The organism is Kosakonia sp. YIM B13571, assembly GCF_042788095.1.
GTDB lineage: Bacteria > Pseudomonadota > Gammaproteobacteria > Enterobacterales > Enterobacteriaceae > Kosakonia > Kosakonia quasisacchari.
This window is the reverse complement of sequence record NZ_JBHZPL010000002.1, coordinates 632,160-688,337: the sequence shown is the minus strand read 5'-3', so window position 1 is coordinate 688,337 and position 56,178 is coordinate 632,160. Positions and strand designations below refer to the sequence as shown.

Annotated in this window: 55 protein-coding genes, 2 tRNA genes and 3 other RNA genes (2 of these 60 running past the window's edge); 30 read left to right on the top strand and 30 right to left on the bottom strand. The window is 52.7% G+C overall.

The window, feature by feature from the left end:
• From prs to lolB, 3 genes are all read right to left on the bottom strand, one after another.
• On the bottom strand, positions 1–445 hold the 5' portion of the coding sequence (prs, locus tag ACFX4O_RS08355; RefSeq protein WP_017457137.1) for a ribose-phosphate diphosphokinase. Its footprint begins 503 nt before the window's first position; only the first 445 of its 948 coding nucleotides appear in the window; it begins with the start codon at positions 443–445; its stop codon lies beyond the left edge, outside the window.
• 125 nt (positions 446–570) lie between these two features.
• On the bottom strand, positions 571–1,437 hold the full coding sequence (gene ispE, locus ACFX4O_RS08350) for a 4-(cytidine 5'-diphospho)-2-C-methyl-D-erythritol kinase (RefSeq protein ID WP_131409300.1): 867 nt from the start codon (positions 1,435–1,437) through the stop codon (positions 571–573).
• Positions 1,434–2,054: a lipoprotein insertase outer membrane protein LolB gene (lolB, locus tag ACFX4O_RS08345; protein WP_380208013.1), complete on the bottom strand. Its 621-nt coding sequence runs from the start codon at positions 2,052–2,054 to the stop codon at positions 1,434–1,436. The genes ispE and lolB overlap by 4 nt, the downstream gene beginning before the upstream one ends.
• 198 nt (positions 2,055–2,252) lie before the next feature.
• Here lolB and hemA point away from each other — a divergent pair, with 198 nt between their 5' ends.
• From hemA to kdsA, 6 genes are read left to right on the top strand one after another with little or no spacing between them, the layout of a single operon-like run.
• A complete protein-coding gene (hemA, locus tag ACFX4O_RS08340; RefSeq protein ID WP_131409305.1) occupies positions 2,253–3,509 on the top strand; it encodes a glutamyl-tRNA reductase in 1,257 nt (418 codons plus the stop codon).
• A gap of 39 nt (positions 3,510–3,548) precedes the next feature.
• Positions 3,549–4,631 (top strand): peptide chain release factor 1, encoded by a 1,083-nt coding sequence (gene prfA / locus ACFX4O_RS08335; RefSeq protein ID WP_131409308.1) that lies wholly within the window; start codon positions 3,549–3,551, stop codon positions 4,629–4,631.
• The gene (gene prmC / locus ACFX4O_RS08330; RefSeq protein ID WP_380208012.1) at positions 4,631–5,470 is read left to right on the top strand and encodes a peptide chain release factor N(5)-glutamine methyltransferase; all 840 of its coding nucleotides are present in this window, start codon (positions 4,631–4,633) and stop codon (positions 5,468–5,470) included. The genes prfA and prmC overlap by 1 nt, the downstream gene beginning before the upstream one ends.
• Positions 5,471–5,476: 6 nt before the next feature.
• Positions 5,477–5,869, top strand: coding sequence for an invasion regulator SirB2 (gene sirB2, locus ACFX4O_RS08325; RefSeq protein ID WP_380208011.1), 393 nt, complete (start codon positions 5,477–5,479; stop codon positions 5,867–5,869).
• Positions 5,870–5,872: 3 nt separating this feature from the next.
• Entirely contained in the window at positions 5,873–6,682 is an 810-nt protein-coding gene (gene sirB1 / locus ACFX4O_RS08320) for an invasion regulator SirB1 (protein ID WP_131409316.1), read from the top strand.
• 36 nt (positions 6,683–6,718) lie between these two features.
• A complete protein-coding gene (kdsA, locus tag ACFX4O_RS08315) occupies positions 6,719–7,570 on the top strand; it encodes a 3-deoxy-8-phosphooctulonate synthase (protein WP_131409319.1) in 852 nt (283 codons plus the stop codon).
• A 44-nt stretch (positions 7,571–7,614) separates the two neighbouring features.
• Here kdsA and chaA read toward each other — a convergent pair whose 3' ends face one another.
• Positions 7,615–8,709 carry a sodium-potassium/proton antiporter ChaA gene (gene chaA / locus ACFX4O_RS08310; protein ID WP_131409321.1) on the bottom strand — a complete coding sequence of 365 codons (1,095 nt, stop codon included), beginning with the start codon at positions 8,707–8,709 and terminating at the stop codon, positions 7,615–7,617.
• A 275-nt stretch (positions 8,710–8,984) separates the two neighbouring features.
• On the opposite strand from chaA, the gene chaB reads away from it, so the two are divergent.
• Complete coding sequence (gene chaB / locus ACFX4O_RS08305; protein ID WP_131409323.1) at positions 8,985–9,215, top strand: putative cation transport regulator ChaB; 231 nt, start codon at positions 8,985–8,987, stop codon at positions 9,213–9,215.
• A 171-nt stretch (positions 9,216–9,386) separates the two neighbouring features.
• Complete coding sequence (locus tag ACFX4O_RS08300) at positions 9,387–10,085, top strand: gamma-glutamylcyclotransferase (protein ID WP_131409325.1); 699 nt, start codon at positions 9,387–9,389, stop codon at positions 10,083–10,085.
• A 9-nt stretch (positions 10,086–10,094) separates the two neighbouring features.
• On the opposite strand, the gene ACFX4O_RS08295 is transcribed toward ACFX4O_RS08300, so the two are convergent.
• The 4 genes from ACFX4O_RS08295 to ACFX4O_RS08280 all read right to left on the bottom strand — a co-directional run bounded on the left by ACFX4O_RS08295 (position 10,095) and on the right by ACFX4O_RS08280 (position 13,430).
• A complete protein-coding gene (locus ACFX4O_RS08295; protein WP_131409328.1) occupies positions 10,095–10,340 on the bottom strand; it encodes a DUF1883 domain-containing protein in 246 nt (81 codons plus the stop codon).
• A 215-nt stretch (positions 10,341–10,555) separates the two neighbouring features.
• A complete protein-coding gene (locus tag ACFX4O_RS08290) occupies positions 10,556–12,340 on the bottom strand; it encodes a methyl-accepting chemotaxis protein (protein WP_380208010.1) in 1,785 nt (594 codons plus the stop codon).
• Between the two features lie 107 nt (positions 12,341–12,447).
• On the bottom strand, positions 12,448–12,801 hold the full coding sequence (locus ACFX4O_RS08285) for a DsrE/DsrF/TusD sulfur relay family protein (RefSeq protein WP_131409332.1): 354 nt from the start codon (positions 12,799–12,801) through the stop codon (positions 12,448–12,450).
• An 80-nt stretch (positions 12,802–12,881) separates the two neighbouring features.
• Positions 12,882–13,430 carry a YbhB/YbcL family Raf kinase inhibitor-like protein gene (locus ACFX4O_RS08280; protein ID WP_380208009.1) on the bottom strand — a complete coding sequence of 183 codons (549 nt, stop codon included), beginning with the start codon at positions 13,428–13,430 and terminating at the stop codon, positions 12,882–12,884.
• A gap of 118 nt (positions 13,431–13,548) precedes the next feature.
• Here ACFX4O_RS08280 and ACFX4O_RS08275 point away from each other — a divergent pair, with 118 nt between their 5' ends.
• A complete protein-coding gene (locus ACFX4O_RS08275; protein WP_380208008.1) occupies positions 13,549–14,946 on the top strand; it encodes a YchO/YchP family invasin in 1,398 nt (465 codons plus the stop codon).
• A 4-nt stretch (positions 14,947–14,950) separates the two neighbouring features.
• Here the strand turns inward: ACFX4O_RS08275 and narL are convergent, their stop codons facing one another.
• Together narL and narX are read right to left on the bottom strand one after the other, a co-directional pair.
• Positions 14,951–15,601: a two-component system response regulator NarL gene (narL, locus tag ACFX4O_RS08270; protein ID WP_016495820.1), complete on the bottom strand. Its 651-nt coding sequence runs from the start codon at positions 15,599–15,601 to the stop codon at positions 14,951–14,953.
• Positions 15,594–17,396, bottom strand: coding sequence for a nitrate/nitrite two-component system sensor histidine kinase NarX (gene narX / locus ACFX4O_RS08265; protein WP_380208007.1), 1,803 nt, complete (start codon positions 17,394–17,396; stop codon positions 15,594–15,596). Before narX ends, narL begins: the two co-directional genes overlap by 8 nt.
• A 308-nt stretch (positions 17,397–17,704) precedes the next feature.
• On the opposite strand from narX, the gene ACFX4O_RS08260 reads away from it, so the two are divergent.
• The 5 genes from ACFX4O_RS08260 to narI all read left to right on the top strand — a co-directional run bounded on the left by ACFX4O_RS08260 (position 17,705) and on the right by narI (position 26,151).
• Positions 17,705–19,096 (top strand): NarK family nitrate/nitrite MFS transporter, encoded by a 1,392-nt coding sequence (locus ACFX4O_RS08260; RefSeq protein WP_380208006.1) that lies wholly within the window; start codon positions 17,705–17,707, stop codon positions 19,094–19,096.
• 395 nt (positions 19,097–19,491) lie between these two features.
• A complete protein-coding gene (locus ACFX4O_RS08255; RefSeq protein WP_380208005.1) occupies positions 19,492–23,235 on the top strand; it encodes a nitrate reductase subunit alpha in 3,744 nt (1,247 codons plus the stop codon).
• Positions 23,232–24,767 (top strand): nitrate reductase subunit beta, encoded by a 1,536-nt coding sequence (gene narH / locus ACFX4O_RS08250; protein WP_131409347.1) that lies wholly within the window; start codon positions 23,232–23,234, stop codon positions 24,765–24,767. The genes ACFX4O_RS08255 and narH overlap by 4 nt, the downstream gene beginning before the upstream one ends.
• Positions 24,764–25,474, top strand: coding sequence for a nitrate reductase molybdenum cofactor assembly chaperone (narJ, locus tag ACFX4O_RS08245; RefSeq protein WP_380208004.1), 711 nt, complete (start codon positions 24,764–24,766; stop codon positions 25,472–25,474). The genes narH and narJ overlap by 4 nt, the downstream gene beginning before the upstream one ends.
• Positions 25,474–26,151, top strand: coding sequence for a respiratory nitrate reductase subunit gamma (gene narI, locus ACFX4O_RS08240; protein WP_380208003.1), 678 nt, complete (start codon positions 25,474–25,476; stop codon positions 26,149–26,151). The genes narJ and narI overlap by 1 nt, the downstream gene beginning before the upstream one ends.
• Before the next feature lie 31 nt (positions 26,152–26,182).
• On the opposite strand, the gene ACFX4O_RS08235 is transcribed toward narI, so the two are convergent.
• On the bottom strand, positions 26,183–27,070 hold the full coding sequence (locus tag ACFX4O_RS08235; protein WP_380208002.1) for a DMT family transporter: 888 nt from the start codon (positions 27,068–27,070) through the stop codon (positions 26,183–26,185).
• Positions 27,071–27,179: 109 nt separating this feature from the next.
• On the opposite strand from ACFX4O_RS08235, the gene ACFX4O_RS08230 reads away from it, so the two are divergent.
• Positions 27,180–27,623 carry an Lrp/AsnC family transcriptional regulator gene (locus ACFX4O_RS08230; RefSeq protein ID WP_131409447.1) on the top strand — a complete coding sequence of 148 codons (444 nt, stop codon included), beginning with the start codon at positions 27,180–27,182 and terminating at the stop codon, positions 27,621–27,623.
• A gap of 159 nt (positions 27,624–27,782) precedes the next feature.
• Here the strand turns inward: ACFX4O_RS08230 and ACFX4O_RS08225 are convergent.
• The 7 genes from ACFX4O_RS08225 to ACFX4O_RS08195 all read right to left on the bottom strand — a co-directional run bounded on the left by ACFX4O_RS08225 (position 27,783) and on the right by ACFX4O_RS08195 (position 30,024).
• Positions 27,783–27,913, bottom strand: a non-coding RNA gene (locus ACFX4O_RS08225) — RtT sRNA.
• Between the two features lie 44 nt (positions 27,914–27,957).
• Positions 27,958–28,089: non-coding RNA, RtT sRNA (locus ACFX4O_RS08220), on the bottom strand.
• A gap of 44 nt (positions 28,090–28,133) precedes the next feature.
• Positions 28,134–28,218, bottom strand: a tRNA-Tyr gene (locus tag ACFX4O_RS08215).
• Between the two features lie 35 nt (positions 28,219–28,253).
• Positions 28,254–28,385, bottom strand: a non-coding RNA gene (locus ACFX4O_RS08210) — RtT sRNA.
• A gap of 43 nt (positions 28,386–28,428) precedes the next feature.
• Positions 28,429–28,513 (bottom strand) — tRNA-Tyr (locus ACFX4O_RS08205).
• Between the two features lie 161 nt (positions 28,514–28,674).
• The gene (gene purU / locus ACFX4O_RS08200) at positions 28,675–29,517 is read right to left on the bottom strand and encodes a formyltetrahydrofolate deformylase (protein WP_016495830.1); all 843 of its coding nucleotides are present in this window, start codon (positions 29,515–29,517) and stop codon (positions 28,675–28,677) included.
• Positions 29,518–29,565: 48 nt separating this feature from the next.
• Positions 29,566–30,024, bottom strand: a complete 459-nt coding sequence (locus ACFX4O_RS08195) for a YchJ family protein (protein ID WP_131409358.1) — start codon at positions 30,022–30,024, stop codon at positions 29,566–29,568.
• Positions 30,025–30,134: 110 nt separating this feature from the next.
• On the opposite strand from ACFX4O_RS08195, the gene rssA reads away from it, so the two are divergent.
• From rssA to galU, 3 genes are all read left to right on the top strand, one after another.
• The gene (gene rssA, locus ACFX4O_RS08190) at positions 30,135–31,043 is read left to right on the top strand and encodes a patatin-like phospholipase RssA (protein ID WP_380208001.1); all 909 of its coding nucleotides are present in this window, start codon (positions 30,135–30,137) and stop codon (positions 31,041–31,043) included.
• Positions 31,044–31,134: 91 nt separating this feature from the next.
• On the top strand, positions 31,135–32,148 hold the full coding sequence (rssB, locus tag ACFX4O_RS08185; RefSeq protein ID WP_131409364.1) for a two-component system response regulator RssB: 1,014 nt from the start codon (positions 31,135–31,137) through the stop codon (positions 32,146–32,148).
• 198 nt (positions 32,149–32,346) lie between these two features.
• Complete coding sequence (gene galU / locus ACFX4O_RS08180; protein ID WP_131409366.1) at positions 32,347–33,258, top strand: UTP--glucose-1-phosphate uridylyltransferase GalU; 912 nt, start codon at positions 32,347–32,349, stop codon at positions 33,256–33,258.
• Between the two features lie 275 nt (positions 33,259–33,533).
• Here galU and hns read toward each other — a convergent pair whose 3' ends face one another.
• Positions 33,534–33,947: a histone-like nucleoid-structuring protein H-NS gene (gene hns / locus ACFX4O_RS08175; protein WP_017457162.1), complete on the bottom strand. Its 414-nt coding sequence runs from the start codon at positions 33,945–33,947 to the stop codon at positions 33,534–33,536.
• 546 nt (positions 33,948–34,493) lie between these two features.
• Between hns and tdk the strand changes: the two genes are divergently transcribed.
• Positions 34,494–35,108 (top strand): thymidine kinase, encoded by a 615-nt coding sequence (gene tdk, locus ACFX4O_RS08170; RefSeq protein ID WP_380208000.1) that lies wholly within the window; start codon positions 34,494–34,496, stop codon positions 35,106–35,108.
• Between the two features lie 66 nt (positions 35,109–35,174).
• On the opposite strand, the gene adhE is transcribed toward tdk, so the two are convergent.
• Positions 35,175–37,853, bottom strand: a complete 2,679-nt coding sequence (gene adhE, locus ACFX4O_RS08165; RefSeq protein WP_131409372.1) for a bifunctional acetaldehyde-CoA/alcohol dehydrogenase — start codon at positions 37,851–37,853, stop codon at positions 35,175–35,177.
• Positions 37,854–38,339: 486 nt separating this feature from the next.
• Here adhE and ACFX4O_RS08160 point away from each other — a divergent pair, with 486 nt between their 5' ends.
• From ACFX4O_RS08160 to oppF, 6 genes are all read left to right on the top strand, one after another.
• Positions 38,340–38,978, top strand: coding sequence for a YchE family NAAT transporter (locus tag ACFX4O_RS08160; protein WP_370447798.1), 639 nt, complete (start codon positions 38,340–38,342; stop codon positions 38,976–38,978).
• Between the two features lie 845 nt (positions 38,979–39,823).
• A complete protein-coding gene (gene oppA / locus ACFX4O_RS08155) occupies positions 39,824–41,455 on the top strand; it encodes an oligopeptide ABC transporter substrate-binding protein OppA (protein WP_131409375.1) in 1,632 nt (543 codons plus the stop codon).
• A gap of 127 nt (positions 41,456–41,582) precedes the next feature.
• Positions 41,583–42,503: an oligopeptide ABC transporter permease OppB gene (oppB, locus tag ACFX4O_RS08150; protein WP_131409378.1), complete on the top strand. Its 921-nt coding sequence runs from the start codon at positions 41,583–41,585 to the stop codon at positions 42,501–42,503.
• Between the two features lie 14 nt (positions 42,504–42,517).
• Complete coding sequence (oppC, locus tag ACFX4O_RS08145; RefSeq protein WP_131409380.1) at positions 42,518–43,426, top strand: oligopeptide ABC transporter permease OppC; 909 nt, start codon at positions 42,518–42,520, stop codon at positions 43,424–43,426.
• 11 nt (positions 43,427–43,437) lie between these two features.
• Positions 43,438–44,451 carry an ABC transporter ATP-binding protein gene (locus ACFX4O_RS08140; protein WP_131409382.1) on the top strand — a complete coding sequence of 338 codons (1,014 nt, stop codon included), beginning with the start codon at positions 43,438–43,440 and terminating at the stop codon, positions 44,449–44,451.
• Positions 44,448–45,452: a murein tripeptide/oligopeptide ABC transporter ATP-binding protein OppF gene (gene oppF, locus ACFX4O_RS08135; RefSeq protein ID WP_131409384.1), complete on the top strand. Its 1,005-nt coding sequence runs from the start codon at positions 44,448–44,450 to the stop codon at positions 45,450–45,452. The genes ACFX4O_RS08140 and oppF overlap by 4 nt, the downstream gene beginning before the upstream one ends.
• A 57-nt stretch (positions 45,453–45,509) precedes the next feature.
• Here the strand turns inward: oppF and ACFX4O_RS08130 are convergent, their stop codons facing one another.
• Positions 45,510–45,839: an HI1450 family dsDNA-mimic protein gene (locus tag ACFX4O_RS08130; RefSeq protein ID WP_016495844.1), complete on the bottom strand. Its 330-nt coding sequence runs from the start codon at positions 45,837–45,839 to the stop codon at positions 45,510–45,512.
• A 30-nt stretch (positions 45,840–45,869) separates the two neighbouring features.
• Entirely contained in the window at positions 45,870–47,330 is a 1,461-nt protein-coding gene (gene cls, locus ACFX4O_RS08125) for a cardiolipin synthase (RefSeq protein ID WP_131409386.1), read from the bottom strand.
• Between the two features lie 139 nt (positions 47,331–47,469).
• Here cls and ACFX4O_RS08120 point away from each other — a divergent pair, with 139 nt between their 5' ends.
• The 3 genes from ACFX4O_RS08120 (at position 47,470) to ACFX4O_RS08110 (ending at position 48,686) form a co-directional block, all read left to right on the top strand.
• Positions 47,470–47,643, top strand: coding sequence for a YciY family protein (locus ACFX4O_RS08120; RefSeq protein WP_017457170.1), 174 nt, complete (start codon positions 47,470–47,472; stop codon positions 47,641–47,643).
• A gap of 65 nt (positions 47,644–47,708) precedes the next feature.
• Positions 47,709–48,329 carry a LysE family translocator gene (locus tag ACFX4O_RS08115; protein WP_380207999.1) on the top strand — a complete coding sequence of 207 codons (621 nt, stop codon included), beginning with the start codon at positions 47,709–47,711 and terminating at the stop codon, positions 48,327–48,329.
• An 18-nt stretch (positions 48,330–48,347) separates the two neighbouring features.
• Positions 48,348–48,686, top strand: a complete 339-nt coding sequence (locus tag ACFX4O_RS08110) for an SMR family transporter (protein WP_380207998.1) — start codon at positions 48,348–48,350, stop codon at positions 48,684–48,686.
• A gap of 366 nt (positions 48,687–49,052) precedes the next feature.
• On the opposite strand, the gene ACFX4O_RS08105 is transcribed toward ACFX4O_RS08110, so the two are convergent.
• Positions 49,053–49,349 carry a YciI family protein gene (locus ACFX4O_RS08105; RefSeq protein ID WP_131409392.1) on the bottom strand — a complete coding sequence of 99 codons (297 nt, stop codon included), beginning with the start codon at positions 49,347–49,349 and terminating at the stop codon, positions 49,053–49,055.
• A gap of 220 nt (positions 49,350–49,569) precedes the next feature.
• Here ACFX4O_RS08105 and tonB point away from each other — a divergent pair, with 220 nt between their 5' ends.
• Positions 49,570–50,283, top strand: a complete 714-nt coding sequence (gene tonB, locus ACFX4O_RS08100) for a TonB system transport protein TonB (protein ID WP_380208057.1) — start codon at positions 49,570–49,572, stop codon at positions 50,281–50,283.
• A 26-nt stretch (positions 50,284–50,309) separates the two neighbouring features.
• On the opposite strand, the gene yciA is transcribed toward tonB, so the two are convergent.
• The 4 genes from yciA to ACFX4O_RS08080 form a co-directional block, all read right to left on the bottom strand.
• Complete coding sequence (gene yciA / locus ACFX4O_RS08095; protein ID WP_131409396.1) at positions 50,310–50,708, bottom strand: acyl-CoA thioester hydrolase YciA; 399 nt, start codon at positions 50,706–50,708, stop codon at positions 50,310–50,312.
• Between the two features lie 100 nt (positions 50,709–50,808).
• A complete protein-coding gene (locus tag ACFX4O_RS08090; RefSeq protein ID WP_016495852.1) occupies positions 50,809–51,351 on the bottom strand; it encodes a septation protein A in 543 nt (180 codons plus the stop codon).
• Between the two features lie 51 nt (positions 51,352–51,402).
• Positions 51,403–52,146 carry a YciC family protein gene (locus ACFX4O_RS08085; protein WP_131409398.1) on the bottom strand — a complete coding sequence of 248 codons (744 nt, stop codon included), beginning with the start codon at positions 52,144–52,146 and terminating at the stop codon, positions 51,403–51,405.
• A 24-nt stretch (positions 52,147–52,170) separates the two neighbouring features.
• Positions 52,171–52,575 (bottom strand): YkgJ family cysteine cluster protein, encoded by a 405-nt coding sequence (locus tag ACFX4O_RS08080; protein WP_380207997.1) that lies wholly within the window; start codon positions 52,573–52,575, stop codon positions 52,171–52,173.
• A gap of 281 nt (positions 52,576–52,856) precedes the next feature.
• On the opposite strand from ACFX4O_RS08080, the gene ompW reads away from it, so the two are divergent.
• A complete protein-coding gene (ompW, locus tag ACFX4O_RS08075) occupies positions 52,857–53,492 on the top strand; it encodes an outer membrane protein OmpW (protein ID WP_131409402.1) in 636 nt (211 codons plus the stop codon).
• Between the two features lie 321 nt (positions 53,493–53,813).
• Here the strand turns inward: ompW and ACFX4O_RS08070 are convergent, their stop codons facing one another.
• The 3 genes from ACFX4O_RS08070 to trpB all read right to left on the bottom strand — a co-directional run.
• The gene (locus tag ACFX4O_RS08070) at positions 53,814–55,055 is read right to left on the bottom strand and encodes a chloride channel protein (RefSeq protein WP_380207996.1); all 1,242 of its coding nucleotides are present in this window, start codon (positions 55,053–55,055) and stop codon (positions 53,814–53,816) included.
• 133 nt (positions 55,056–55,188) lie between these two features.
• The gene (gene trpA / locus ACFX4O_RS08065) at positions 55,189–55,998 is read right to left on the bottom strand and encodes a tryptophan synthase subunit alpha (RefSeq protein ID WP_380207995.1); all 810 of its coding nucleotides are present in this window, start codon (positions 55,996–55,998) and stop codon (positions 55,189–55,191) included.
• Positions 55,998–56,178, bottom strand: the 3' end of a protein-coding gene (trpB, locus tag ACFX4O_RS08060) for a tryptophan synthase subunit beta (protein ID WP_380207994.1). Its footprint extends 1,013 nt past the window's final position; the window shows 181 of its 1,194 coding nt (coding positions 1,014–1,194); the start codon falls outside the window, past its right edge — the gene reads right to left on this strand; its stop codon occupies positions 55,998–56,000. Before trpB ends, trpA begins: the two co-directional genes overlap by 1 nt.

Sequence of the window (56,178 nt, the reverse complement as noted above, 5' to 3'; positions counted from 1 at the left end):
TGCCGAATACGTTATCTACCGGTACATCGAAGAAGCCCTGAATCTGTTCAGCATGCAGGTCAACGGTCAGTACGCGGTCAACGCCGACGCTTGAGAGGAAATCGGCAACCACTTTTGCGGTAATCGGTACACGGGCAGAGCGCACGCGGCGATCCTGACGGGCATAGCCAAAGTAAGGAATGACCGCGGTGATACGGCCTGCGGAAGCACGGCGCAGGGCATCAACCATCACAACCAATTCCATCAGGTTGTCGTTGGTAGGGGCACAAGTGGACTGGATGATGAAAATATCACCACCGCGTACATTTTCATTGATTTGTACGCTGACTTCGCCGTCGCTAAAGCGACCTACGGCGGCGTCGCCGAGAGAAGTGTACAGGCGGTTGGCAATACGTTGTGCTAGTTCCGGGGTAGCGTTACCAGCAAAAAGCTTCATATCAGGCACGAGAAGAACCTCAGGCATGCGTCCAGTGGTGGATAGAATCGGCCAAAATGTGCGCTCAGGGCTGAATTCTATCCATGCGGTGTATTAAAGAGCGCGATGCAACGTCTGGAACAGGTGTGACGTTGTCACCGGAGCTCAGCTTGCCCGGCCATGGTTTGCGCTAGCGGCGAGAGGTTGACGCCTCGCGCGACAAAACCGTGTAGCCATTCCGGGGCTTGCTCAAGCACCTGACGAGCGGCGGATTCGGTGTCAAATTCGGAAAAGACACAGGCTCCTGTGCCAGTCAGGCGCGACGGCGCGTATTCTAACAGCCAGGAAAGCGCGGCATCAACCTCGCGAAAACGTTTTCTTGCGATAACCTCGCAATCGTTGCCGAATTCACATTTTAATAACGTATCAATTGACCTTTGCGGCGTATTTCTCGGCAGTTCCGGATCCTTGAAAATCACGGGTGTAGGAATACTGACGCCAGGGTGCGCCACCAGATACCATTTTTCCGGCGGATTGACCGGCGTGAGGATTTCGCCAACCCCTTCGGCGAAAGCGGCGTGACCGCGCACAAACACCGGCACATCGGCACCCAGTTGCAGGCCGAGTTCGGCTAACTCATCGACGCTCAGATTACAGCCCCACAGATGGTTGAGGGCGACCAGCACGGTTGCTGCATTTGACGAACCGCCGCCGAGGCCGCCGCCCATTGGCAGGCGTTTGTCGATAGCGATCTCTGCGCCGCTACCCGCAGGCAGACGATCGCTTTCTGCCGCACGCTGCATGAGCAGACGTGCAGCGCGTACAATCAGGTTCTCTTCGTCTGGTACGCCTTCAACCGGTGTCAGTAGGCGGATTTCGCCATCGCTGCGTGGTTCGATGGTTAGCGTGTCGCCATAATCAAGAAACTGAAACAGGGTTTGCAACGTGTGGTAGCCATCGGCGCGCTGGCCGGTAATGTATAAAAACAGGTTGAGTTTCGCCGGAGCGGGCCACGTCGTCATTTGGCAATCCAGTTATCCATTTTCAGCTTGATGCGCTGTTTGCCGTCGCTCAACTCCATATTGGCCGGCAGGGAAGGCTGGCTGTTGTCATATCCGCCATATACCACTTTCCAGTTTTTGCCGCCCTGATTGTAATTAAGCTCGCTCAAACGGTATTGCGCATCGAGCTTATAATCGGTGGCATCGCCTGGCAGGCCTAAGATCCATTGGCGCAGGCTGTTAAGCGGAATCGGCATGCCGGTCAGTTTGCCAATCATCTCTTCGGCATCATCAGCGGTGTAGCGTTTGCCTTTGTTGTCCACCAGTTGCACGTTACCCGGCTGGGCGTTCAGCTCCAGTTCGGTGCTGCCCAACGGGTTGGTCAGCAACAGACGATAGCGATCCTGCCCGGTTTGCTGCCAGAAGAAGCGGGCATACACTTTTTGTTCGTCAGAGATATAAGCGAATGCGCCGCGGGTTTGATACTGGTTTAAGCTGCGCACCTGTTGCTGGTGTTCGCGCCACTGCGGCGAGTCCGGACTTTGTCCCGGCCCTTTTGGCACATTGAGCGTACAAGCGGTTAACACGAGGCTTGCCAGCGGCAGCAGGCGGATAAAGCGAAAGTCTGGCAGAGTCATAACGAGGGGAAATCCTTGCGAGGTTGCTGTATTACGCTTAATGCTAGCGCCGCTCTGAAACAGCGTCTACGTTCAAGTTGTCTTAAATCATTAAATTACCAATTACTCCGAAAGGGTAGTGTCTCTTTTATTGACCTCACTCATCCTGTATGATGCGTACAGTCTAACCTTATCAACGTTGGTACTATTCCCGCGCTCATGACCCTTTTAGCACTTGGCATCAATCACAAAACGGCTCCCGTTTCGTTGCGAGAACGCATTGCTTTTTCGCCGGAAACGCTTGACCAGGCGCTGGAAAGCCTGCTGTCGCAGCCGATGGTGCAAGGCGGTGTGGTGCTGTCAACCTGTAACCGTACCGAGCTCTATCTGAGCGTCGAAGAGCGGGATAACCTGCAAGAAGCGCTGGTGCGCTGGCTGTGTGATTATCACCATTTGCGTGAAGAAGAAGTGCGCCAGAGTCTCTACTGGCATCAGGATAACGACGCCGTCAGCCATTTAATGCGCGTGGCGAGCGGGCTGGATTCACTGGTACTGGGTGAACCGCAAATCTTAGGCCAGGTGAAAAAGGCCTTTGCTGATTCCCAGCGTGGGCATGACAACGCCAGCGATCTGGAGCGTATGTTCCAGAAATCATTCTCCGTCGCCAAGCGTGTGCGCACGGAAACCGATATTGGCGCCAGTGCGGTATCGGTCGCTTTCGCCGCCTGTACACTGGCGCGGCAAATATTCGAATCCCTTGCGTCGGTTACCGTGCTGCTAGTGGGCGCGGGTGAAACCATTGAGCTGGTTGCGCGCCACCTGCGTGAGCATAAAGTGCAGAAAATGATCATCGCCAACCGTACGCGTGAACGTGCGCAGGTGCTGGCGGATGAAGTCGGTGCGGAAGTCATTTCTTTAAGCGACATTGATGAACGTCTGAAAGATGCTGATATCGTGATCAGTTCCACCGCCAGCCCGCTACCAATTATTGGTAAAGGAATGATGGAACGCGCGATGAAAGCGCGGCGTAACCAGCCCGTTTTGCTGGTGGATATTGCCGTGCCGCGCGATGTCGAGCCGGAAGTGGGCAAAGTGGCGAACGCCTATCTCTATAGCGTCGACGATCTGCAAAGTATTATTCAGCACAACCTGGCGCAGCGTAAAGCCGCGGCGGTGCAGGCGGAAACCATCGTCGCCCAGGAAACCAGTGAATTTATGGCCTGGCTGCGTGCGCAAAGCGCCAGCGAGACCATTCGCGAATACCGCAGCCAGTCTGAAACTGCGCGCGACGAGCTGACTGCCAAAGCGCTTGCTGCGCTGGAGCAGGGTGGCAATCCGCAAGCTATCATGCAAGACCTGGCGTGGAAACTGACCAACCGCCTTATCCACGCCCCAACCAAATCTCTTCAGCAGGCCGCCCGTGACGGGGACGATGAGCGTCTGCATATTCTGCGCAACAGCCTCGGGCTGGATTAGCACAACACTCTCTTATTATTAAAAGGTGCATTAACGCCTATGAAGCCTTCTATCGTTGCCAAACTGGAAGCCCTGCATGAGCGCCATGAAGAAGTTCAGGCGCTGCTCGGTGACGCTCAAACCATCGCCGACCAGGACAAATTCCGTGCGCTGTCGCGCGAATACGCGCAACTGAGCGACGTGTCGCGCTGTTTCACTGACTGGCAACAGGTTCAGGAAGATATTGAAACCGCGCAGATGATGCTCGACGATCCGGAAATGCGCGACATGGCGCAGGATGAACTGCGCGACGCGAAAGAAAAATGTGAACACCTTGAACAGCAATTGCAACTGTTGCTGCTGCCAAAAGATCCCGATGATGAACGTAATGCGTTTGTCGAAGTTCGCGCCGGAACCGGCGGCGATGAAGCCGCCCTGTTTGCTGGCGATCTGTTCCGTATGTACAGCCGTTATGCCGAATCCCGCCGCTGGCGCGTTGAGATCATGAGCGCCAACGACGGTGAGCACGGCGGCTTTAAAGAAGTGATCGCCAAAATCAGCGGCGAAGGTGTTTACGGGCGTCTGAAATTTGAATCCGGCGGCCATCGCGTCCAGCGCGTTCCGGCAACGGAATCGCAGGGGCGTATTCACACGTCTGCCTGTACCGTGGCCGTGATGCCGGAGCTGCCGGAAGCCGAAATGCCGGATATCAACCCGGCCGATCTGCGTATTGATACCTTCCGCTCTTCCGGTGCGGGCGGTCAGCACGTTAACACCACCGATTCCGCCATCCGTATTACCCACCTTCCGACCGGGATTGTGGTCGAGTGCCAGGATGAACGTTCACAGCATAAAAACAAAGCAAAAGCCTTGTCAGTGCTCGGTGCGCGCATTCGCGCCGCTGAAACGGCAAAACGCCAGCAGGCAGAAGCGTCGACCCGTCGTAACCTGCTCGGCAGCGGCGATCGCAGCGATCGTAACCGCACCTATAACTTCCCGCAGGGTCGTGTGACCGATCACCGTATCAACGTCACGCTTTACCGCCTCGACGAAGTGATGGAAGGCAAGCTGGATATGCTGATCGAACCGATTGTGCAGGAATACCAGGCCGACCAGTTGGCGGCGCTCTCCGAGCAGGAATAATGGATTATCAACAGTGGTTGCGCCAGGCGATAAGCGAGCTTGCTGCGAGCGAAAGCCCGCGCCGCGATGCGGAGATCCTGTTGGGTTTCGTCACAGGCAAATCGCGCACGTTTATCCTCGCTTTTGGTGAAACGTTACTGGAAGCCGAGCAGCAGCAACAGCTGGCGACGTTACTGGCTCGTCGTGTAAATGGCGAACCGGTGGCGCACTTGATTGGCGTGCGTGAGTTTTGGTCATTGCCGCTGTTTGTCTCTCCGGCAACGCTTATCCCGCGCCCGGACACCGAATGTCTGGTGGAACAGGCGCTGGCGCGTCTTCCTTCCTTACCGTGTCGCATTCTTGATTTAGGCACCGGCACTGGCGCAATCGCGCTGGCGCTGGCGAGCGAACGTCCGGATTGCACCGTCACTGCTGTCGACCTGGTTCCGGATGCGGTTGCGCTGGCACAACGCAACGCCGCACATCTGAATATCACCAATATTGAGATCCTGCAAAGTCGCTGGTTCAGTGCGCTTGAAGGGCAGCAATTCGCGATGATTGTCAGCAACCCGCCTTACATCGATGAGCACGATCCTCATCTTGCGCAGGGCGATGTGCGTTTTGAACCGCTCAGTGCGCTGGTGGCGGCTGATAACGGGCTGGCAGATTTATGCACCATTATTGATGATGCCAGGCAATATGTGTTGCCTGGGGGCTGGCTGCTGCTTGAACACGGTTGGCAACAGGGTGCAGATGTTCGCGCTGCCTTCGAACATTACGGCTGGCAGCACGTCGCAACGTGTCGGGATTACGCGGATAACGAACGCCTGACGCTGGGGCTACGGCCCTTGCAGGAGTAACCGACAATGAATGCGTTTAAGTTGCTGATTACATTGCATTTGGCGTCTGTTGCGCTCACCATTAGCCTGTTTGTTTTACGTTACTGGTGGCGCTGGTCAGGCAATCCGCGTATTAACGCACGCTGGGTGCGGATTGTGCCGCACACGGTTGATACCGTGCTGCTGCTGAGCGGCGCAGGGTTGATGTGGGTAACGGGCTATTTGCCATTTACGGTTAAAGGCGCATGGCTGACTGAAAAGCTGTTTGGCGTTATCATCTACATCGTTTTGGGTTTTATTGCGCTGGGGCGACATCGCCCGCGCAGCCAGCAAACGGGTTTTATCGCTTTTTTGCTGGGGCTGGTGGTGCTGTACATCATCATTAAACTCGCCGCCACAAAAGTACCGATACTGGGGTAAGACATGAGATCGTTAGCTGATTTCGAATTTAACAAAGCGCCGTTATGCGACGGGATGATCCTTGTTTCCGAACTGATTCGCGATGACTTTCCTTCGCAATATGTGCAAGACGAACTGGAGCGGTTGCTCAGTCTGGCACGTGAAGAGATTGGTCAGGCAAAGCCTCAGGACTGGCAACTGGAAAAACTCGTCGAGCTGTTTTACGGCGAATGGGGTTTTAAAGATACCCGCGGCGTATACCGTTTATCTGACGCGCTGTGGCTGGATAAAGTGCTGCAAAACCGTCAGGGCAGCGCGGTATCGCTGGGCGCGATTTTACTGTGGGTTGCCGGTCAACTGGGGATTCCTCTGACGCCGGTGATTTTCCCGACCCAGCTTATCCTGCGCGCCGAATGGCTGGATGGCGAAATGTGGCTGATTAACCCCTTTAACGGCGACACGCTGGATGAACACACGCTGGAAGTGTGGCTGAAAGGTAATATCAGCCCGGTTGCCGAGCTGTTTAATGAAGATCTCGATGAAGCCGACAACGCCGAAGTGATCCGCAAATTACTGGATACGCTGAAGTCGGCGCTGATGGAAGAACAGCAGATGGAGCTGGCATTGCGCGCGAGCGAAGCGCTGTTGCAGTTTAATCCCGAAGATCCGTATGAGATCCGCGATCGCGGTCTGATTTACGCGCAGCTGGATTGTGACCATGTGGCGCTGAATGATTTGAACTACTTTGTAGAGCAGTGTCCTGAGGATCCGATAAGCGAAATGATCCGCGCGCAAATCAATTCAATTGCGCATAAACAGATTACCCTGCATTAAAAATTTGTTCCGATTCACACTCGATAAGGCGATTTTATGAAACAAAAAGTGGTCAGCATTGGCGACATTAACGTCGCGAACGACCTGCCGTTTGTCCTGTTTGGTGGTATGAACGTGCTGGAATCCCGCGATTTGGCAATGCGCATTTGCGAACACTACGTTACCGTGACCCAGAAACTTGGCATCCCGTACGTGTTCAAAGCCTCTTTTGATAAAGCCAACCGTTCTTCCATCAAGTCCTACCGTGGGCCGGGTCTGGAAGAGGGGATGAAAATCTTCCAGGAACTGAAACAGACCTTTGGCGTGAAAGTGATCACCGACGTGCACGAAGCGTCACAGGCGCAGCCGGTGGCTGATGTGGTGGATGTGATCCAGCTTCCTGCGTTCCTCGCGCGTCAGACCGATCTGGTTGAAGCGATGGCGAAAACGGGCGCGGTCATCAACGTGAAAAAACCGCAGTTTGTCAGCCCCGGACAGATGGGCAATATCGTGGATAAATTCCACGAAGGCGGTAACGACAAAGTGATTCTTTGCGATCGCGGCGCGAACTTCGGTTATGACAACCTGGTTGTCGACATGCTGGGCTTCGGCGTGATGAAGAAAGTCTCCAATAACTCGCCGGTGATTTTCGATGTCACCCACGCGTTGCAGTGCCGCGACCCGTTCGGCGCTGCGTCTGGTGGCCGTCGGGCTCAGGTTGCCGAACTGGCGCGTGCCGGGATGGCTACAGGCCTGGCAGGGCTGTTTATTGAAGCGCACCCGGATCCAGATAACGCCAAATGTGACGGCCCGTCCGCGCTGCCGCTGGATAAACTGGAGCCGTTCTTAAAACAGATCAAAGCGATTGACGATCTGGTAAAAAGCTTCGGCGAACTCGATACCGAGTAAGCATAAAAAAACCCCGCAATAGCGGGGTTTTTTGTCTCTGCCATTCAGGCAAATATCGTCATCAGATACGCAGCGAACAGCGCCAGGTGCGCCGTACCATTGAGCACATTGGTACGCCCGGTGGAGAACGAGAGTTGGCACAGCAGCAGCGAGGTCACCATGACAATCATTTCCGGCGCGCCAAGGCCGAACACCAGGCCGTTGCCGGTTAGCCAGGCAATCAGCGTCACGATAGGTACGGTGAGGGAAATCGTCGCCAGTACTGAACCAAAAAACAAGTTCATTGCACGCTGTACCTGATTATTCAGCACCGCTTTTAACGCACCTAATCCTTCGGGCGAGAGGATCAGCAACGCCACCAGGAAACCGGTAAATGCCACTGGTGCATTCATTTCTGTCAGCAACGCTTCCAGCGGTGTCGCATTCATTTTTGTCACGGCGATCACCGCAACCAGATGGATAATCAGCCACAGCGTGTGCCACAAATTACCGTGGGCAGACGGTTTGCCGTGGTGTGGATCGTCGCCTTCGTCTTCGTGCTCATAGACGAACAAGCTCTGGTGCGTTTTGGTCTGGATAAGCAGAAACACGCCGTACATCGCAGCCGAGATCAACGCCACCAGCAGCGACTGGCCAACAGTGAAATTGGCTTGCGGTAGCGCCATCGGGAAAACCAACACGATAATCGCCAGCGGAAACAGGGCAATCAGATACTGTTTAATACCAAACAGGTTCATATACTGCGTGGCAAACTTGCGCCCGCCCAGCAGTAGCGAAAAGCCTACCAGACCACCGGTGACAATCATGATGATGGAATAGAGCGTGTCACGCATTAGCGTCGGTGCGGCGTCGCCCGTCGCCATCAATGCGGAAATCAGACTGACTTCAAGAATAACCACCGACAGGCTGAGGATCAGTGAACCATAGGGTTCGCCTAGCCGATGGGCAAGCACATCTGCGTGGCGCACCACGCTAAACGCGCTGGATAAGATACCAACCAGTGCTAATAAATTAATGCCGATAACCGCTGGTAGTGACTGCGAACCTCCCCAGAAAAGCAGCACGGCCAGCGCCAGCACCGGGAAAATAAGGGATGTCTCCTTGTGGCGGGTTTTCACCGCCTCGTGCGTTGTTGTCATTATGATGCTCCATCACAGTGCAGGTGTTTGCGAATTATAGATAGAAAAAGAACGGGTCATAAAATAGCAAAAATCGCAGTTTTCATGGGGTTTTTTACGTAGTTTTACCCTCCGCGCTTCGTTTTGTTGCCAACAAAACAAAATGCGCATTCTTGATTAATTTGTATTTATCTTACAGTGAGATAGGTGTTGCTGTCTGGCATTTTACTCTCTCTACTGGCGTACCCGGTGTTTGTCGTCCAGGCTTACTTCTTTAAGCCAAAAGGAGCGTGAAAATGCCGTATAAAGCGAAATCTGATCTGCCGGATAGTGTGCAACATGTGCTGCCTGCACATGCGCAGGAAATTTATAAAGAGGCGTTTAACAGCGCCTGGGAGCAATATAAGGATAAAGAGGATCGCCGTGATGACGCCAGCCGAGAGGAGACGGCGCACCGTGTTGCCTGGGCGGCGGTTAAAAATGAATATCAGAAAGGCGATGATGATAAATGGCATAAAAAGAAATAACACGATGAAATAATTACCTTTCGCCATTTATAGCTCTATTCGATGGATTGACGCTATTGCCAGCGGCCTGTGAATTGCATAAGGTCGTAGTAAGCTGCGCTTAAAGCAGCATATGCCGGGAAGGCAGCAGTAAAGCAGTCGCACGGAAGCAGGCAGTGGCGGAGGTAGAAGATGTTAACGCGTGATTTTTTGCGAACAGCAGATTGCAAAACGGCATTCGGCGATATTGACGAGTCGTTACTTTGGTCGGCGGAACAGCGAGCGGCATCGCTTGCGGCGACGCTGGCGTGTCGCCCGGACGATGGCCCGGTGTGGATTTTTGGTTATGGCTCGCTGATGTGGAACCCGGCGCTGGAGTTTGACGAATCCTGCACGGGGACGCTGACGGGCTGGCATCGCGCATTTTGCCTGCGTTTAACCGCTGGTCGCGGTACGGCCTGCCAGCCTGGGCGCATGCTGGCGCTGAAAGAGGGTGGGCGCACTACGGGTGTGGCGTACCGTTTATCCGACGACACCTTGTATGATGAGCTGACGCTGCTGTGGAAACGCGAAATGATCACCGGCTGTTACATGCCAAGCTGGTGCAAACTGGCGCTTGATGATGGCCGCACGGTGAATGCGCTGGTGTTTATTATGGATCCGCGTCATCCACTGTATGAATCCGATACGCGTGCACAGACCATTGCCCCACTGATTGCCGCCGCCAGCGGCCCGCTTGGCACGAATGCGCAGTATCTTTTCTCACTGGAACAGGAGCTGATAAAGCTCGGAATGCAGGATGATTGCCTGAACGATCTGGTGGGGAAAGTGCGTACGCTGCTGGGGGGAGAAAAACCAGGCCCTGAGATGCAACCTGGTTTTGCCTGCTAAGCGCGGCCGTTAAGCGGCAACGTAGCTGATCGAGTGCTCCAGCGACTGGCTGTGGCTATCAATCAGCACACTCCAGACGCCGCTGTACGGCACAGCCAGATAGGCGCTTGCGCGGTTCTGGACACTCAGAATATCCGTTTGAGCGTCCGGCGTTCGGCTCTTTTCGCTCATCAAATGAATGTGACAACTTTCAGAACAGCGAACAACCACTGTATCCCCACCAAATAACTTCAGACTTGCTTTTACCACCGCCATTTTTAACCCCGTAGTTTTTTAACAACGCGATCCGTGCGGGAAGGATCCCCGTGCGTGACTTTGTTCACAATTCACTCAGTGCATAACACCAAACGGAAGGGGGGCGAATGCTGATTTTGATCAAATAATGACGTAACGATTAAACAAAAATTACATTATTCGGCAGGGAAAGAAGACGGCGCGCAAAACCGTGGTTAAAACGCGCCGGTATAAGATTAAATTCGGAAATGACCGGCGGTTTCAGCAAGCTCGGTCGCCTGCGAACGTAGCGCGCCAGCGGCGGCGGTCGATTCGACCACCAGTTCCGCGTTTTGCTGCACCATCCGGTCAAGATCGAGCACCGCATGGTTGATTTCCTGAATACCTTTCATCTGCTCGCTGGTGGCGACGGTAATTTCACGCATAATCACCGACACACTGTCGATGCTGGCGACAATATCCGTCATGCTGTCACCCGCCAGGCGGACAAAGCGTGAACCGGTTGCCACGCTTTCGGCGGTGGAGTCGATCAGCGTTTTGATCTCCTTCGCGGCTTGTGCGCTTCGGCTTGCCAGATTACGCACTTCACCGGCAACCACGGCAAAACCACGCCCCTGTTCACCTGCTCGGGCGGCTTCCACAGAGGCGTTGAGCGCCAGGATATTGGTCTGGAAAGCAATGCCGTCAATCACGCTGGTGATATCGCCAATTTTTGCCGAAGCTACCTCGATCGACTGCATAGTATTAATTGCCTGCGTCACCACCTGACCGCCGTGCGATGCTGCTTGCGAGGCAACATGCGCCTGAGTATTGGCCTGCGCTGCAGCGTCGGTGGATTGCGCTACCGACGCCGTGATTTGTTCAACCGCGCTGGCCGTCTCGCGCAGGCTGGACGCTGCTTGTTCTGTACGCCCGGAGAGATCCTGGTTTCCGGCGGCAATCTGTTGTGCGGCGACTTGTACCGAGTTACTGGAATCACGCAGTTTTACCATCACCACCGAAAGCTTGTCGCTGAAAGCGTTAAAGGCGTGGGCGATTTGCGAAACCTCGTCATGGCCATCAACCGGTAAACGCTGCGAGAGATCGTCTGTGCCGCTGCTGATGGCGTTCATGGCATCGCGCACCGTCAGCAGACGTTTAAGCAGGGTGGAAACAATCCAGTGCATCAATGCACCGGCAATGAGCACTAACACAATCAGCGACAGGGCAGAGGCTTTCAGTTGCGTGCGCAACCCGGCGCTAGAATCAGCGTTATCGAGCGCCACCGCCAGCAACCAGTTGGTGCCTTTGACCGGGCTTGCCAGCAGCGCTTTATCCTCGCCTGCATAGACACCCTCCACCCGTTTTCCTGCCCGCAGTTGTTCAAAGCTGACGCCGCTAATGGCCTCGGTGAAGGGTTTCATCGTGAGCTTGTCGTTGGCGGCGGCAATCACCGAACCGTCGCTGGCCAGCAACATACCGGTACTGTTCGGCGTTGGGCTGATGCCGCGCACGTTAGCCACCACACTATCCATCGAGACGTCGCCTGCAACTACGGCCTTTAACGTACCGTTCTCTTTGACCGGTACGGCAAACGTCACCACCAGCGCACCGGTGCTGGCGTCAACGTAGGGTGCGGTGACAACTGGCGCGTCGGCTTTTACCACTTGTTGATACCACGGGCGGATTGTCGGGTCGTAATCCGCCGGTACGCCACCCGGGTCGGAGAATTTTGCTGTTTTAGTCGCATAACCGACATAAACGTTGATAAATCCCCCGGCGCGAGCAATCTGTGCGAAAACCGGCACGGGATCGTCGGTTAACGCCACGCTCTGCAAGGAAGCAATCATGTTCATTTTGCTGGCGGCCCAGTCGGCAATCGCAATGCTGTGACTGGCGCTGGTGCTGGAGAGAATATCCTGCTGGGTTTGTTGGTTATGCTGGCGGGTTACCTGATAGTTAATAACGGTGTTAAGCAGCAAAGCGCTGGCGAGACATCCCGCTGTTGCTGCAATAATACGGGACTTAATCGATCTGAACATAGTTATAGTACCTGCTGTGTTGTCTTAAGTGGCTATCGGCAACGCAGCAGGCAAACTTGATGACATAACGCCATCCATAAGAAAATAATATTGAACTTGCCGCAATATTAAAACGTTAGTACTTTATCGGCCGCCAGCGTCCACTGTGCCAGTTCTACCAGTGTGCCAATTTCCACACCGTCCACCAGCGGCAATGCGGTGATGCCACGCCCGTCGGTGCAGGTTTTACACAGTTTCACCGGCACGTTTTGCGCCGTCAGAATTTCCAGCATCTGCTGGATGTTGTAGCCCTCGGCAGGTTTTTGCCCGCGCAACCCGGCGGTTACCGCGTCGGACATCAAAAACAGCCGCAGTTCGATGTCGCTATTCTGCTCACGCAGCGCGATAGCCAGCCGTAAGCTATTAAACAGTGACTCGCTACCGTATGCCGCGCCATTGGCGATAATCACGATCTTTTGCATCTTCACTCCTTCGATAAATAGTACATGTGGCGCCTATGCTACTGCGCTCTCGCGGTGGGCGAAAGGCAATGGCGCAACAATTACTGACCAAAGCGACCGATAAGACCGGTGGCGGCAAGCGTGTGACCTTTCAGTTTTGCGAATAATTCTTCGCGCGTAAGTCCTTCCGGGAGCGTTGGTTTTAGCGAGGTCGCGATAAGAGTGAAGGTGTAATGATGCGCGCCGCTACCTGGCGGAGGGCAAGGGCCATGCCAGCGCAGATTGCCCGGCGTATTCTTTCCGCCCGTATATCCTTTGCCGTCACGCAGATCATTTTGTGCAAAGCCGGTACTGGAAGGGGAAATGTTATAAGCCACAAGGTGCGTCACACCGAGCCCGGTCGCGCCTTCGGGATCGTGAACGACAAGGGCAAAGCTCTGCGTTTGCGTTGGCGGATTGTTCCACACTAGCGACGGCGAAAAATTTTCGCCGGTACAGTTCGGGTTATTGCTGGCGTTACCGGCGAATTTTTTCTCCATCAAGGCGTTATCAGCAAATGCGGGGGATTGCAGGGTAAATAACTCGCTGGCGCTGGTCTGCGAGGCATAAAACAGGATCGTACTACACAAAAGTTTATGCTTAGTGTTCATGTTAACTCTCCGGTACGGGGTGCATTAACTGTAGTTGTAGCGAAGCGCAAGGATAAGGTTTTTCCTGGTATTTTGTCTGCGGCTGTAAAGCCCTGGCAAAACCGTTAAACTTAACGCTATGAATTATCCCCTCCTTACACTTCTGATGCTGTCACTGATAAGCGGCGTCGCCAGTGCCCGGCAGAATAGCTTCGTACAGCAAGCGGAAAACCCCTTCGATAATGACGGCGACGGTCTGCCGGATCTGGGCATGGCTGCGGAAAATGGCGCGCAGGAAAAACATTTCGCCGAAATGGCAAAAGCGTTCGGCGAAGCCAGTATGAACGATAACGGTTTGACCACTGGCGAGCAGGCACGGCAGTTTGCATTCGGGCAATTGCGCGATGTCGTCAGCGGCGAAGTGAATCAGCAAGTGGAATCCTGGCTTTCGCCGTGGGGCAGCGCCAGCATAGATTTCAAAGTGGATAATGAGGGCGGATTCATCGGCAGCCACGGCGACTGGTTTGTCCCGCTGCAGGATAATCATCGCTATCTCAGCTGGAGCCAGCTTGGTCTGACGCAGCAGGATGCAGGTCTTGTGGGGAATGTTGGCGTTGGTCAGCGCTGGATCGCCGGAGACTGGCTGCTGGGCTATAACACCTTTTACGATAAGCTGCTTGATGACAATAGTGGACGCGCTGGGCTGGGAGCCGAGGCCTGGGGCGAGTATTTACGCTTTTCGGCAAACTACTACCAGCCGGTAAACAGCTGGGAGTACCAAACCGCCACGCTGCAACAGCGCATGGCGCGGGGCTACGATGTCACGGCGCAGGCACGATTACCGTTTTATCAGCAGCTCAACACTAGCGTCAGCGTTGAGCAATATTTCGGTAACAGTGTCGATCTGTTTGATACGGGGACGGGTTATCACAACCCGGTGGCGGTAAAACTGGGGGTGAATTACACGCCGGTTCCGCTGGTGACGCTGACCGCTGAACATCGGCAGGGAGAAAGCGGGGTTAGCCAGAACGATTTAGGCCTGAAAGTGAATTATCGCTTTGGTGTACCTCTGTGGAAGCAACTCTCTGCCAGCGAAGTGGCAGACAGCCGTTCGCTACGGGGTAGCCGCTACGACAGCCCGACGCGCAATAATGCGCCGATTTTCGAACATCGCCAGCGTAAAACACTGTCGGTATTTCTCGCCACGCCGCCGTGGGATTTGCAGCCGGGTGAGACGGTGGCGCTGAAACTGCAAATTAACAGCACGCACGGTGTGCGTTCGATAACCTGGCAGGGCGACACCCAGGCGTTAAGCCTCACGCCGCCGGCCAATGGGCGCAGCAGCGATGGCTGGACACTGATTATGCCACGCTGGGATAGCGCAGAAGGTGCCACCAACCGCTGGACGCTGTCGGCACTGGTGGAAGACGATAAAGGGCAGCGCGTTGAGTCGAACACTATCGAACTGAAGCTGACGGAGCCGGTGATCCCGCCAGCTGAAAACAGTAACACGGGCTGGACACTGCCAGACCCGTAACGTGTTAGAAAATACGTTCCTGATGCACCCAAACAGCAGCTTCGACGCGGGATTTCAGTTTCATTTTCTTCAGCATGTGTTTGACGTGAACTTTAACCGTGCTTTCAGTGATGTCCAGGCGGCGGGCAATCATCTTATTTGGCAATCCCTGGGCAATGAGCTTGAGAATGTCGCGTTCGCGCGGCGTAAGTTGCGTGATATCGCGATCGGTGGTGGCACGGTTGGCGCGCAGGCTGGCAGCCAGCACCGGGGTGAGCGCTTCGCTGAGCACCATTTCGCCCGCAGCAGCTTGTTGCAGCGCTTTCAGCAGATCTTCTGGTTCCATATCTTTCAGTAGATAGCCATCTGCGCCGCGTTTTAATGCGGTGACCACGTCTTCTTCATGGTTGGAAACGCTAAAGACGACAACGCGACCAGACAGGGTTTTTTCCCGCAGTTTATCCAGCGTTTCCAGCCCGTTCATGCCTGGCATGTTGAGATCCAGCAAAATCAAATCCGGGTCCAGCGATTCCGCCAGTTCAATGCCTTGTTCGCCGTTGCTGGCTTCGCCGACCACGGTGATGTCGGGAGCCATGCTGATTAACTGCTTCACGCCGGTTCGCAGCATTGGATGGTCGTCGATCAGGAGGATGGTGGCCGGATCCTGATTACTCATGGGTATCTCCTTGCATGGATGAGAGAAACGTCTCTGGTATAAACGTCACGACGACCTCGGTGCCGCCGAATACTCCGGGGCGAACCTGGCAATCGCCGCGCAGGCTTTGCGCGCGGTCACGCATAATTATCAATCCATAATGGTTAGTCCTTTCAGCATTGACCGGGATGCCGCAACCATTGTCGGTGATGCGCAATATTACCCGGTTTTCCTGCTGTTGCACTGCGACGCTGACCGCGGTTGCGCCGGAGTGTTTTAATGCATTGCTCAGTGCCTCGCGGGCTATCTGTAATAGATGAATGGCCTGATGCGCCGGAACCAGCCGGGGCGGTAGCTGATAATCAAGACGCACCTGGAAACCGAAACGCGCACTGTACTCCAGGCAACTGGACTCCAGCGCCGGGCGCAGCCCCGGTTCGGTTAATTGCAAACGAAACGTGGTCAGCAACTCGCGTAACTGCGCCCATGAGGTATTCAGCTCGTTGCGGATCTGCCCAAGCAATTGCTGGCTGTTTTCCGGCAGCGCATCACCCTGCATTTGCAGGCAACTCACCTGCATCTTCATGCAGGAGAGGGATTGGGCGATAGAGTCGTGTAATTCGCGGGCAATGGTGGCGCGCTCTTCCATTACCATCAACTGCTGCTGTCTGTCCTGATGGCGATCCAGCGCCAGCGTCGCGGTGAGTTGTTCCACCAACGTGTCGACCAGTTGCTGCTGGTCATGATTTAAATGGCGACCCGGGGGCAGTGTTGCTAACAGCAAACCATATTGCATATGGGCATCGGCGAGCCGCCATTTCAGCGTGGTGCCAAACCCGCTGGATTCAGTGAGAATTCCGTTGCGCGGGCATAAATGGCAGCCTTTGTCATCGCAACTGGCATCCGACTGGCAGGTAAAATCCTGATGATTTTCCTCATCTTCCAGGTCGTAAACCCGCAGCTCAATATCGTGTAGCAGGGTTAAATTCTGCAAGCCGTTCAACACTGGCGAGAGACGCTCGCACATCGGGATGCGCGAATGCAGTCGGTGGTTAGCCTGCCATAAAAACGACAGAATCTGGTTTTTTTGCTCAAGCCCGGCGGTTTTTTCTTGTACGCGGCGTTCCAGTATCGCGTAACTCTCGCCCAACTCGGCAGACATGTTATTTAACGCCTCGCCAAGCGTTGCCATCTCGTTACGCCCGCTGATGCGCGCGCGCTGGGTAAAGTCGCGCTGGCTGACCGCACGCGCCATGCTTAACAATTGTTGCCACGGACGGAGTAGACGCGCCCGTAACCAAACCACGGCAAACAGCAATAACAGGCCCATCACTATCGCCATTATCCGGTGCATCACCACCACTTGTTCAATGCGGTGTTCGGTGCTGCGGTCAAACGAGGTCACCAGACGGTCGATTCGTCCAACGAAAATCGCAATGATTTCCGCCGCTTGCGGCGGTTGTTGCGCATTCTTTATCGCCGGAACGACCTCGCTGTGCCAGTAATTTTGCAACGCGGCGAGCTGCGCTTGCTGGCCGTCGCGCTGTGCCGCCTGCGCCAGTTCAGGGCTGAATGCGGTGTACTCCATTTCATCGAGTAAATATTGCTCATCTTCATGCAGCGGAATGGCGGACAACAGGCGGTAGCTCTGCATTCGCAGTGAACCGGCTTTGTTGATCGCATGTGCGCTGCCCTGAACGCCCTGTACCAGCCAGCCAGAGATAGCCATGCCCGTCACGCCAATGGCGGTCGACAGCAACATCAACAACGCCAGTTGGTTAACCAACGAGATCGGTGAAAAAAGGCGTTTTAGCATACGTGATTAAGGCTCCTCGGCCGCGTCTGGTGCGGATGGCGCTATTGTCAGCCATCGTCTGGGGTATACCCATACCTCTAAAGGGTTACTCCTTTATTGCCAGCGAGCCGACATGAGTGGGAACAATCTGAGTAGAGAAGGTCAGAACCGTGAAAAACCACACCTTTTTTGCCAGTAAACGCTACTCATAAATGAGCATGGTGATTTTTCGCTCGCTAAATGGGCTGCTTTTCCTTTGATTTATATCAACTTAACTACCGCTATAAAAACTAAGGTGGCAGGCATCAAACCGTTCAGCAGAGGTGTATATGCAGCACTCATCCATCCCGGAAAAAAGTTCGTCAGCGCGGGTTATTACCGACTGGCGTCCTGAAGATCCGGCATTCTGGCAACAGCAGGGCGCGAAGATTGCGAGCCGTAACTTGTGGATCTCCGTGCCTTGTCTTCTTCTGGCTTTCTGCGTCTGGATGCTTTTTAGCGCAGTCGCCGTCAATCTCCCGAAAGTGGGTTTTCAGTTTACCACCGACCAGCTCTTTATGCTGACAGCGCTACCATCCGTTTCCGGCGCACTGTTACGCGTACCGTACTCTTTTATGGTGCCGGTGTTTGGCGGTCGTCGCTGGACAGCTTTCAGCACCGGGATCTTAATTATTCCGTGTGTGTGGCTGGGTTTTGCTGTGCAGGATCTGAGTACGCCGTTTAGCACGTTTATCATTATCTCGCTGCTGTGCGGTTTCGCCGGTGCGAACTTTGCCTCAAGTATGGCGAACATCAGTTTCTTCTTTCCAAAACAGAAGCAGGGTGGCGCGCTCGGCATCAACGGTGGATTTGGCAACCTCGGCGTGAGTGTGATGCAATTGATCGCGCCGCTGGCGGTCTCTTTTTCCATTTTTGCCGCCTTTGGCGGTACCGGTGCCGCGCAGCCGGACGGTTCGTTGTTATACCTCGAAAATGCCGCGTGGATATGGGTGCCGTTACTGGCGGTGTTTACCCTGGCTGCCTGGTTCGGTATGAATGAACTGGCGACCTCTAAAGCCTCGCTCAGCGCACAACTCCCGGTGCTCAAACGTTCGCACTTGTGGATCATGAGCTTCCTTTATCTGGCAACGTTCGGTTCGTTTATCGGCTTTTCTGCCGGTTTTGCGATGCTGTCGAAAACCCAGTTCCCGGATGTGCAGATTCTGCATTTTGCCTTCTTCGGCCCGTTGGTGGGCGCGCTGGCGCGTTCCGCTGGCGGTGCGATTTCTGACCGTCTGGGAGGGACTCGCGTAACGCTGGTGAACTTCGTGGTGATGGCCATTTTCAGCGCTTTACTGTTCCTGACCCTGCCATCGGGCGGCACCGGTGGCAATTTCACCGCGTTCTTCTGCGTCTTCCTGGTGCTGTTCCTGACGGCTGGGCTGGGCAGTGGTTCGACATTCCAGATGATTTCGGTGATTTTCCGCAAAAAGACCATGGAACGCGTTCAACAAAGAGGCGGTTCTGAAGGTGAAGCCATGCGCGAAGCTGCCACCGAAACAGCCGCGGCGCTGGGTTTTATCTCGGCCATTGGCGCGATTGGCGGTTTCTTTATTCCGAAAGCATTCGGCACTTCACTGGCGTTAACCGGCTCGCCGGCAGGCGCAATGAAAGTGTTCCTCGTGTTCTATATCGCCTGCGTGGTCATCACCTGGGCGATATACGGGCGTAAAAAACAATAACACTCAGTAAATGTTGATTATCCTTGCGCGGTGAAAGCCGCGCTTTTTTTATGCTGTAATTAGTTACAACATGCTAATGAATCTTTCAGCGCCGTGCTGCGGAAACCTCTGTGATAGACATCACTTTGCAGGTTCATCTACCCCTTAATACCCCGGAACGCGGAATTATCTGCTTGTACCGCTGCGAGTTTATATAAAACCATTATTTATCAATGGATTAAAAAATAGAAATCCCTAACTCTTTATGGGTACTCCGTCGAATGAGCCCCGAAACGAAGCTGTAGCAGCTTGATCATCATCAATTCTCTTTGTCTTTGTGAGGGTTAACGTCGCCGCAATTGCAGCAATGTCGATTTACCAAGAGAGCCTGACAGGCTCCAACAGGAGAACCCCCGATGAGTAAATTCCTGGACCGGTTTCGCTACTTCAAACAGAAAGGCGAAACCTTTGCCGATGGGCACGGCCAGCTCTTAAACACCAACCGGGACTGGGAGGATGGATACCGTAACCGCTGGCAGCACGACAAAATCGTGCGTTCTACCCATGGCGTAAACTGCACGGGCTCGTGCAGCTGGCAGATCTTCGTGAAGAACGGTCTGGTTACCTGGGAAACCCAGCAGACTGACTATCCACGCACCCGTCCGGATATGCCGAATCATGAACCGCGCGGCTGCCCGCGTGGTGCCAGCTACTCCTGGTACCTCTATAGTGCTAACCGCCTGAAATACCCCCTGATGCGTAAACGCCTGATCAAACTGTGGCGTGAAGCGAAAGCTCAGCACAACGATCCGGTTAATGCCTGGGCTTCCATCATTGAAGATGCGGATAAAGCGAAAAGCTTTAAACAGGCGCGTGGCCGCGGTGGTTTCGTACGTTCCTCCTGGCAGGAAGTGAACGAGCTGATTGCGGCATCTAACGTTTATACCGTGAAAACTTACGGTCCGGACCGTGTCGCGGGCTTCTCGCCGATCCCGGCAATGTCGATGGTTTCTTATGCTTCTGGCGCGCGTTATCTCTCGTTGCTGGGCGGCACCTGCCTGAGTTTTTACGACTGGTACTGCGACTTACCGCCAGCCTCTCCGCAAACCTGGGGCGAGCAGACCGACGTGCCGGAATCTGCCGACTGGTACAACTCGAGCTACATTATCGCCTGGGGCTCTAACGTTCCGCAGACCCGTACGCCGGACGCCCACTTCTTTACCGAAGTGCGCTACAAAGGCACCAAAACTGTTGCGGTAACGCCGGACTACGCCGAAATCGCTAAGCTGTGTGATTTGTGGCTGGCACCGAAGCAGGGTACCGATGCGGCAATGGCGATGGCGATGGGCCACGTTATGCTGCGCGAATTCCACCTCGACAAACCGAGCCAGTACTTCACCGATTATGTTCGTCGTTATACCGACATGCCGATGCTGGTGATGCTCGAAGAACGTGACGGTTACTATGCGGCAGGCCGCATGCTACGCGCCGCCGATCTGGTGGATGCGCTGGGTCAGGAAAATAATCCGGAGTGGAAAACTGTTGCCCTGGATAACGAAGGCAACCTGACCGCACCGAACGGCTCCATCGGTTTCCGCTGGGGTGAAAAAGGCAAGTGGAACCTTGAGCAGCGTAATGGCAGCAACGGCGCTGACGTTGAGCTGGATCTGAGCCTGTTGGGCAAACACGATGATATCGCGCAGGTCGGCTTCCCGTACTTTGGTGGTGACAATACTGAACATTTCGCGGGTGTAAAACTCGATAACATCTTGATGCACAAACTGCCGGTTAAACGCCTGCAACTGGCTGATGGCAGCACTGCGCTGGTCACCACGGTTTACGACCTCACGATGGCAAACTACGGCCTGGATCGCGGTCTGGGTGATGAAAACTGCGCAACCCGTTACGACGAAATCAAAGCCTACACACCAGCTTGGGCGGAGAAAGTCACCGGGGTTTCGCAGTCGCAAATTATCCGCATCGCCCGCGAATTCGCCGATAACGCCGATAAAACGCATGGCCGTTCGATGGTTATCATCGGCGCCGGGATGAATCACTGGTATCACCTCGATATGAACTACCGTGGGATCATCAATATGCTGGTCTTCTGCGGTTGCGTGGGACAGAGCGGCGGCGGTTGGGCACACTACGTTGGCCAGGAAAAACTGCGTCCGCAAACCGGCTGGCAGCCGCTGGCATTTGCCCTCGACTGGCAGCGTCCTGCGCGTCACATGAACAGCACTTCCTACTTCTATAACCACTCCAGCCAGTGGCGTTACGAGACGGTAACCGCACAGGAATTCCTGTCGCCGTTAGCGGATAAATCCCGTTATACCGGCCATCTGATTGACTTTAACGTGCGCGCTGAGCGTATGGGCTGGCTGCCGTCCGCGCCGCAACTGGGCACCAACCCGCTGCGTATCGCCGCTGAAGCGGAAAAAGCGGGCATGAGCGCGGTCGATTACACTGTTAAATCGCTGAAAGACGGTTCACTGCGTTTCGCGGCGGAGCAGCCGGAAAACGGCAAAAACCACCCGCGTAACCTGTTTATCTGGCGATCCAACCTGCTGGGTTCTTCCGGTAAGGGCCACGAGTTTATGCTCAAGTACCTGCTGGGCACCGAACACGGTATTCAGGGTAAAGATCTGGGCAAACAGGGCGGTGTGAAACCGGAAGAAGTGGAGTGGCATGACAACGGCCTCGACGGCAAACTGGATCTGGTGGTTACTCTTGATTTCCGTCTGTCCAGCACCTGTCTCTACTCGGATATCGTGCTGCCAACCGCGACCTGGTACGAAAAAGACGACATGAATACCTCGGATATGCATCCGTTTATTCATCCGCTTTCTGCTGCCGTCGACCCGGCGTGGGAATCCAAAAGCGACTGGGAAATTTATAAAGGCATCGCCAAATCCTTCTCCGCGCTGTGCGTTGGGCATTTAGGCAAAGAGACCGATGTTGTGACGCTGCCGATTCAGCATGACTCCGCCGCTGAACTTGCGCAGCCGCTGGGTGTGAAAGACTGGAAGAAAGGCGAGTGTGACCTGATCCCAGGCAAAACCGCGCCGCACATTATTCCGGTGGAACGCGACTACCCGGCAACCTACGAACGCTTTACCTCTATCGGCCCGCTGATGGAAAAAATCGGCAACGGTGGTAAAGGCATCGCCTGGAATACCCAGAGCGAAATGGATCTGCTGCGTAAGCTGAACTACACCAAAGCGGATGGCCCGGCGAAAGGGCAACCGATGCTCAATACCGCCATTGACGCGGCGGAAATGATCCTCACGCTGGCACCGGAAACCAACGGCCATGTGGCGGTTAAAGCCTGGGCAGCGCTAAGTGAATTCACCGGCCGCGACCATACGCATCTGGCAACGAATAAAGAGGAAGAGAAAATCCGCTTCCGCGATATTCAGGCTCAGCCGCGCAAAATTATCTCCAGCCCGACCTGGTCAGGCCTGGAAGATGAGCACGTTTCCTACAACGCAGGTTACACCAACGTGCATGAGCTGATTCCGTGGCGCACGCTCTCCGGTCGCCAGCAGTTGTATCAGGATCATCAGTGGATGCGTGACTTCGGTGAAAGCCTGCTGGTTTACCGTCCGCCGATTGACACCCATTCGGTAAAAGCAGTGATGGGCGCGAAATCCAACGGCAACCCGGAAAAAGCGTTGAACTTCCTGACGCCGCACCAGAAATGGGGCATCCACTCAACGTACAGCGACAACTTATTGATGCTGACGCTGGGGCGCGGTGGTCCGGTGGTGTGGATGAGCGATAAAGACGCCAAAGAGATCGGCATTGAAGATAACGACTGGATTGAAGTCTTTAACGCCAACGGTGCGTTGACGGCTCGTGCGGTCGTCAGCCAGCGTGTACCGGCCGGTATGACCATGATGTACCACGCGCAGGAACGTATTGTGAACCTGCCGGGCTCAGAAATTACCGGGCAGCGTGGCGGGATCCACAACTCCGTTACCCGTATTACCCCGAAACCGACCCATATGATCGGCGGCTACGCCCAGCTGGCTTATGGCTTTAACTACTACGGCACGGTGGGTTCAAACCGCGATGAGTTCGTGGTGGTGCGTAAGATGAAGAACATTAACTGGTTGGATGGCGAAGGCAATGACCAGGTACAGGAGAGCGCAAAATGAAAATTCGTTCACAAGTCGGCATGGTGCTGAATCTCGATAAGTGCATCGGCTGTCATACCTGTTCAGTAACCTGCAAAAACGTCTGGACCAGCCGTGAAGGTATGGAGTACGCGTGGTTCAACAACGTGGAAACCAAACCGGGCACCGGCTTCCCGACCGACTGGGAAAACCAGGAAAAATGGAAGGGCGGTTGGATCCGCAAAATCAACGGCAAACTGCAACCGCGGATGGGTAACCGTCCGATGCTGCTGGGTAAAATTTTCTCTAACCCGCACATGCCGGAAATTGATGATTACTACGAGCCGTTTGATTTTGACTACCAAAACCTGCATAACGCGCCGGAAAGCAAACATCAGCCGATTGCCCGTCCACGCTCGCTGATCACTGGCCAGCGGATGGACAAAATCACGGCTGGCCCGAACTGGGAAGATGATTTAGGCGGTGAGTTCGACAAGCTGAGCCGCGATCAGAACTTCGAGAACATGCAGAAGGCGATGTACGGCCAGTTTGAAAACACCTTCATGATGTATCTGCCGCGCCTGTGCGAGCACTGCCTGAACCCGGCTTGTGTCGCGACCTGCCCGAGCGGTGCTATCTACAAACGTGAAGAAGACGGCATTGTGCTGATTGATCAGGATAAATGCCGCGGCTGGCGTATGTGCGTGACCGGCTGCCCGTACAAAAAAATCTACTTCAACTGGAAGAGCGGTAAGTCTGAGAAGTGCATTTTCTGTTACCCGCGTATCGAAGCAGGAATGCCGACGGTGTGCTCGGAAACGTGTGTAGGCCGTATTCGTTATCTCGGTGTTCTGCTGTATGACGCAGATGCGATTGAAAATGCTGCCAGCACGGAGAACGAAAAAGATCTCTACCAGCGTCAACTGGATGTGTTCCTTGATCCAAATGACCCGGCGGTGATCGCCCAGGCGCTGGAAGATGGCGTGCCGCAAAGCGTGATTGATGCGGCGCAGAAATCGCCGGTCTACAAAATGGCGATGGACTGGAAGCTGGCGCTGCCGCTGCATCCGGAATACCGCACATTACCAATGGTTTGGTACGTACCGCCTCTGTCACCGATTCAGTCTGCCGCTGATGCAGGTGAGCTGGGCAGCAACGGTATTCTGCCGGATGTGGAAAGCCTGCGTATTCCGGTGCAATACCTGGCGAACCTGCTGACCGCAGGCGATACCGGTCCGGTTCTGCTGGCGCTGAAACGTATGTTAGCAATGCGCCACTTCAAACGTGCGGAAACCGTTGATGGTGTTGAAGATACCCGCGCGCTGGAAGAAGTCGGCCTGTCAACTGCCCAGGCGCAGGAGATGTACCGTTACCTTGCGATTGCTAACTACGAAGATCGTTTCGTGGTGCCGTCGAGTCACCGCGAGCTGGCGCGTGAAGCCTTCCCGGAGAAAAACGGTTGTGGCTTTAGCTTCGGCGATGGTTGCCACGGTTCGGACACCAAATTCAACTTGTTCAACAGCCGTCGCATTGACGCGGTGGATGTGACTGTGAAAACGGAGCCGCACCCATGATTGAACTGGTGGTTATTTCTCGTTTGCTCGAGTACCCGGATGCTGCCTTATGGCAGCACCAGCAGGAAGTTTTCGATGCGCTGGCGTCGGGAGAAAACCTGGCAAAAGCTGACGCCCAGCACGTTGGCGTCTTCCTGCGTGATCTCACTTCTCAGGATCTGCTGGACGCGCAAGCGAACTACAGCGAATTGTTTGATCGTGGTCGCGCAACCTCGCTGCTGCTGTTCGAACACGTCCACGGTGAATCCCGCGATCGCGGGCAGGCGATGGTCGATCTGCTGGCGCAATATGAGCGCCACGGCTTGCAACTGGATAGCCGTGAATTACCGGATCATTTGCCGCTCTATCTGGAGTATCTGGCGCAACTGCCCTTTGCTGAGGCTATCGGCGGTTTGCAGGATATCGCCCCGATCCTCGCACTGTTAAACGCGCGTTTAGCGCAGCGCGAAAGCCACTATGCAACGCTGTTCGATGCGCTGTTATCGCTGGCGAACACCCAAGTGGATAACGCGCAGGTCGCTGAAAAAATTGCCGGTGAAGCCCGCGATGATACGCCGCAGGCGCTGGATGCCGTGTGGGAAGAAGAGCAGGTCAAATTCTTCGCCGAACAGGGCTGCGGTGATTCCGACATCACTGCGCACCAGCGTCGTTTTGCGGGGGCCGTTGCGCCGCAATATCTGAATATCACAACAGGAGGAGAGCGCTAATGCACTTCCTTAATATGTTCTTCTTTGACATCTATCCGTATATTGCCGGGGCAGTTTTCCTGCTCGGCAGTTGGCTGCGCTACGACTATGGTCAGTACAGCTGGCGGGCGGGCTCCAGCCAGATGCTGGATCGTAAAGGGATGACGCTGGCTTCGAACCTGTTCCATATCGGTATCTTAGGGATCTTTGCCGGTCACTTCCTCGGTATGTTAACGCCGCACTGGATGTATGAATCCTTCCTGCCGATTGAAGTGAAACAGAAGATGGCAATGATTGGCGGCGGTGCCAGCGGGGTTTTGTGCCTGGTCGGTGGTTTGCTGCTGTTGAAACGCCGCTTGTTCAACCCGCGTATTCGCGCGACTTCAACCGTGGCGGATATCCTGATTATGTCGCTGCTGATGGTGCAGTGTGCGCTGGGGCTGCTGACTATTCCGTTCTCTGCGCAGCATATGGATGGCAGCGAGATGATGAAGCTGGTTGGCTGGGCACAGTCGGTTGTGACGTTCCATGTTGGCGCTTCCGCGCATCTTGAGGGCGTAGCCTTTATTTACCGCGTACATCTGGTGTTGGGCATGACGCTGTTTGTGTTGTTCCCGTTCTCCCGCCTGGTGCATATCTGGAGCGCGCCGGTGGAGTACCTGACACGCAAATACCAGATTGTTCGCGCCCGTCGCTAATCAGCAAAAACCCCGCAGTGCGGGGTTTTTTTTACTGTCGCGTTGGCACTATCGCTGACGTGTATTTGCGCTCGCCCCAGCCAAGATTGTTGCCTGCGGCAGCCAGCAGAATTAATACGCCACCTGCCATTTGCAGCGCGCTTAATGTATGCCCAAACAGCGCGTTATCCACCACAATCGCCACCAGCGGATAAATAAATGACAGCGAGCCAATCAGCGGTGTGGGGAGTTTTTGTATCGCGCTATACAACAGCTGATACATCACACCGGTATGCACAATACCCAGCGTTAGCAAAATACCCCATGGTAATGTCTCGCCGGACATTGGCAGATGAACCAGCGGCAATAACATCACCGTACCGGTTAATACCTGAATTAGGGCAATGTGCTGCGGCGGAAGTTGTTTAAGGTGACGGGTAATTAACGCAGTGACGGCATAGAAAAAAGCGGCACCCAGTGCCATGGCAATGCCGATAAGCCATTGCGTGTTCGGGTGATGCAATTCACTGAGTAGCAGAAGTACAACCCCGGAAAACGCCGCCAGCAGCCATCCCCACTTTGTAAGCGTAACGCGCTCGCCGAGCAACATGCTCATCAGCACCAACATAAAAGGCTGGGTGTTGTAGACCACCGTGGCCAGTCCCATTGAAATGCGGCTGTAAGCTGCGAACAGTAACAACCAGTTAATCACCAGCGCGATGCCGCCCGCGACCGCCAGCAGTAACACCGGGAACGCAAGTCGCGTGAATGGTTGTCTGCCAAAGCGGATAAAAAGAAATAATGCGCCGGCGCCTATCAGGCAGCGCCAGAAAACGACATCTATCACCGGCAGACCGCTAAGCAGCACAAATGCGCCGATCGACCCGGAAATCAGCATCGCCAGGCTCATCGGCCAGGTACCATTAGGGATATTTTTCATTTCTCATCTCCTGAACGTTGTTGGCATATTGTGAAAAAACGGCGGTCAGCTTTATATAGATGTTATAAGGTGCATGATGATTAATTCCTTTATAAATTAGGTGAAGATGATGGATTACCTTATTGACGATATCGATCGCGCGATTTTGACCTGCCTCGCAGAGGATGCGCGCCAGTCATTGAAGGTGTTAAGCGCGAGAGTGGGGCTGACGTCGCCCAGTACGGCCGAACGTGTCAAACGGCTGGAAGAACGCGGCGTGATTGAAGGCTATGGCGCGCGCGTAAACCTGACCGCGCTGGATTACCGCTTGCAGGCGCTGGTGCGCGTTCGCCCGATGCCGGGTATGTTGCAGAAGGTGGATAAAATGCTCCAGGCACTGCCGGAGTGTATCGAGTGTGACAAAGTAACGGGGGAAGACTGTTTTGTTATGCGGCTGGTAGTGCGATCGATTGAGCAACTGGATACGTTGCTGGATGGAATTGCCGAATATGCGCAGTGCAATACGTCGATAGTGAAGAGCTCGCCGGTTAAACGGCGTTTACCGCCTTTATAAGGCTCGGCTGCCAACCGCATGGAGTGCAGGGTTTTCCCATGGCGGCAACGTTTGCTCGCCTTGCTTGAGTCGAACCCTGGTCGAAGCTTCTCGTCTTTCCCGGATCAGGAATACATGCAGAAACTGAGAAGTGTGGGGATTGGGTTTTACTTGAAGAGATAGTGGTGGGGAAGGATTATTCGTCACTTCGTTCCTCACCCTTCGGGCCGTTGCCTCTGGCAACGTTCTCTCGCTTTCGCTCGAGTCGAACCTTAATCGAAGGTTCTCGTCCTTCCCGAATCGGTAATACATGCAGGAACTGAGAAGTGTGGGGATTGGGTTTTACTTGAAGAGATGGTGGTGGGGGAAGGATTATTCGTCACTTCGTTCCTCACCCTTCGGGCCGTTGCCTGCGGCAACGTTCTCTCGCATGCGCTCGACTCGAACCTTAATCGAAGGTTCTCGTCCTTCCCGGGTCGGTAATACATGCAGGAATTGAGGAGCTTGGGGATTGGGTTTTACTTGAAGAGATGGTGGTGGGGGAAGGATTCGAACCTTCGAAGTCGATGACGGCAGATTTACAGTCTGCTCCCTTTGGCCGCTCGGGAACCCCACCACGGGGAAAATTAAATTGTCGATGCAGTATGTAGATGGTGGTGGGGGAAGGATTATTCGTCACTTCGTTCCTCACCCTTCGGGCCGTTGCCTCTGGCAACGTTCTCTCGCCTTCGCTCGAGTCGAACCTTAATCGAAGGTTCTCACCCTTCCCGATAAGTGCATGCATCAAAAGTACTTAACGGTGTTATCACATCGCTGTGATGAATAATGGTGGTGGGGGAAGGATTCGAACCTTCGAAGTCGATGACGGCAGATTTACAGTCTGCTCCCTTTGGCCGCTCGGGAACCCCACCACGGGTAAAGCTGTTTCTTACTGGCCTGCTTCCATCTCGGGAAGCGCGGCGCATCATATCAAATGACGCGCCGCTGTAAAGCGTTGAAGCGAGAAAAATGAATCAGTTGTCTGCTTTTTGCCCGTAACGATGCAAAGCCGAACAACGCATTAAATTAATGGTTAAAGAATAATCGTGCGATTGCCGTAAACGAACACGCGTTGTGCTAACACCTGATACAGCGCGCGGCTCAACACGTTCTTCTCGACATCCCGACCCGCGCGCATCATATCCTCGGCGGTATAGGTGTGATCCACGTGAATCACGTCCTGCATAATGATGGGGCCTTCATCCAGATTGTCATTTACGTAGTGCGCAGTGGCACCGATGATCTTCACGCCGCGCTCGTAAGCCTGATGATAGGGGCGGGCGCCAATGAATGCGGGCAGGAATGAGTGGTGAATATTAATGATTTTATTCGGGAAGCGAGACACAAACTCTGGCGTTAATACGCGCATATATTTCGCCAGTACTACGTAATCTGGCTGGTGCGCTTCAATGGCCTGCGCCATCTGCTGGTCATGAGCTTCACGCGTCAGGCCTTCATGGCTAACCAGTTCAAACGGAATATCAAAACGCTCAACCAGCGAACGCAGCGTTTCATGGTTGCCAATTACGGCGGCAATATCGACATCCAGTCCGCCGTAATTTGCTTTCATCAGCAGATCGCCAAGGCAGTGCGCCTCTTTGGTGACCAGAATGACGACACGGCGGCGACCGGCTGGATTCAGCTCGCGTACAGAACCTTCCGGAAGCGCACTATCGAGATCTGCAAGCAATGTGGCGTCGTTAAAAATGCCTTCGAGCTCGGTACGCATAAAGAAACGACCGGTGCGATGATCGACAAATTCATTATTCTGCACAATGTTCAGTTCGTGCTTGTAACAAATATTGGTGATTCGCGCGATGAGGCCTTTCTGGTCAGGGCAAATGGTGCGCAAAATTTTACGTTGTGTTGAATGCATTGCCGGGTAAATCCTGTTGATGGTGTTTGCTATAAGGTGCTGGCAGGCTTATTGTCCGCAGCACTTTTTGAATTTTTTACCTGACCCGCAAGGGCAGGGATCGTTACGGCTAAATTGCGGCCGTGTGCCGTCGATATAGTACCACTGGCCGTTCTCCTTTAAGAATCGGGAACGTTCGATAATTGCGCCGTCTTTGCCGTGCTCATTAAAACGCGCCACAAAGCTGACGAAGCCTTCATTATCATTTTCGCCATAAGCATGCTCAAATACCGTCAGACCGCGCCATGTGGTATCCGCGAAGCCTGCTTCAATTTGCTGGCGGAACGCCTCAGCGCCACAAGACGGGTGCCAGGTTTTTACCAGGTACTCTGACTGATGTAACACAAAAGCCGTATAGCGCGATCGCATCAGGCGTGACGGATCTGGCGCAACCTGCGTACCAGACAGATAAGGCTGGCAACATAGGCTATACTCCAGAGCGCTACCGCAAGGGCAAGACTGTGACAAAATAGCATTCCAGGAATAAGAATAACGGCGCGTTCGCGCCAGGGTAGCGATATGTTAACTGAGCCGTAGCGCTGTGGCTACAGTAAGCCGGGGGAAGTAAAATAAGCGTTATGAGAAAGGTAAAAATTGGTCTGGCGCTCGGTTCCGGCGCGGCCAGAGGCTGGTCGCATATCGGCGTGATTAACGCATTACAGCGCGCAGGTATCGAAATTGATATTGTGGCGGGTTGTTCCATTGGCTCACTGGTCGGTGCCGCTTACGCGTGTGGACGTTTGCCGGCGCTGGAAAAATGGGTACGCTCTTTTCGTTACTGGGATGTGTTGCGGCTGATGGATCTCTCCTGGCAGCGTGGGGGTTTATTGCGCGGTGAGCGCGTGTTCAATCAGTATCGCCAGTTGCTACCATTTGCAGATTTTAGCCATTGCCAGAAACGTTTCGGCGCAGTGGCAACTAACCTTAGCACCGGGCGCGAGCTCTGGTTCACTGAAGGTGATTTGCATCATGCTGTTCGTGCTTCCTGCAGTATGCCCGGCTTAATGTCACCGGTTCCGCATAACGGTTACTGGCTGGTGGATGGCGCAGTGGTTAATCCCGTTCCAGTTTCCCTTACCCGCGCGTTAGGCGCGGATGTGGTGATTGCTGTAGATTTGCAGCATGATGCACACCTGATGCAGCAAGATCTGCTGTCGGTGAGTCTTTCTAATAATGATAAGGACAGCGACACCGCTGCCGCGCAGCGCTGGCATCAACGCCTGCGTGAACGGTTGGGGCGGATAACGCCAAAACGGCCGATCGCGCCCACGGCGATGGAAATCATGAGCACCTCGATTCAGGTTCTTGAAAATCGGCTGAAACGTAATCGTATGGCTGGCGATCCGCCAGATATTCTGTTGCAACCTCTCTGCCCGCAAATTTCGACGCTCGATTTTCATCGGGCAGACGCGGCTATTGCAGCGGGGCAACTGGCGACCGAAAAGAAAATGGATGAGTTGCTTCCTTTAGTACGGACCCTTTCGTAAGTAGAATTTTTAATAGACTTCAGCAAATTCTGACAGGCGATTATCGGCGAAGCATGCCACTATTGATCTATCGTCAGGCAGGGGAGATAAGATGACGCAGCCGTTGACCGGAAAACAGATACTGATCGTTGAAGACGAGCCCGTTTTCCGCTCTCTGCTGGATTCGTGGTTACAATCTTTAGGTGCGATAACGCTGCTGGCGGAAGATGGGGTTGTCGCGCTTGAGTTGTTGGCAGTGAATAAACCCGATCTTATGATTTGCGATCTCGCTATGCCGCGCATGAATGGCCTTGTTCTCATTGAGACTTTACGCAACCGTGGAATGCAAACGCCAGTGCTTGTGATATCGGCGACAGAAAATATGGCGGATATCGCTAAAGCATTGCGGCTTGGCGTTCAGGATGTCGTTCTTAAACCCGTTAAAGATCTTAATCGTTTAAAAGAAACACTCTTTGCTTGTCTTTATCCCAATATGTTTAATTCTCGCGTTGAGGAAGAGGAGCGCTTGTTCCAGGACTGGGACGCGCTGGTCGATAATCCTCAGGCTGCGGCGAATTTGTTGCAGGAACTTCAGCCGCCGGTGCAACAAGTTATTTCCGGCTGTCGGGTTAATTATCGCCAACTGGTTTCTGTTGAAAGCCCCGGACTGGTGCTTGATATCGCGCCTATATCTGGTCAGGATCTGGCGTTTTATTGCCTGGATGTGACGCGTGCAGAAAATAACGGTGTACTGGCAGCGTTGCTGCTGCGTGCATTATTTAATGGGTTGCTGCAAGAACAACTCTCTCATCAGCGCCAGCGTTTACCCGAGATGGGCGCGCTGCTCAAGCAAGTAAACCAATTATTGCACCAGGCTAATTTACCCGGCCAGTTTCCACTGCTTGTGGGTTATTACCACAGTGAATTGAAAAACCTGATCCTCGTATCCGCTGGTCTTAACGCAACGTTAAATACCGGTGATCATCAAATTCAAATCAGCAATGGGGTACCTCTCGGTACGCTTGGCAATACCTATTTAAATCAGCTGAGCCAGCGTTGCGACTCCTGGCAATGTCAGGTTTGGGGCGCTGGCGGGCGTCTGCGTTTAATGTTGAGCGCGGAATGAGCGATCAAATCATTCTTTGCAGATAGATTTACCCACCGCATAAAAACGGGTGGTACTATCGCCGCAGTTTATGCGTATTAGTCCTAATTAGAGGTAAGCGCGTCCTTTTCAGACCTGGTCGATGGGTTGGTACTGATATACTCAGACGCGAGTTAATTCATGAACATGTTCAAGCATGGACAGTCCAGGAGATTTTCAATGGCTGCAATAAATTCGAAAGTGACTAAAGCAGTAATCCCGGTTGCGGGATTGGGAACCAGGATGTTACCAGCGACTAAGGCAATTCCTAAAGAAATGTTACCGCTGGTTGATAAGCCATTAATTCAGTATGTCGTAAATGAGTGTATCGCTGCCGGCATTACTGAGATCGTTCTGGTAACACATTCATCTAAAAACTCTATCGAAAACCACTTCGATACTAGCTTCGAACTCGAAGCAATGTTGGAAAAACGCGTAAAACGCCAATTGCTGGAAGAAGTTCAGTCTATTTGCCCGCCGCACGTGACCATTATGCAGGTTCGTCAGGGGCTGGCGAAAGGCCTGGGGCACGCTGTACTGTGCGCGCATCCGGTGGTAGGTAATGAACCCGTAGCGGTTATTCTGCCCGACGTTATTTTGGATGAATTCGAATCCGATCTCTCCCAGGATAACCTGGCTGAGATGATTAAACGTTTTGATGAAACCGGTGCCAGCCAGATCATGGTTGAGCCTGTGGATGATGTTACCGCTTACGGCGTGGTGGATTGCAAAGGCGCAACGCTGAATCCGGGTGATAGCGTTCCAATGGTCGGCGTGGTTGAAAAACCAAAAGCTAACGTCGCGCCATCAAATCTTGCCGTTGTGGGTCGCTATGTTCTGAGCGCAGAAATTTGGCCGCTGCTGGCGAAAACACCTCCGGGAGCGGGTGATGAGATCCAGCTTACCGATGCTATTGATATGCTAATCGAAAAAGAAACCGTAGAAGCCTATCATATGAAAGGCAAAAGTCATGACTGCGGTAATAAACTGGGCTATATGCGCGCATTCGTAGAGTACGGTATTCGCCACAATTCGCTGGGCGAGGAATTTAAAGCTTGGCTCGAAGAAACCGTTGGAGTAGGGAAAGCATAATAGGCTTTCTTTAGTCTGAATAAGGCCGGAGATAATAGTGCATCGCACAGCTTATCTCCGGCCTTTTTTATTTGTGAATGTTCCGAATGAAAAGGTTACGTCAAAGCAGCGCAGAAGATATCACACAAAACAATAAATCACCTGACCAGGATTTGAGCAATAAGCATTTGAGAAACGTATATTCCAAATGCCATACGCTATATTTGTGAAGAGAATGTGTGCTTTGTCAAAAAAAATCCCGCCAGTTGGCGGGATCTTTTTGAAATCTGGCTTGATTACTCTTCGATCAGAAAATCGTCGAGTTGTTTACCTTGTTCGTCCATTGCTTTTTTGATCACTGCTGGAGTTCGACCCTGACCCGTCCAGGTTTTGGTCTCACCATTTTCATCAACATAGCTATATTTAGCCGGGCGTGCTGCACGTTTTGCTTTAGTCCCCGTCTTAGCGGTGACCATGCTGTTCAGCAATTCGTTCGGATCAATACCGTCAGCGATCAGCATTTCACGATATTGCTGTAATTTACGCGTACGTTCTTCAACTTCGGCTGCGGCAGCGCTTTCTTCCTCGCGGCGCTCATTAACCACAACTTCTAATTTCTCCAGCATCTCTTCGAGCGTTTCCAGAGTGCATTCTCTTGCTTGCGCACGAAGAGTACGGATGTTGTTCAGAATTTTAAGTGCTTCGCTCATTGTAGTAATCTCAAACTTATATTGGGGTGGTTTGTCGGGCTAATAATAGAGCGTTAATTTCGTCAGTGCAATAGCTGTGAATGTAAGGAATTCAAAATGGCGCTTTATTAAGTCGATTTATAAATATCGCTAACTTAAATTTTTCTTGAAGAAACGCGCAAAAAACCACTTATACCGATGTACTGGCAGCGCTGCTGACGGCGTGTTTATGCATGAACTTCTGATTAATCCGATCCGCGTTTATAGCCATTATGGATAAATATCGACCTTGAGTATTCCAGCGTTGAATGTGCTCTTGCTTAAATTATTAATAATTTCCGTATGCTAAGGTGAGAATGTTCCGATTAAAAAACATTTGTAAGATCATGAATTTCTTATTGCTGTTTCTTTGGCAGTAACAACCCAGATGATTAACTCTTGGAATATCTATGAGTCTGCAATTGAGGGTTGATTTACTTCAATCGCGGAGCGACGACAGGGTGACCCGATAAAATATGGTACACTCCACGCCGGGAATATCACACTTTGATTGGGGTTTTGCACGCAATGGCACAGCTTTATTTCTACTATTCAGCAATGAATGCGGGGAAATCAACGGCGTTACTACAGTCCTCTTACAATTATCAGGAAAGAGGAATGCGTACGGTGGTTTACACCGCCGAAATTGACGATCGCTTCGGATCAGGCAAGGTTAGCTCTCGTATCGGCTTATCTTCACCGGCACGTTTGTTTAATCACAACTCGTCGCTGTTTGACGAAATCAACGCTGAGCATCAGCAACAGGCTGTGCATTGTGTGCTGGTTGATGAGTGCCAGTTTTTAACCCGTGAACAGGTTTATGCGCTATCCGAAGTTGTCGATCAGTTGGATATTCCGGTGCTTTGTTACGGTTTGCGCACGGATTTTCGCGGTGAGTTATTTGTGGGTAGCCAATATTTGCTGGCCTGGTCAGATAAACTGGTTGAACTTAAAACTGTCTGTTTCTGTGGGCGTAAAGCCAGTATGGTGCTGCGTCTTGATCAAGAGGGACGCCCTTATAACGAAGGCGAGCAGGTGGTAATTGGCGGTAATGAACGCTATGTATCCGTGTGCCGCAAACACTACAAAGAAGCCCAACAAGAAGGGTCTTTAACAGCAATTCAGCAACGTGTCAGAGGTTAGCTTTTCGTTTCCTCATCTTTAGCAATAAAAAACCCGCCGAAGCGGGTTTTTTATTAGCGTTAACAATTAAGCGGGTTTCTTCGCTTTTTTGTCTGCTTTAACGGGTGCGGCTTCAGCTTTAACCACCGCCACTTCACCTTCTTTGTACTCACGACCGTAGAAAGTATCCAGCAGGATCTGTTTCAGTTCGGAAATCAGCGGGTAGCGCGGGTTCGCACCGGTACACTGGTCATCAAACGCATCTTCAGACAGCTTATCCACGTTTGCCAGGAAGTCAGCTTCCTGTACGCCAGCTTCACGGATAGATTTCGGAATACCCAGTTCAGCTTTGATGCTTTCCAGCCATGCCAGCAGTTTTTCGATTTTCGCTGCAGTACGGTCACCGGCAGAAGTCAGACCTAAATGATCGGCGATTTCTGCATAACGACGGCGTGCTTGCGGGCGATCATACTGGCTGAACGCGGTCTGTTTAGTCGGGTTATCGTTCGCGTTATAGCGGATAACGTTACAGATAAGCAGGGCGTTAGCCAAACCGTGCGGAATGTGGAACTGCGAACCCAGTTTATGCGCCATGGAGTGGCACACACCGAGGAAGGCGTTGGCAAAGGCGATACCGGCGATGGTAGCAGCACTGTGAACGCGTTCACGAGCAACCGGGTTTTTTGAACCTTCGTTGTAAGAAGCTGGCAGGTTTTCTTTCAGCAATTTCAGCGCTTGCAGCGCCTGGCCGTCAGAGAATTCGGATGCCAGTACGGAAACGTAAGCTTCAAGTGCGTGAGTTACCGCATCCAGACCACCGAAGGCGCACAGGGATTTCGGCATATCCATCACCAGGTTGGCATCGACAATCGCCATATCCGGTGTCAGAGCATAGTCTGCCAGTGGATATTTCTGACCGGTGGCATCGTCGGTTACTACCGCAAACGGCGTAACTTCAGAACCGGTACCAGAAGTGGTGGTGATCGCGATCATTTTCGCTTTCACGCCCATTTTCGGGAACTTATAGATACGTTTACGGATATCCATAAAGCGCAGCGCCAGCTCTTCGAAATGGGTTTCCGGATGTTCGTACATCACCCACATAATTTTCGCGGCATCCATCGGGGAACCACCACCCAGGGCGATAATCACGTCTGGTTTAAAGGAGTTCGCCAGCTCAGCGCCTTTACGCACGATAGTCAGTGTTGGGTCTGCTTCAACTTCAAAAAACACTTCGGTTTCAACACCGGCCGCTTTCAGCACAGAAGTAATCTGGTCTGCATAACCGTTATTGAACAGGAAACGGTCAGTCACGATAAGCGCGCGTTTGTGACCATCAGTAATCACTTCATCCAGCGCGATTGGCAGAGAGCCACGGCGGAAGTAGATAGATTTCGGAAGTTTGTGCCACAACATGTTTTCAGCTCGCTTAGCAACGGTTTTCTTGTTGATCAGGTGCTTCGGACCAACGTTTTCAGAGATGGAGTTACCACCCCAGGAACCACAACCCAGAGTCAGGGAAGGCGCGAGTTTAAAGTTATACAGGTCACCGATACCACCCTGAGAAGCCGGGGTGTTAATCAGGATACGCGCGGTTTTCATCATCTGACCGAAGTGAGCAACGCGTTCAGGTTGGTTATCCTGGTCGGTGTACAGGCAAGAGGTGTGACCGATACCGCCCATGGCGACAAGTTTCTCTGCTTTTTCGACCGCGTCTTCGAAATCTTTCGCGCGGTACATTGCGAGCGTCGGTGACAGTTTTTCATGTGCGAACGGCTCGCTCTCATCGACAACTTTCACTTCACCAATCAGGATCTTAGTGGTTGTTGGAACAGTGAAGCCAGCCAGTTCAGCGATTTTGTACGCCGGTTGACCAACAATAGCCGCGTTGAGCGCGCCATTTTTCAGGATAATGTCCTGAACCGCTTTCAACTCTTTACCCTGAAGCAGGTAACCACCGTGGCTGGCGAAACGCTCACGAACCGCTTCATAGACGGAATCAACAACGACAACGGACTGTTCAGAAGCACAAATAACGCCGTTATCGAAAGTCTTAGACATTAATACGGACGCCACTGCACGTTTGATATCGGCAGTTTCATCAATCACAACCGGGGTGTTACCCGCACCTACACCGATAGCCGGTTTACCGGAGCTGTATGCTGCTTTTACCATGCCCGGCCCGCCAGTGGCGAGGATCAGGTTAATATCCGGGTGATGCATCAGTGCGTTGGACAGCTCTACAGACGGTTGGTCAATCCAGCCGATCAGATCTTTCGGAGCACCAGCGGCAATGGCTGCTTGCAGCACGATATCTGCTGCTTTGTTGGTGGCATCTTTAGCGCGCGGGTGCGGGGAGAAAATGATTGCGTTACGGGTCTTCAGGCTAATCAGCGATTTAAAGATAGCGGTAGAGGTTGGGTTAGTGGTCGGGACAATACCGCAGATAATGCCGATTGGTTCTGCGATGGTAATCGTGCCGAAGGTGTCATCTTCTGACAGCACGCCGCAGGTTTTTTCATCTTTATACGCGTTATAAATATATTCGGAAGCGAAGTGGTTTTTAATCACTTTGTCTTCAACGATACCCATGCCAGATTCGGCAACCGCCAGTTTTGCCAGCGGGATGCGAGCATCTGCGGCAGCCAGAGCGGCAGCACGGAAGATTTTATCTACTTGCTCTTGAGTAAAGTTGGCATATTCACGCTGGGCTTTCTTCACGCGTTCAACGAGTGCGTTAAGTTCAGCGACATTAGTAACAGCCATAATGCTCTCCTGATAATGTTTAAACTCTTTTAGTAAACCAGTTGCCTAATTGGAAAGTATAGACAGACCGGCTGCAGGTTGCGTAAGTTTCATAAAAACAAAGAGTTAACGCTAAACCATCCACCACTGATTTACTGAAAGAGTCTCGAGGATACAACGCACTTACTGACACTTTTGAGCTCTTTTTGTGCCATCAAGATTACCCACTTCTGAGTAACCATTGCGTGATCTACATCAAATTTCAGCGAAGCTGACACCTTTCAGCAGCCCATTTTTGGGCATTTGTAGCAAATGTTAATGGCATATGGCCAGGCGCGCTGTAAGATTATCACAATTCCCACAGGTTAATAACATGCTGTATTGCAGCGAATTTCCACGGAAATCATGATGAACTGCGCGGCGAAAACGCGTATCTTCTGCATGAATTTTCCTGTCGTGCTGATAGGTTATTTCTCTGACAACGTTACGAAACCTACTGTGGAGCACATCGTGTTCGATCTTCCCCTCTATTTTAAATTCTTCATTGGCCTGTTTGCGTTGGTCAACCCGGTCGGCATTATTCCGGTCTTTATCAGCATGACCAGCTACCAGATGACCGCCGCGCGGAATAAAACGAATCTCACCGCCAATCTTTCCGTGGCCATTATTCTTTGGACGTCGCTTTTTCTTGGCGATGCCATATTGCAGCTGTTTGGCATTTCGATCGACTCGTTCCGTATTGCCGGGGGCATTCTGGTGGTAACTATCGCCATGTCGATGATCAGCGGGAAACTGGGTGAAGATAAGCAGAATAAACAAGAAAAATCAGAGACGGCCATCCGCGAAAGTATCGGCGTGGTACCGTTAGCTCTGCCTCTGATGGCGGGGCCGGGGGCGATCAGTTCCACCATTGTTTGGGGAACACGCTATCACACTGTTGAGCATCTGATTGGTTTCACCGTTGCAATCGCACTGTTTGCGCTCAGTTCCTGGGGGCTATTTCGTATCGCGCCCTGGCTGGTGCGTTTGCTTGGGCAAACCGGTATCAACGTCATTACACGTATTATGGGGTTGTTACTTATGGCACTGGGTATTGAGTTTATCGTCGCGGGGGCAAGATCGCTATTTCCTGGTTTGCTGAACTGATTCACTTCTTCCTTTAATAAGGAAATAAAAGGTTGTCGTTATACCTTCTTCTATATAGCGATAACTGTTTACATTGCAAAAATGGCTGTAAAAGAACGCGCAAAATCAGTAAAACATATGACGAATCTGCAAAATGCGGGGAAGTATAATAAATTACACTAATCAGAAAATCTGTTTTCTATCAGCGGATTATAAGTATAACGAATCTCTGCTGTGCGCAATTCGCCCAATCGCACCTGTTATTTCTGTCACATAATACTATTGGGCTTGCCGTGACATAATTGAAATGATATTAGTACTTTCCATCTTCTCGTAGATGAATGTGCTAAAAAGTAGTCAATTGTTGCTTTTTTGTGCAAAAAAGAACAGCACCATTCTAAAAACATCACACGGTGGTGATGTTCGTTTATCTCATTGATACTAATAGATAAAAAAGTAACAGGGAGGCTGAAAAGCTATCGCCTGTTGATTGATGCTGTGTCGCAAAAGAGAAATGGTTAACAAATTTGCAAAATGTATTGGCGGCAGGAGAAGGCATTTGTTATTTTCCGCCCATTATGTTTCTCGACCTTATAATTTGCAGAATAAACGGCTCAGATGAGAATCGTTTGCATATAAAACGGTTCACATAGTGAATACAACGCGCCTCGACAGGGGAGACGCGTAACAGAATCGACGCAAGATTGCCGTTTGAGCAGTCCGTAATAAAAAAAGTCGGTGATAGCAGCAGTAACAAAAAGATGTCTGATAGCGCCAAAAAGCTCCTGCGCTATACAGGCCCCCAACAGGGGATGAAACACGCTGGCGTAAACGTCAGTAATTATAATGAGTGGAGTAACAACACAATGTCCATCATCACAAAGAAAAGTCTGGTAGCTGCGGGAATTTTGACTGCACTGATTACCGGTAACGCGGCAATGGCTGCCGATGTACCGGCAGGCGTTCAACTGGCGGAAAAGCAAACGCTGGTTCGTAACAATGGTTCTGAAGTGCAATCTCTCGACCCGCATAAAATCGAAGGGGTTCCTGAATCCAACATCAACCGCGACCTGTTTGAAGGGCTGTTGATTTCCGACGTTCAGGGTCACCCAACAGCGGGTGTTGCTGAGTCGTGGGATAATAAAGATTTTAAAGTCTGGACTTTCCATCTGCGTAAAAACGCGAAATGGTCCGACGGTACGCCTGTAACGGCGCATGATTTTGTTTATAGCTGGCAGCGTCTGGCAGATCCGAAAACCGCTTCTCCGTATGCGAGCTATCTGCAGTACGGCCACATCGCCAATATCGACGATGTTATCGCTGGCAAAAAGCCGACCAGCGATCTTGGCGTAAAAGCGATTGATGATTACACCTTTGAAGTTACCCTGAGCGAGCCGGTTCCTTATTTCTATAAACTGCTGGTTCACCCATCTGTTTCCGCTGTGCCTAAAGCCACCATTGAAAAATTCGGCGAAAAATGGACACAGCCAGCTAACATCGTGACCAACGGTGCTTATAAACTGAAAGATTGGGTGGTCAACGAACGTATCGTTCTTGAGCGCAACACCAATTACTGGGATAACGCGAAAACCGTTATTAACCAGGTAACTTATCTGCCAATTTCTTCTGAAGTGACAGACGTTAACCGCTACCGCAGCGGCGAAATCGACATGACTTATAACAACATGCCGATCGAACTGTTCCAGAAGCTGAAAAAAGAGATTCCTAAAGAAGTACACGTTGACCCGTACCTGTGTACTTACTACTACGAAATCAACAACCAGAAAGCTCCGTTCACTGACGTTCGCGTTCGTACCGCGCTGAAACTGGCGCTGGATCGCGACATCATCGTCAACAAAGTGAAAAACCAAGGTGACCTGCCGGCATACAGCTATACACCGCCGTACACCGATGGTGCAAAACTGACTCCGCCGGCCTGGTTCAAAATGACCCAGGAACAGCGCAACGCTGAAGCGAAAAAACTGCTGGCCGAAGCTGGTTACACCGCAGATAAGCCGCTGTCGTTCAGCCTGCTGTATAACACCTCCGATCTGCATAAAAAACTGGCGATCGCTGTGGCTTCCATCTGGAAGAAAAACCTTGGCGTAGACGTTAAGCTGGAAAACCAGGAGTGGAAAACCTTCCTGGACACGCGTCATCAGGGCACCTTTGATGTTGCGCGTGCGGGCTGGTGTGCGGATTACAACGAGCCGACATCCTTCCTGAACACCATGCTCTCCGACAGTTCCAACAACACCGCGCACTATAAGAGCCCGGCGTTTGACAAGCTGATCGGCGACACGCTGAAAGTCACTGACGAAGCACAGCGCACTGAGCTTTATTCTAAAGCTGAAGAGCAACTGGATAAAGACTCGGCGATCGTTCCGGTTTACTACTACGTGAACGCCCGTCTGGTGAAAACCTGGGTCGGTGGCTACACTGGTAAAGACCCGATGGATAATATCTACGTTAAAAACTTGTATATTATCAAGCATTAATGGCAATGAGTGGGGCAGGGCGACCTGCCCCACAGTGTCTTATTTTATCGCACCAGAACACACATCGGTCGCAGGCTTAATCGCCTGAAAGAGAATGTGTAAAAGGCACAGCCAGAAGGTACGGGCAATGTTGAAATTTATCCTACGTCGCTGTCTTGAAGCGATCCCAACACTTTTCATTCTTATTACCATCTCGTTCTTTATGATGCGTCTCGCGCCGGGAAGTCCATTTACCGGTGAACGTGCGCTGGCGCCAGAGGTCATGGCGAATATTGAAGCGAAATATCATTTAAACGACCCGATCACCACGCAATATTTCAGTTATCTGAAACAGCTGGCGCATTTTGATTTTGGGCCGTCATTCAAATACAAAGACTACACGGTGAATGACCTGGTAGCGGCAAGCTTCCCGGTTTCCGCAAAATTAGGTGCGGCGGCGTTTATTCTTGCGATTGTCTTTGGTGTTACGGCCGGTGTTGTCGCCGCGCTTAACCAAAACACCAAATGGGACTATACGGTGATGGGGCTGGCAATGACCGGGGTTGTTATTCCAAGCTTTGTTGTCGCGCCGCTATTGGTGATGATCTTTGCCATCATACTGAAGTGGCTGCCAGCGGGCGGCTGGAACGGCGGGGCGTTGAAATTCATGATCCTGCCGATGGTGGCGTTGTCTCTGGCCTATATCGCCAGCATTGCACGTATCACCCGTGGTTCGATGATTGAAATTCTGCACTCCAACTTTATCCGCACAGCGCGTGCGAAAGGGTTGCCGATGCGCCGAATCATTTTCCGCCATGCGCTCAAACCTGCGCTTTTGCCGGTACTCTCCTACATGGGGCCTGCGTTTGTCGGCATCATTACCGGCTCAATGGTTATTGAAACCATTTATGGTCTGCCGGGTATCGGCCAGCTGTTCGTTAACGGCGCGCTGAACCGCGATTATTCGCTGGTGTTGAGTCTCACTATTCTGGTCGGCACGCTGACTATCATGTTTAACGCGATTGTTGATGTGCTGTATGCCGTTATCGATCCGAAGATTCGTTATTAATACTGGAGTTCGCCATGATGTTAAGTAAGAAAAACAGCGAGGCGCTGGAAAACTTCAGTGAGAAACTTGAAGTCGAAGGACGAAGCCTGTGGCAGGACGCACGCCGTCGTTTTATGCATAACCGTGCTGCGGTGGCAAGCCTGGTCGTATTACTGCTGATAGCTCTGTTTGTGACGCTGGCACCGATGTTGTCGCAGTTTAGTTATTTCGATACCGACTGGGGAATGATGTCGAGCCAGCCGGATATGGAGTCCGGTCACTATTTTGGTACTGACTCTTCCGGGCGTGACCTGCTGGTACGTGTGGCAATCGGCGGACGTATCTCGCTGATGGTCGGTATTGCCGCCGCGCTGGTGGCCGTTATCCTGGGGACGCTGTACGGTTCACTTTCCGGCTACCTCGGCGGTAAAACGGACTCAGTGATGATGCGTTTGCTGGAGATCCTCAACTCCTTCCCGTTTATGTTCTTCGTGATCCTGCTGGTGACGTTCTTTGGGCAAAACATTCTGCTCATCTTTGTCGCTATCGGTATGGTTTCCTGGCTCGATATGGCGCGTATTGTCCGTGGCCAGACCTTAAGCCTGAAACGTAAAGAGTTTATCGAAGCAGCGCAGGTAGGCGGGGTTTCTACCGCTAATATCGTTGTGCGCCACATTGTGCCAAACGTGCTGGGCGTGGTGGTGGTGTATGCCTCACTGCTGGTGCCAAGCATGATCCTGTTCGAATCCTTCCTGAGCTTCCTCGGCCTGGGTACCCAGGAGCCGCTGAGCAGCTGGGGCGCGCTGTTAAGCGATGGCGCGAACTCAATGGAAGTGTCGCCGTGGTTGCTGCTGTTCCCGGCAGGTTTCCTGGTTATCACTTTGTTCTGTTTCAACTTTATCGGCGATGGCCTGCGTGATGCCCTCGATCCGAAAGACCGTTAAGGAGCGCGGTTATGAGCATAACTGAAACCTCATTCGCGTCGGCGACGCAGCAGCAATCCAATCTCCTGCTGGACGTGAAAGATCTGCGTGTAACCTTCCAGACCCCGGATGGTGATGTCACGGCGGTTAATGACCTGAACTTCTCGCTGCGGGCCGGTGAAACGCTGGGAATTGTAGGTGAATCGGGTTCCGGCAAGTCCCAGACCGCGTTTGCGCTGATGGGTTTACTGGCGACAAATGGGCGTATTGGCGGTTCGGCGACCTTCAACGGCAAAGAGATCCTCAATCTGCCGGAGCAGGCGTTGAACAAACTGCGCGCAGAGCAGATCTCGATGATTTTCCAGGACCCAATGACCTCGCTGAACCCGTATATGCGCGTTGGTGAGCAGTTGATGGAAGTTCTGATGTTGCACAAAGGCATGAACAAAGCGGAAGCATTTGAAGAGTCCGTCAAAATGCTAGACGCTGTAAAAATGCCGGAAGCGCGTAAACGCATGCGCATGTATCCGCACGAGTTTTCCGGTGGTATGCGCCAGCGTGTGATGATTGCAATGGCGTTAATGTGCCGACCAAAACTGCTGATTGCCGATGAACCGACCACCGCGCTGGACGTGACCGTACAGGCGCAGATCATGACGCTGTTGAACGAGCTGAAACGCGAATTCAACACCGCCATTATCATGATCACCCACGATCTGGGCGTCGTTGCGGGTATCTGCGACAAAGTGCTGGTGATGTACGCTGGCCGTACCATGGAGTATGGCAAAGCGCGCGATGTGTTCTACCAGCCATCGCATCCGTACTCTATCGGCCTGCTGAACGCGGTACCGCGCCTCGACACGGAAGGCGATGCGTTGCTGACGATTCCAGGCAACCCGCCGAACCTGCTGCGTCTGCCGAAAGGCTGTCCGTTCCAGCCGCGCTGCCCGCACGCGATGGAAATCTGTAACAGTGCTCCACCGCTGGAGGAGTTTGCCCCGGGCCGTTTGCGCGCCTGCTTTAAATCGGTGGAGGAACTGGTATGAATACCGCGATTGACGAGAGAAAAGTGCTGCTGGAAATCGCCGATTTGAAGGTGCATTTCGACATCAAAGACGGCAAACAGTGGTTCTGGCAACCGCCGAAAACATTGAAAGCGGTTGATGGCGTTACGCTGCGACTGTACGAAGGGGAAACCCTCGGCGTAGTGGGCGAATCCGGTTGCGGTAAGTCGACTTTTGCTCGCGCCATCATTGGCCTGGTGAAAGCCACCGATGGAAAAGTGGCCTGGCTGGGTAAAGATCTGCTGGGCATGAAGCAGGAAGAGTGGCGCGCTGTACGCAGTGATATTCAGATGATTTTCCAGGACCCGCTGGCATCACTGAACCCACGTATGACCATTGGTGAAATCATTGCCGAACCGCTGCGCACCTATCATCCGAAAATGTCGCGCCAGGAAGTGCGCGATCGCGTTAAGACGATGATGATGAAGGTGGGGTTGCTGCCGAACCTGATTAACCGCTATCCGCACGAGTTCTCCGGTGGCCAGTGTCAGCGTATCGGTATTGCCCGCGCGCTGATCCTCGAACCGAAACTGATCATTTGTGATGAACCGGTTTCTGCACTGGATGTCTCAATCCAGGCGCAGGTCGTTAACCTGCTGCAACAACTGCAACGTGAAATGGGGCTGTCGCTGATCTTTATCGCCCACGACCTGGCGGTAGTGAAGCATATCTCCGACCGTGTGTTGGTGATGTACCTCGGTCATGCTGTGGAGCTTGGCACCTATGACGAGGTGTACCAGAACCCGCTACACCCGTATACCAAAGCGCTGATGTCGGCGGTGCCGGTTCCGGACCCGGATCTGGAAAAGAACAAGACGATACAGTTGTTGGAAGGGGATTTGCCGTCGCCAATCAACCCGCCGTCGGGCTGCGTGTTCCGTACTCGCTGCCCGATTGCCGGGCCTGAGTGCGCGCAGACGCGTCCGGTGCTGGAGGGCAGCTTCCGTCATGCGGTCTCTTGCCTGAAAGTCGACCCGCTATAGTCCACGCATAAAAAAGGGCTGACAATTGTCAGCCCTTTTTCTTTTTTCTTTCCGCGCTTATTCGCGCCAGAGAATATGGCAAAGTTTGTGATCTTTTTCGCGGCACAGTAATACGCGTGCGAAGATGTCATTGATTTCGCCGCCATCGGTATCCGCAAGGCCAATGACCACTTCAGCGAAGAAGTCCGGGTTTAAATCGTAATCCACATGTTCCTGCCAGTCTTCGCCCGGATCAAACAACTCAGCGCCGCCACGCTCTTCAAACTGTAAGTTGAAAAGAATGATGTCCGCCGGGTCAAGGTTGTCCGCTGCAAGTTCGAGGAAGATGTCGTAGGCCTGCTCAAGGGTTTCGTCTTCGGTCAGGCGATTATTCAGATCCATTTCCATGATTACCTCTTCACGTCTGTTGGGCACGTTTTACAGCAACGGGCTGAAGAAGTAAAACAGTCGTTCAGCAATGCGATGCCAGAACGGCCGTTTTACCCACAAACGCGCATCAAGTAAGCGGGAGCGGGAGATGTAATCATCCTGGACGGCCGCCAGATCGCCACCAAAACCGGCATCGTCAATCACCAGTGTGATTTCGAAATTCAGCCACAGGCTGCGCATATCCAGATTTACGGTGCCGACCAGGCTCAGTTCGCCATCCACCAACACACTTTTGGTATGCAACAAACCGCCTTCGAACTGGTAAATCTTTACGCCTGCGGCCAGCAGCTCGCCAAAAAATGCCCGGCTGGCCCAGCCGACCAGCAGCGAATCGTTTTTACGCGGCAGAATAATACTCACGTCCACCCCGCGCTGTGCCGCCGTACAAATCGCATGCAGCAGATCGTCGCTGGGCACAAAGTAGGGTGTGGTCATAATTAAATATTCGCGTGATGCGTAGACGGCCGTCAGCAATGCCTGGTGGATCAGATCTTCCGGAAACCCTGGACCGGAAGCAATGGTGTGAATGGTGTGCCCGCTGGCCTCTTCGAAAGGCATGATGTTGGCGTCAGGTGGCGGGGGAAGAATGCGTTTTCCAGTTTCTATCTCCCAGTCGCAAGAGTAAACAATCCCCATTGCTGTGGCGACCGGGCCCTCCATGCGCGCCATCAAATCGACCCATTGCCCGACGCCAGCATCTTGCTTAAAGAAACGCGGATCGACCAGATTCATGCTGCCAGTGTAGGCAATGTAATTATCAATCAACACGATTTTTCGGTGCTGGCGTAAATCCATGCGGCGCAGAAAGACACGCATTAAGTTCACTTTCAGCGCCTCGACCACTTCAACCCCGGAATTTCGCATCATGGTTGCCCACGGGCTGCGGAAAAACGCCACGCTGCCGGCAGAATCCAGCAGCAGGCGACAGTGTACGCCGCGGCGCGCTGCGGCCATTAACGATTCGGCCACCTGATCCGCCATACCGCCGGGTTGCCAGATGTAAAACACCATCTCGATATTGTGACGGGCGAGCTGAATATCACGGATCAATGACTGCATCACATCATCGGTCGAGGTGAGTAACTGCAACTGATTGCCCTTAACTCCGGCGATCCCCTGGCGTCGCTCACATAACTTGAAAAGAGATGACGCAACGCCGCTGTTTTCGGTTGCAAAAATATGTTTGAAATTTTTCAGGTCATTCAGCCACTTAGCGGTAGAAGGCCACATGGCGCGGGCGCGCTCGGCACGACGTTTCCCAAGGTGCAGTTCGCCAAGCGAAAGATAGGCGATGATCCCAACCAGCGGCAGGATGTAAATCACCAGTAACCACGCCATTGCAGAAGTGACAGCGCGGCGTTTCATCAATATGCGCAGTGTTACACCCGCAATCAGTAGCCAGTAACCCAAGACAATCAGCCAACTCATTACCGTGTAAAAAGCGGTCATAAATAAAAATCCTTTTAAAAACTGTATTTGATGAGTGTACGCATCCGCATTCATCTGGCAAATAAAAACGCCGAAAAGCGCTGGCCTGGCGAAGTTGACGGACTATAATGGCGTTTCTGTTAAGTAGTGAGTTGTAAAAATGAAGCGTAGTCGAACGGAAGTGGGGCGCTGGCGTATGCTGCGGCAGATGAGCCGCCGTAAAGCGCGCTGGCTGGAAGCGCAATCACGTCGCAATATGCGCATCCACGCCATCAGGAAATGTGGCGTGAACCGTCATCGTAATGTGCTGTTATTCGCTATTTACGATCTTTAATATCCGGGCACCGAACAGGTGCCCGCGATCGTTTCTGGACGTAATGTTAAAGAAGGAGTCGCAGTATGTCGGTAATGGATAGTCTGTTGGCTTTTACCTTCGCCGCCACGCTTTTGACATTAACGCCGGGGCTGGACACGGCGCTGATATTACGCACCGCGACAGTTGAAGGTCGCAAAGAGGCTTTCAAAGCACAGATGGGAATCAACACCGGTTGTCTTATCTGGGGAGCAATGGTGGCGTTTGGTCTGGGTGCGCTGATCGCGGTGTCTGAGCTGGCGTACAGCATCCTGAAGTATTGTGGCGCAGCCTATTTATGCTGGTTGGGTCTGAATATGTTGCTGCGTCCGCGCAAATCGTTTTCTGCGGTGGGCGCAAGCGAAACGAAATCGCAGAACTGGTTTCTCAAAGGGATGTTCGGCAACGTGCTCAACCCGAAAGTGGGCATTTTTTATGTCTCATTTCTGCCGCAATTTATCCCGCAGGGACAACCGCTGATAGTCTGGACCTTTGGCCTGGTTTTTATTCATCTTTTACTGGGCACCTGTTGGTCGACGCTGCTTATTTCCGCCATGCGCCCGTTGTCATCATTCCTGCGTAAAGAAAAAGTCATATGCTGGATGGATCGTTGCACAGGGATGGTCTTTTTGCTGTTTGCCACTCGTCTGGCGCTCAGTAAACGTTAATATTGTCCGGTAACCCATATGAACAAAGAAGCCTTTATTTTTCTCGGTATTGCCATTGTGATGGAAGTTATTGCCACAACGGCGCTGAAATCTTCCGACAGTTTTACTCGTTTGTTACCCGGCATTATCAGTATCGCCGGGTATTGCATTGCGTTCTGGTGCCTGACAATTACTATGCGCACTATTCCGACCGGGGTGATTTATGCCATCTGGTCAGGTGCCGGTATTGTGCTGATAGGTATTGCTGGCTGGCTAGTACACGGGCAAAAACTGGACATGCCAGCAATCATGGGAATGGGGTTAATTATTGCCGGGGTGGCGGTTATTAATCTTTTTTCCAAAAGTGTTGGGCATTAAATAATGAAACACCAGGGGAATATTCGGTGGTGATCACTCTCTATTATTTCCCCTGGTTTTCATGATGAGTTATTGCTCGTTATGAGCATTCCCGGCAAGTGAAGCGGGAGTAAGGCGTTTAAATCGGGATAGTTGTGACGATTTATGTTCACAGAGTTTTATTCCCGCAGTGTGCGAACGCAGACCTCGTTGCTCCGCCTGCGATGAATATTTCGATACGGATCGGGCATATCTGCTGGTGGCGGGCAATTGCGTTAACATCAGCAATTTATGTAAGCGCGGAATTCACCAGCCGGATGCTGAAATGCTGCCTGGTTCTGAAGTGGTCAGTACAGTAAAAGACCCGCCTTGGCGGGTCTTTTCTTTTTAGAATACTTTCTTGAACGGTTTCACCGTCACGTTCTGATAAACCCCGGCAGCGACGTAGGGATCGGCTTCTGCCCAGAACTTTGCCGCTTCCAGCGATTCAAACTCAGCAATCACCGTCGAGCCAGTGAAACCCGCAGCCCCAGGATCGTTGCTGTCGACAGCCGGCATTGGACCAGCAGTCAGCAGACGGCCTTCATCGCGCAGTAGCTGCAGTCTCGCCAGATGGGCGGGGCGCACGGACAAACGTTTTTCGAGTGAGTCAGCAATATCTTCAGCAAAAATAACGTACAGCACGGGCAGAACTCCTCACAGATAAGAAAGCCATACCCTATGTGAAAGGCGAAACGACTGCAATGTAAAGATGGTAATGGCCGTAACATACATGCAATGTATGCGGCTTTTTTACCCATTTAACGGATTAAATCGCCTGCGCATGTGATGGCTTGTTGAATATGATTGCTATTTGCATTTAAAATCTAGCTCTGGTTTTTTAACTGACGCGATTATGACTTCAATGACCCTTGATTTACCTCGCCGCTTTCCCTGGCCGACGCTATTGTCTGTCGGTATTCATGGAGCCGTCGTGGCGGGTCTGCTCTATACATCGGTACATCAGGTTGTTGAACTGCCCGCACCTGCGCAACCCATTTCGGTCACTATGGTGGCGCCTACCGATCTGGAACCTCCTCAGGTGGCTCAACCGCCGGAGCCGGTCGTTGAGCCCGAGCCGGAACCCGTTCCTGAGCCACCGAAAGAAGCGCCAGTGGTGATTGAAAAGCCCAAGCCGCAGCCAAAACCCAAGCCGAAGCCAAAACCGGAGAAAAAGGTCGAGCAGCCGAAGCGTGAAGTGAAACCGGCAACACCGCAGCCGGCCTCACCGTTCCAGAATAACGCGCCCGCGCGACCGGTTACGAATCCGGCTCCGTCGACAGCTACCCAACCTGCGCCATCTGTTCCGGCTGGCCCGCGCGCGCTGAGCCGCAATCAGCCGCAATATCCGGCCCGTGCGCAAGCGCTGCGCATTGAAGGCCGGGTAAAAGTGAAGTTTGACGTCACCGCCGATGGCCGTGTTGAGAACGTCGAAGTGCTGTCGGCGCAACCGGCGAATATGTTTGAACGTGAAGTAAAAGCGGCAATGCGCAAGTGGCGTTATGAATCCGGGAAGCCGGGAACAGGATTAATCGTTAATGTCGTGTTCCGTCTGAACGGCGGTGCCTCAATGGAATAAAAAAGCCTCCGTAAGGAGGCTTTTTCTTAGGCCTGCGGTAACTGGCGCGGTTTGCCTTCATTATCGACTGCGACGTAAATAAACAGCGCTTCCGTTGCTTTATAACGCTGACCAATTGGCTCGGATGAGACCTTCTTCACCCACACTTCAATATTAATTGTCACTGAAGTGTTGCCCCGCTTAACACAGCGTGCATAGCAGCAGACAACATCACCCACCGCGACCGGGCGAAGAAAAGTCATGCCGTCAACGCGCACCGTCACCACGCGACCATGTGCAATTTCCTTGGCTTGTATTGCGCCGCCAATATCCATTTGTGACATTAACCAGCCGCCGAAGATATCGCCGTTGGCGTTGGTGTCTGCTGGCATTGCTAATGTGCGTAAAACAAGCTCTCCCTGGGGAGTGTCCTGAGGGGTTGTCATTGTTATCTCTTCTGCTATGAGGGATTTATGGCGGGATGCTACTACGAATGCGGGGCGTTCGGAAAGAAAAAAGCCAGGCGCGTTGGCCTGGCTTTCAGTCTCAGGATTTGTCGTCCTGCGCGGGCATGTGGCGGTAGATATAAACGCCGCTCAGCACGGTGAAGAGAAGCGTCAGCGCGGTTAAGCCAAACACTTTGAAATTCACCCAAATATTTTGCGGCAGCCAGAAGGCAATGTAGATATTCGCCAGACCACACAAAATAAAAAACAGCGCCCATGCGATGTTCAGTTTGCCCCAAACGGCTTCCGGCAGCGCGATCTCTTTACCGAGCATGCGCTGGATCAGCGGCTTTTTCATGACCCACTGGCTGAAGAGCAACGCTGCGGCGAACAAGGCGTAAATCACCGTCACCTTCCATTTAATAAACTCATCGTTATGGAAGAAAAGAGTCAGCCCGCCGAATACGGCGACCAGCACAAAAGTAATGAGTGCCATCTTTTCCACTTTGCGATAGCGCACCCAACTATAAATCAGCACGATAGCGGTCGCGATAATCAGCGCAGTGGTCGCCGCATAGATATCGTACAGTTTGTAAAAGGCGAAAAAGACCACCAACGGCAGAAAATCAAGAAACTGCTTCATTCTACGATTCCATCATAAGGGGTTGCCCACAGACGCAGGCAACCGGAACAATCACGAACGCATCAACATATAGAGGCGGAACAGATAAACCAGCAGCGCCGCTGAAATCAGGTTGCTCAGCGTATTGGCAATCACTTCACCACCTTCCACAGTGAACACTGCAAAGTTATGCGCGAACAGCAGCAGCAATGTTTTTGCCAGCAACCAACCTATTACCGCCGGAGCGACAAGACGCATATTCGCCCAGGCAAGGCGCATGCTGCTACGCATAGCGGCGAAAATCCCCATTTTATCCTGCACCAGTATCACCGGGGCGAAAGCGAGCAGGATCGCCAGAATGACGCCTGGGACAATCACAAACATAATGCCAATTTGCACGATAAAAGTGGTCAGCAGGATCAGTAAAAATAGCTTCGGCAACACTGGCGCGCTGGCGCCAATTGCCCGCAAAGCGCTGATGCGCTGACCCGCAGAAATCATCTGGATCATCAGCAGTACGCCACCGACGAGAATCGCATTGCCCACAAGCCCGGAAAATGTTGATGCCGCAGACGCTCGGAGCAGCACTTGTTGCTGCTCCGGCGTCATATTCTGCACCAGATCAAACAACCCGACGCTGCCGGCAAGATTATCCCCTTCACTTAAAATGGAGAGTTGCTCCTCACTGGGCTTAAAGGCACTGCCAAGCAAGAACGTGATCAACGCACAAAGTAAAGCAATCAGTAAAATGGTAACGAACTGATTACGAAAAAAATTCCCCGTGTCACGGTAAACGGACTTCGCCGTGATAGACATGCACTCTCCTTGAGTATGGCGGTGTTAAATTGCGGGCAATTGTACCCCGAATACACCCTCAGTGGCAGCATCGCTGCTTGTATGGAAAAGCATATCTTTGTAAAGAGGCGCTAAACCGTAGCGCGCACGAGCCCGATCGCAGGCTTCATTGACCTTTCCGTCTTCGCCGGACATGGAAAATTCACGGCAGGGCGACGGCCTGTTTGTATAAATACTGCAACTGGCCGACTCGCCGGGCGTACCTTGCAGCGCTGTACAGCGGCTCTGATTTTGATTGGTTCCGCTCATGCAGCGCAGAAATGGGGTTAGCGGCTCGGTGAGCTGAGCCGGGACAGGGCCTCCAGCATCATCCGCTTCTGCCCAATAGAAAGAGACTCGAAAATACGCACAACAGGCTCCGCACGACATGCACGGATTGATATCACTCATAACGCACCTGCACTTAACGACGCATCAACATACATTGTCAGGCCAATAAATTATCGCCGCCGCATAACGCACACAAGATAGGCGAGCGAGTATTTTTTTAACCATCTCACAAAGCGAAAATTGATTTAAATACAAAAGTTAATGAGTGTAACGAGCGGTGAAAATTAACCCAGATCAATGAATGTTAAATTACGGGGTTAAGTGTGATCCGTGTTGGATCACTTTGTACTCAGTTATAGGTATATTCACGGCGCGATAAAAACCTTAAACATGGAGTGGATATGAAGAAGTTAGCCGTGGCAGCATTGATCCTGAGTAGCCTTTCTACCGGTGTATACGCGCATGAAGCTGGCGAATTTTTCATTCGAGCCGGTTCTGCGACGGTACGTCCGACGGAAGGTTCAGATAACGTTTTAGGCGCTCTGGGCAGTTTTAATGTCAGCAATAACACCCAACTTGGTGTAACGATGAGCTGGATGGCGACCGACAACATTGGCGTTGAATTACTGGCCGCGACGCCATTTCGCCACCGCGTTGGTACCGGTCCAACCGGCGACATCGCCACTGTGCATCACCTGCCGCCGACATTAATGGCGCAGTGGTATTTTGGTGATTCACAGAGCAAACTGCGCCCATATCTTGGTGCAGGCGTAAACTACACCACTTTCTTTGATGAGAAATTTAACGATACCGGGAAAGCTGCTGGGCTGTCGGATTTGAGCCTGAAAGACTCCTGGGGCGTGGCGGGGCAAGCCGGTCTGGATTACTTAATCAACCGAAACTGGCTGATTAACATGTCAGTCTGGTGGATGGATATCGATACGGATGTGCGTTTTAAAGCGAATGGTGTGCAACAAAGCGTACATACTCGCCTGGATCCGTGGGTGTTTATGTTCTCTGCTGGTTATCGTTTTTAAGCGTATTGTGGAAACTGGTTTGTTAATAACCAGTTTCCACGCCTTCCCGCGTGTAATGGTTTCCTTGTATTAGCAGCGTGGTTTCTTTCAGGTGCAAGCAGCATCCCAATATTGTCGCCCAGACACATCCAATGCAGAGTGCGGTGAACTCTCACCTCGCTGGCTCGTCGATCGCGACGAGGTGCAGATAAAGAATTGGAAAGCAGGAAGTGAGAGGGTGCGGTACTCACAGCATATAAAATATTAGCCGCCACTTCCCGCCCATTCATGAGGAGCCTGCGAATTCTTATCCAGTGCGATAAACCCACTCCCCGAAACGCGTTACTTGCAATAGCGGCAGGTCATATACGCGCCGGCAACGCAGAGGGCCAACGGCACAAAAAAACTGAAATCCATGCCGGTGAATTCCATCAACAGCACAATGGCGGTGAGCGGCATTTGCATCGACGAGGCGAGAAAAGCCGCGCCACCGGTCAGCGCAAATTCCGCCATGCTGCCGCCGGGAAAAAACTGACCCACCAGCAGGAACATCAGCGCTCCCAGCAGGGCACCGATCGCCAGCCCCGGCGTAAGTAAACCACCTTCGGCACCGCTGCGTAGCACCATCCAGATACTCAGCACTTTTAATCCAATCAACATGGCCGCCAGCGGCAGTGTTACACCTCCGCCGAAACTGAGTTGCACCGGGCCGCGTCCGTTGCCTGGTAATTGTGGAAACCAGATAGCGAGCAAGCCGAGACAGGCAAAAGCCATAAAACAGAGGACCGGCATTTGCCAGTTGGTTTTCACCTGTGCCCGCGCGCTTTTTGTCATCCGCCGGAACAGGCTAGCAGCATAGCCGAACAGCGGGCCGGACAGGACGGCCCAGATAATCAAAGAAGGGGGCGCTGTGGGGGCGGTAAACAAATACTGACGCTCGTTGCCCAGCACCAGCGATGCCATGAACGCGGCGAGGGTGGAGGTGACGATGGCGGCAATGACCGCATCCCAACTGATCGTGACCAGCAGTACCTCAAGGGTAAAAATTGCGCCCGCCAGCGGAACGTTATACACCGCCGCCAGCCCGGCACCTGCACCGCAGGCGATCACCAGCCTCGTCTCTTGCGCATTTAATCCGATACGCCTCGCCATCCCACCACCAAACAAAGCTCCGACTTCACGCGGCGCACTTTCTCGACCGAGCGGCGAGCCCATCGCCACGGTGATAACTTGTAGCAACGCATGGATTAAGGTGGTGAATGCGGGCATCGGGCGTTGAACATCTTTTAGCGCAGCGCCAACACTGACGCGTTTTTTTGCATAGCGTGCCAGGAGCCACCAGCCCCAGCCCGCCACCACACCCGCAGCAGCAAGAGAAACAAAACGGCGCAGGGCGCTGGCATCTGTTACGCCCTGTAGAAACGGTGCGCCGCCAATCAGCGATTGCTGGCTATAACCAAAAGCGAGGTGCTGGATGGCATGCAGAAGAAGGGCAATCAACATGCCAGCCGCACCGGAAAGCAACCCGGTCAGCAGCAGGGCCAACCAGCGACGTTGCCAGCAAGAATCAGGGATCTCACGCATGGTGTTTATATCGGTGTCATAATTTTTAGGATTATTATCCCACAGAAAATATGAACGTTTTAACAATACGTTAGGAAAAAAAGGGGGATGAGCAGGAAAGTACACCGCCTGAATCAACAGGCGGTGTCAGAGGTTAACGCGGCAAAGTAGCGCCTTTTAGACTTTGCACAAAGGCTTTCAGCTCAGCCAACATGGCCGTTGGGTTGGCGAGGTTTTTCTCAATGATTTTCACAATCGCTGAACCGGAGATCGCCCCGGCGGCACCCGCTTCTACGGCAGCACTCACCTGATCAGGTGCGGAAATACCGAAGCCCTGCAGCGCAGGTGCAGCGTGATACTCGGTAAGTTTTTCTACCAGATGGTGAAGCGGCAGCGCCGCACGGTTTTCCGCGCCGGTTACCCCTGCGCGTGAAAGCAGGTAGGTGTAACCCCGGCCATAAGAGGCAATCTGGCGCAGTAGATCGTCGTCCGCGTTTGGCGGGCAGATAAAGATGGGCGCAATATTATGACGCAAGGCTGCCTGGCGGAATGGTGTGGATTCTTCAATCGGCACATCCGCGACCAGCACGGAGTCAACGCCGACTTTTGCACACTGGGCATAGAATTCGTCGATGCCACGGCTGAAAACCAGGTTGGCATACATCAGCAGGCCGATTGGAATGGTCGGGTGCTTCTGGCGAATGGCTGCCAGCATTTCGAAGCATTGTGACGGTGTCACGCCAGCGGCAAAGGCGCGCAACGTGGCGTTCTGGATAGTCGGGCCGTCAGCCAATGGATCGGAAAACGGTATCCCTAACTCAAGTGCATCTGCGCCTGCTTCAATCAGCGTATCAATGATTTTTAATGATTGTTCCGGCGAAGGATCGCCCAGCGTGACGAAGGGAACGAATGCACCTTCTTTGCGCGCACTCAGTTGCTTAAACAAGTTGTCATAGCGTTCCATCAGATTTCCCCTCGCGCTTTCAGGATGTCATGTACGGTAAAAATGTCTTTGTCGCCGCGCCCGGAAAGGTTAACCACCAGCAACTGCTCTTTGTCCGGGTTCTCGCGCATCATTTTTAACGCATGGGCGAGGGCGTGCGAGGACTCCAGCGCAGGAATGATGCCTTCATTGCGGCACAGG

What these genes read in the sequence shown, in the direction of transcription:
- ispE (WP_131409300.1), bottom strand. Translation starts at nt 1,437, where the DNA reads ATGACGACGTGGCCCGCTCCGGCGAAACTCAACCTGTTTTTATACATT.
- lolB (WP_380208013.1), bottom strand. Translation starts at nt 2,054, where the DNA reads ATGACTCTGCCAGACTTTCGCTTTATCCGCCTGCTGCCGCTGGCAAGC.
- hemA (WP_131409305.1), top strand. Translation starts at nt 2,253, where the DNA reads ATGACCCTTTTAGCACTTGGCATCAATCACAAAACGGCTCCCGTTTCG.
- prfA (WP_131409308.1), top strand. Translation starts at nt 3,549, where the DNA reads ATGAAGCCTTCTATCGTTGCCAAACTGGAAGCCCTGCATGAGCGCCAT.
- prmC (WP_380208012.1), top strand. Translation starts at nt 4,631, where the DNA reads ATGGATTATCAACAGTGGTTGCGCCAGGCGATAAGCGAGCTTGCTGCG.
- sirB2 (WP_380208011.1), top strand. Translation starts at nt 5,477, where the DNA reads ATGAATGCGTTTAAGTTGCTGATTACATTGCATTTGGCGTCTGTTGCG.
- sirB1 (WP_131409316.1), top strand. Translation starts at nt 5,873, where the DNA reads ATGAGATCGTTAGCTGATTTCGAATTTAACAAAGCGCCGTTATGCGAC.
- kdsA (WP_131409319.1), top strand. Translation starts at nt 6,719, where the DNA reads ATGAAACAAAAAGTGGTCAGCATTGGCGACATTAACGTCGCGAACGAC.
- chaA (WP_131409321.1), bottom strand. Translation starts at nt 8,709, where the DNA reads ATGACAACAACGCACGAGGCGGTGAAAACCCGCCACAAGGAGACATCC.
- chaB (WP_131409323.1), top strand. Translation starts at nt 8,985, where the DNA reads ATGCCGTATAAAGCGAAATCTGATCTGCCGGATAGTGTGCAACATGTG.
- ACFX4O_RS08300 (WP_131409325.1), top strand. Translation starts at nt 9,387, where the DNA reads ATGTTAACGCGTGATTTTTTGCGAACAGCAGATTGCAAAACGGCATTC.
- ACFX4O_RS08295 (WP_131409328.1), bottom strand. Translation starts at nt 10,340, where the DNA reads ATGGCGGTGGTAAAAGCAAGTCTGAAGTTATTTGGTGGGGATACAGTG.
- ACFX4O_RS08290 (WP_380208010.1), bottom strand. Translation starts at nt 12,340, where the DNA reads ATGTTCAGATCGATTAAGTCCCGTATTATTGCAGCAACAGCGGGATGT.
- ACFX4O_RS08285 (WP_131409332.1), bottom strand. Translation starts at nt 12,801, where the DNA reads ATGCAAAAGATCGTGATTATCGCCAATGGCGCGGCATACGGTAGCGAG.
- ACFX4O_RS08280 (WP_380208009.1), bottom strand. Translation starts at nt 13,430, where the DNA reads ATGAACACTAAGCATAAACTTTTGTGTAGTACGATCCTGTTTTATGCC.
- ACFX4O_RS08275 (WP_380208008.1), top strand. Translation starts at nt 13,549, where the DNA reads ATGAATTATCCCCTCCTTACACTTCTGATGCTGTCACTGATAAGCGGC.
- narL (WP_016495820.1), bottom strand. Translation starts at nt 15,601, where the DNA reads ATGAGTAATCAGGATCCGGCCACCATCCTCCTGATCGACGACCATCCA.
- narX (WP_380208007.1), bottom strand. Translation starts at nt 17,396, where the DNA reads ATGCTAAAACGCCTTTTTTCACCGATCTCGTTGGTTAACCAACTGGCG.
- ACFX4O_RS08260 (WP_380208006.1), top strand. Translation starts at nt 17,705, where the DNA reads ATGCAGCACTCATCCATCCCGGAAAAAAGTTCGTCAGCGCGGGTTATT.
- ACFX4O_RS08255 (WP_380208005.1), top strand. Translation starts at nt 19,492, where the DNA reads ATGAGTAAATTCCTGGACCGGTTTCGCTACTTCAAACAGAAAGGCGAA.
- narH (WP_131409347.1), top strand. Translation starts at nt 23,232, where the DNA reads ATGAAAATTCGTTCACAAGTCGGCATGGTGCTGAATCTCGATAAGTGC.
- narJ (WP_380208004.1), top strand. Translation starts at nt 24,764, where the DNA reads ATGATTGAACTGGTGGTTATTTCTCGTTTGCTCGAGTACCCGGATGCT.
- narI (WP_380208003.1), top strand. Translation starts at nt 25,474, where the DNA reads ATGCACTTCCTTAATATGTTCTTCTTTGACATCTATCCGTATATTGCC.
- ACFX4O_RS08235 (WP_380208002.1), bottom strand. Translation starts at nt 27,070, where the DNA reads ATGAAAAATATCCCTAATGGTACCTGGCCGATGAGCCTGGCGATGCTG.
- ACFX4O_RS08230 (WP_131409447.1), top strand. Translation starts at nt 27,180, where the DNA reads ATGGATTACCTTATTGACGATATCGATCGCGCGATTTTGACCTGCCTC.
- purU (WP_016495830.1), bottom strand. Translation starts at nt 29,517, where the DNA reads ATGCATTCAACACAACGTAAAATTTTGCGCACCATTTGCCCTGACCAG.
- rssA (WP_380208001.1), top strand. Translation starts at nt 30,135, where the DNA reads ATGAGAAAGGTAAAAATTGGTCTGGCGCTCGGTTCCGGCGCGGCCAGA.
- rssB (WP_131409364.1), top strand. Translation starts at nt 31,135, where the DNA reads ATGACGCAGCCGTTGACCGGAAAACAGATACTGATCGTTGAAGACGAG.
- galU (WP_131409366.1), top strand. Translation starts at nt 32,347, where the DNA reads ATGGCTGCAATAAATTCGAAAGTGACTAAAGCAGTAATCCCGGTTGCG.
- hns (WP_017457162.1), bottom strand. Translation starts at nt 33,947, where the DNA reads ATGAGCGAAGCACTTAAAATTCTGAACAACATCCGTACTCTTCGTGCG.
- tdk (WP_380208000.1), top strand. Translation starts at nt 34,494, where the DNA reads ATGGCACAGCTTTATTTCTACTATTCAGCAATGAATGCGGGGAAATCA.
- adhE (WP_131409372.1), bottom strand. Translation starts at nt 37,853, where the DNA reads ATGGCTGTTACTAATGTCGCTGAACTTAACGCACTCGTTGAACGCGTG.
- oppA (WP_131409375.1), top strand. Translation starts at nt 39,824, where the DNA reads ATGTCCATCATCACAAAGAAAAGTCTGGTAGCTGCGGGAATTTTGACT.
- oppB (WP_131409378.1), top strand. Translation starts at nt 41,583, where the DNA reads ATGTTGAAATTTATCCTACGTCGCTGTCTTGAAGCGATCCCAACACTT.
- oppC (WP_131409380.1), top strand. Translation starts at nt 42,518, where the DNA reads ATGATGTTAAGTAAGAAAAACAGCGAGGCGCTGGAAAACTTCAGTGAG.
- ACFX4O_RS08140 (WP_131409382.1), top strand. Translation starts at nt 43,438, where the DNA reads ATGAGCATAACTGAAACCTCATTCGCGTCGGCGACGCAGCAGCAATCC.
- oppF (WP_131409384.1), top strand. Translation starts at nt 44,448, where the DNA reads ATGAATACCGCGATTGACGAGAGAAAAGTGCTGCTGGAAATCGCCGAT.
- ACFX4O_RS08130 (WP_016495844.1), bottom strand. Translation starts at nt 45,839, where the DNA reads ATGGAAATGGATCTGAATAATCGCCTGACCGAAGACGAAACCCTTGAG.
- cls (WP_131409386.1), bottom strand. Translation starts at nt 47,330, where the DNA reads ATGACCGCTTTTTACACGGTAATGAGTTGGCTGATTGTCTTGGGTTAC.
- ACFX4O_RS08120 (WP_017457170.1), top strand. Translation starts at nt 47,470, where the DNA reads ATGAAGCGTAGTCGAACGGAAGTGGGGCGCTGGCGTATGCTGCGGCAG.
- ACFX4O_RS08115 (WP_380207999.1), top strand. Translation starts at nt 47,709, where the DNA reads ATGTCGGTAATGGATAGTCTGTTGGCTTTTACCTTCGCCGCCACGCTT.
- ACFX4O_RS08110 (WP_380207998.1), top strand. Translation starts at nt 48,348, where the DNA reads ATGAACAAAGAAGCCTTTATTTTTCTCGGTATTGCCATTGTGATGGAA.
- tonB (WP_380208057.1), top strand. Translation starts at nt 49,570, where the DNA reads ATGACCCTTGATTTACCTCGCCGCTTTCCCTGGCCGACGCTATTGTCT.
- yciA (WP_131409396.1), bottom strand. Translation starts at nt 50,708, where the DNA reads ATGACAACCCCTCAGGACACTCCCCAGGGAGAGCTTGTTTTACGCACA.
- ACFX4O_RS08090 (WP_016495852.1), bottom strand. Translation starts at nt 51,351, where the DNA reads ATGAAGCAGTTTCTTGATTTTCTGCCGTTGGTGGTCTTTTTCGCCTTT.
- ACFX4O_RS08085 (WP_131409398.1), bottom strand. Translation starts at nt 52,146, where the DNA reads ATGTCTATCACGGCGAAGTCCGTTTACCGTGACACGGGGAATTTTTTT.
- ACFX4O_RS08080 (WP_380207997.1), bottom strand. Translation starts at nt 52,575, where the DNA reads ATGAGTGATATCAATCCGTGCATGTCGTGCGGAGCCTGTTGTGCGTAT.
- ompW (WP_131409402.1), top strand. Translation starts at nt 52,857, where the DNA reads ATGAAGAAGTTAGCCGTGGCAGCATTGATCCTGAGTAGCCTTTCTACC.
- ACFX4O_RS08070 (WP_380207996.1), bottom strand. Translation starts at nt 55,055, where the DNA reads ATGCGTGAGATCCCTGATTCTTGCTGGCAACGTCGCTGGTTGGCCCTG.
- trpA (WP_380207995.1), bottom strand. Translation starts at nt 55,998, where the DNA reads ATGGAACGCTATGACAACTTGTTTAAGCAACTGAGTGCGCGCAAAGAA.